Source organism: Pseudomonas sp. 1 R 17, from assembly GCF_900067035.1.
Lineage (GTDB): Bacteria > Pseudomonadota > Gammaproteobacteria > Pseudomonadales > Pseudomonadaceae > Aquipseudomonas > Aquipseudomonas marginalis.
Window position 1 is genome coordinate 205,815 of record NZ_FKLB01000058.1, and the last position, 57,671, is coordinate 263,485.

A 57,671-nucleotide genomic window follows, 5' to 3' on the forward strand; every position below is an offset into this window, starting at 1 on the left:
TCCTGGGCCAGGGATGGCCCATGACGGCGGCCCACGGATTCAAGCCTGCGTTCGGGCATACCGAGCCTAGGCGAGGTACCGAGTGGTGGGGCGAAGGCCTTTTGCTTACTTTTGGGCCTTTCCAAAAGTGAGCCGCCGTAAGGGCGGAACCAATATCAGCCGTGACCGCAGCAACGGATATGTACTCGGTCAAACCCAACGACATGGTCGGCCCGAAGGCCGCCACGGAAGCAAGCTCCCTCGCCACAGACCACTGAAAATTGTGTAGATACCCATGCCCCCGATGAGGGCGTGTCAGTTGATGGATTTGGTACTGACCCACTGCAATCGGGGGCAAGTCGAATCGTCGCACCGTCCCTCCCACATTTGATCTGCATACATCAGGTATGCCGTTACCTGAATAACGGATATGTACTCAGTCAACTCAACCCCGACTACCGGCTCTTGTAAGAAATTTCCCAGAAGAGTACAAATGTACTCCATGACGACCCTGACCCCCCGCCGCACCGCCATCCTGACCTTTATCCGCGACCGTATCGCGCAGCAAGGCCAACCCCCCAGCCTTGCCGAGATCGCCGAGGCGTTCGGCTTTGCCTCCCGCAGCGTCGCGCGCAAGCACGTCGTGGCCCTGGCCGAAGCCGGCTTCATCGAGGTCAACCCCAACCAGGCGCGCGGCATTCGTTTGCTCAACCAGCCCCCGCGCCCGGAGTGGCTGGATGTCCCTGTACTCGGCCGAGTGGCAGCCGGCCGGCCCATCGGCGCGGATGCCGACGTGCACAGCCGCCTGCAACTCGACCCCGCCACTTTTGCGAAAACCCCGGATTACCTGTTGCGGGTGCAAGGCGATTCGATGATCGAGGACGGCATCCTCGACGGCGACCTGGTGGGTGTGCGCCGCAGTGCCGAAGCGGTGAACGGGCAGATTGTGGTGGCGCGCCTGGACGGTGAAGTCACCATCAAGCGTTTCGAGCGCAGTGGCGAGCGTGTGCGTCTGCTGCCGCGTAACCCCGCATACGAACCTATCGTGGTCGGCCCCGACCAGGACCTGGCCATCGAAGGGGTGTTCTGCGGCCTGGTGAGGCAAGGCTGATGGGCGCCGTGGTTGCACTGGATACGCTGTTCAATGGCGGCCGCGTCTGGAAAGGCCGGCCTGTCGCGCCTCCGGCCAGCGTGCAGCCTACGGGGCTGGCGGCGCTGGATGCGGTGCTGCCCACGGGCGGCTGGCCGGAGTCGGCCTTGAGCGAAATCCTGATGGCCAGGGACGGTATCGGCGAACTGCAACTGGTGCTGCCGACCCTGGCGCGATTATCGGCGGCGGGGGAGCGCATTGTGCTGGTGGCGCCGCCCTATACCCCGTACCCCCACGCATGGCAGAACGCCGGGGTGGATTTGCGCCAGCTGTCGGTGGTCCAGGCCGAGGCGCGGGATGTGCTGTGGGCGGTGGAACAATGCCTGCGCTCCGGCAGTTGCGGCGCGGTGCTGTGCTGGCCGCACAAGGCGGATGACCGCGCCTTGCGTCGCTTGCAGGTGGCCGCGGAAACCGGGCAGACCCTGGCGTTTGCCTGGCGCGCCTTGAGTGAAGCGATCAACCCTTCGCCCGCCGCCCTGCGCCTGGCCGTCGAGGCCAAACCTGCCCGGGTGCGGGTGCTCAAGTGCCGGGGTGGCTTGGCTCATCCGGCGCCGATTGCACTGGCGGGGCACTGAGGTTGCCATGCGCTGGGTGTGTATTGTCTTCCCGCAATTGGCGCTGGACGGGGTGCAGCGCCTGCACCCCGAGCCCGACCAACCCCTGGCGCTGCTGGCCGGCACACCGCAGCGGCGCGTGCTGCAAACCGTCAATGACGCCGCCCGCGCACTGGGCCTGCGCCCGGGGCAATCGCTGACGGCCGCCCATGCCCTGGCCAAGACCTTTGCCAGTGCCGAATACGACCCCGTGGAGATCGAGCGCTGGCAGCAGTTTCTCGCCGCCTGGGCCTACCGCTTCAGCTCCCAGGTCAGTGTGTATTACCCGCGTGCCTTGCTGTTCGAGATCGAATCGAGCCTGGGCCTGTTCGGGCCCTGGCCTCGGTTCGAGGCACGCCTGCGCCAGGAGTTGACCGAGCTGGGCTTTCGTCACCGTATCGTCGCCGCGCCCAACCCGGCGGCGGCGCGGGTGCTGGCCAATCTCTACGATGGCCTGGCCGTGGCCGATGAGGAGGGGTTGCTCCAGGCCCTGGCGCCATTGCCCATCGACCGCGCCGGCCTCGACCCGCAGGCGGCCACCGCGTTGTCGCGCATGGGCCTGCGTACCCTGGCCCAGGTGCAGGCGTTGCCCCGGCACACCCTGGCGCGGCGCTTTGATGCCGGCCTGCTCAAGCACCTCGATGCCTTGACCGGGCAACGGCCGTTGGCCCTGGCGTTCTATCAGCCGCCGGACCAGTTCGATGTGCGCATCGAGTTGAATTTCGATGTGCAATCCCACCAGGCCTTGTTATTCCCCCTGCGCCGTTTGACCGGCGACCTCTCGGCGTTCCTCTGCGGCCGTGACAGTGGCGTGCAGCGTTTCGACCTGCACCTGGAACATGCCGATGCACCGGACAGTGTGATCAAGGTCGGCCTGCTGAGCGCCGAGCGTGAGCCGGCGATGCTGTTCGAACTGGCCCGTGGGCGCCTGGAGCACGTGCAAGTCACCTCGCCGGTGCGTGGTTTTCGCCTGGTGGCCCAGGACCTGCCGGTGTTCGTGCCGGAACGCCAGGACCTGTTCGACGATCGCCCGCAACAGACCCTGCCGTGGGAACAACTGCGCGAACGCCTGCGTGCACGCCTGGGGGATGAGGCGGTGCAAGGCCTGCGCTTCCATGCCGACCATCGCCCCGAATGCGCCTGGCAAATGGCGGCGGATAAAAGCCCGTGCGCCACCTTGAACAAGGTGCGGCGTCCCGGCTGGTTGCTTGACGAACCGACCTTGCTGGCCGAGCAGGGCGTGCAGATCCTCATGGGCCCGGAACGCATCGAATCAGGCTGGTGGGACGGTGCCGATATTCGCCGCGACTACTACCTGATCCAGACCCGAGCCGGCCAGCAAGGCTGGGCCTATCGCTGCGTGGGGCAAAGCGATGGGCTGTGGCTGCAGGGCTGGTTCGCATGAGCCCCCATAGGCTGCAACCGGCCCTCTGTAGGAGCGAGCTTGCTCGCGAAAAACCTAAGGGCACCGCGATGACCCAGGGCTCCCGCGTCATCGTTAACGCGCTTCGCGAGCAAGCTCGCTCCTACAGGCGGCGGTGGCCATGAGTTATGCCGAGCTGCACTGCCTGTCGAACTTCAGCTTCCAACGCGGCGCCTCCAGCGCCCTGGAGTTGTTCGAGCGGGCCAAGCGCCAGGGCTACAGCGCCCTGGCGATCACCGATGAATGCACCTTATCGGGCATCGTGCGGGCCTGGCAGGCGGCGAAGGCGGTGGGCTTGCCGCTGATTATCGGCAGCGAAGTGCGCATCGAAAACGGCCCGAAACTGGTGCTGCTGGTGCAGGACCTCAGCGGCTACCAGCACCTGTGCCGCTTGATCACCGTGGCCCGACGCCGGGCTGAAAAAGGTCGCTACCGCCTGCTGCTGGAAGACTTCGAGCAGCCGTTGCCCGGCCTGCTGGCGCTGTGGGTCGCCGAAGACAGCGACACCCAGGTCTCCATCCACTGGCTGCGCCGTACCTTCGCCGAACGCCTGTGGCTGGCGGTGCACCTGCACTGCGGCCAGGACGATGCGCGGCATCTGGAGCAACGCCTGCACCTGGCCGCCAGCCTGCAGATTCCGGCGGTGGCCTGCGGCGATGTGCATATGCATGCCCGTGGCCGCCGCGCCCTGCAAGACACCATGACCGCGATCCGCCATCACGTGCCGGTGGCCGACGCCGGCACGCGCCTGCACCCCAACGGCGAGCGGCATCTGCGCAGCCTCGACGCCCTGGCCACGCTGTACCCGCAGGCGCTGCTCGACGAAACCCTGGCCATCGCCCAGCGCTGCCGCTTCGATCTTGGCCAGTTGCGCTATCACTACCCGCGCGAGCTGGTGCCCGAGGGCCACGATGCCGAATCCTGGTTGCGCGCCGTCACCGACGAAGGCATCGCCCGGCGCTGGCCGCACGGGGTCGACGCCAAGACCTTGCAGCAGATCCATCACGAGCTGACATTGATCAGCAAACTGGGTTACGAAAGCTACTTCCTCACGGTGCATGACATCGTGCGCTTCGCCCGCAGCCGGTCGATCCTGTGCCAGGGCCGGGGCTCGGCAGCCAACTCGGCGGTGTGTTTTGCCCTGGGCATCACCGAGATCGACCCGAGCCTGACGAGTACGCTGTTTGAGCGCTTCCTGTCAGAGGAACGCAACGAGCCGCCGGACATCGACGTCGACTTCGAGCACGAACGTCGCGAAGAAGTGCTGCAGTACGTGTTCCAGCGCTATGGCCGTACCCGCGCGGCGCTGACGGCGGTGGTCAGCAGTTACCACGCCGCCGGTGCGGTGCGCGATGTGGCCAAGGCCCTGGGCTTGCCGCCGGACCAGATCAACGCGCTGGCCGAATGCTGCGGGCGCTGGAGTGACGATGCGCCGCCCCTGGAACGCCTGCGCGAAAGCGGCTTCGACCCGGACAGCCCGATCCTGCGCCGTGTGCTGACGCTCACCCAGCAACTGATCGGTTTTCCCCGGCACCTGTCCCAGCACCCCGGGGGCTTCGTGATTTCCGAATACCCACTGGATACCCTGGTGCCGGTGGAAAACGCCGCCATGGCCGAGCGCACCATCATCCAGTGGGACAAGGATGACCTCGATGCGGTCGGCCTGCTCAAGGTGGATATTCTCGCCCTGGGCATGCTCAGCGCGATCCGCCGCTGTTTCGATCTGCTGCGCCGCCATCGTGGCCGTGACCTGTCGCTAGCGACGATCCCCCAGGAAGACCAGGCCACCTACGCGATGATCAGCAAGGCCGACACCATCGGCGTGTTCCAGATCGAGTCGCGGGCGCAGATGTCGATGTTGCCCAGATTGCGGCCGCAAAAATTCTACGACCTGGTCATCGAGGTCGCTATCGTGCGCCCCGGGCCGATCCAGGGCGGCATGGTGCATCCCTACCTGCGCCGACGTAACGAAGAGGAGCCCACCACCTATCCGTCGCCGGAGCTTGAGGCGGTGCTCAAGCGCACCCTGGGCATCCCGCTGTTCCAGGAACAGGTGATGCAGATCGCCATGGTCGCCGCCGACTACAGCCCCGGCGAGGCCGACCAGTTGCGCCGTTCCATGGCCGCCTGGAAACGCCATGGTGGCCTGGAACCGCATCAAGCACGCCTGCGCACCGGCATGTTGAAAAATGGCTACACCGAGGCTTTTGCCGCGCAGATCTTCGAACAGATCAAGGGCTTCGGCAGCTATGGTTTCCCCGAGTCCCACGCCGCCAGTTTCGCCTTGCTGACCTACGCCAGTTGCTGGCTCAAATGCCATGAGCCGGCGGCCTTCGCCTGTGCGTTGATCAACAGCTGGCCCATGGGGTTCTACAGCCCGGACCAGATCCTGCAGGATGCGCGGCGCCATCGCTTGCAGATCCGCCCGGTGGATGTGCAGGCCAGCGACTGGGATTGCAGCCTGGAACCCATCGATGGCCAGCAACCGGCGATTCGCATGGGGTTGCGCATGATCTCGGGGTTTCGCGAAGAGGATGGGCGGCGCATCGAAGCCGCACGTCAGCGCCGGGCGTTCAGGGATATTGCCGATCTGGACGCCCGCGCCGGGCTGGATGCGCGCACCCAGGCGTTGCTGGCGGATGCCGGGGCCTTGCGTGCCCTGGCCGGCAACCGGCATACGGCGCGCTGGGCCGTGGCAGGGGTGCATAAGCAGCTTGGCTTGTTCGCCGGCCTGTCCAGCCCCGATGAGGCGCGGGTGGAACTGCCGAAACCGACGGTGGGCGAGGATCTGCACGCCGACTACGCCATGCTTGGCACCACCCTTGGCCCGCACCCATTGGCGCTGCTGCGCGCCGAGCTGCGTAAACGGCGTTGCCGCAGCTCGAATGAACTGCAGGCGGTGGAGCACGGGCGCACTGTCAGCGTCGCCGGGCTGGTCACCGGTCGCCAGCGCCCCGGCACGGCCAGTGGCGTGACCTTTGTCACCCTCGAAGATGAATTCGGCAACCTCAACGTGGTGGTCTGGCGCGACCTGGCCGAACGTCAGCGCCAGGCCCTGGTGGGGTCGCGATTGCTCAAGGTGGACGGGCGTTGGGAGGCGGTGGGCGAGGTGCGACACCTGATCGCCGGGCGCCTGACCGACCTGACGCCACTGCTGGACGGCATCACGGTGCGCAGCCGGGATTTTCACTGAGGCGGGTAGCGCCGGCGGTGATTACCCCCTAATTTATACAAAATGAAACCATCGCCCCTTGATACGTTCCAAATTTTGCGACCGTCCTTTCTCTGCGCAGAGCCGAACGATGCAATTCTTATCCGACCCCCACGGCTGTGAAGGTTGGGCCGGCGAAATGGCCCAGCGCATTCGCGCATTTGACTGGTCAACCACCGACCTGGGACCCCTTGACCGCTGGTCCACCAGCCTCGCCTGTACCGTGCAGATGATGCTGGCATCCCCCGTGCCCATGGTGATGCTCTGGGGGCCGGCGGGGTATATGATCTACAACGACAGCTATTCGGTGTTTGCCGGTGGCCGCCATCCTTATTTGCTCGGCACGCCGGTGGAGCTGGGCTGGCCGGAAGTCGCCGACTTCAACCGCCATGTGGTGGACACCTGCCTGGCCGGCGGCACCTTGTCGTTCAACAACAAAGACCTGGTACTGCTGCGCAACGGCCAGCCGGAAACGGTGTGGCTGGATCTTTATTACAGCCCCGTCGCCGGGGATAACCAGCAACCGGCCGGTGTGCTGGCGATTGTGGTGGAGACCACCGCCCACGTGCATTCCGAACGCGTGCGCCAGGAATTGACCCATAACCTGGAGCAGCGCGTGGCCGCCGAAGTCCAGGCGCGTTCCGCCGCCGAAGACCAACTGCGCCAGTCGCAAAAGCTCGAAGCCATTGGTGGCCTGACCGGTGGCGTGGCCCACGACTTCAATAACCTGTTGCAAGTGATCGCCGGCAACCTGCACCTGCTGGCCCGCCATGAACCGGAGAATGCCCAGGTGCAGCGGCGGGTCACGGCGGCCATTGCAGCGGTGGAGCGGGGCGCCAAACTGTCCTCGCAACTGCTGGCCTTTGCCCGGCGCCAACCGTTGTCACCGGCCGTGTACAACCCGCAGCGCATCTACGCCGGGCTGGGCGAACTGCTGCAACGTGCGTTGGGTGAAACCATTCATATCGACGTGCAGTTGCCCCAGGATTCCTGGTGCATCAACGTCGATCGCAACCAGTTGGAAAATGCGCTGCTCAACCTGGCGATCAACGCCCGCGACGCCATGAAAGGCGAAGGCGTGATTCGCATCACCGGCGAAAACATCATCCTCAACCCCAAGGATTGCCGCGGCAAAAGCATCAAGCCAGGCGAGTATGTGCGCCTGGCCGTCACCGACATTGGCGTGGGCATGCCGGCAGCGATCCTGTCGCGGGTGTTCGAGCCGTTTTTCACCACCAAACGCGATGGCCACGGCACCGGCCTTGGCTTGAGCATGGTGTTTGGTTTTGTCCGCCAGAGCGGTGGGCATGTGGACGTGTGGAGCGAGGAGGGCAAGGGCACCGTGGTGCAAATGTACTTTCCGCGCAGCCTGGGCGAAGAAGTCCAGGAGACTCACCCAGAACCCGTGCCCCACGACATGGGCCAGGAGACTATTCTGGTGGTGGAGGACAACGAGGATGTGCGGGTGACCGTGGTGGACCTGCTCGAACAGGCAGGCTACACGGTGTTGACCGCTGAAGACGGCGACCGCGCGATGCAAGCCTTGCAGGACGGCGTGCGGCCCGACCTGATCTTCACCGATGTGGTGATGCCCGGCCGTATCAAAAGCACTGACCTGGCCGAGTGGGCCCGCGTCCAATCGCCGCCGGTGGCGGTGCTGTTCACCTCGGGGCACACCCGCGACATCCTCTCCAGCAATCACCTGCTCAGCGCTGACATTCATTTGCTGAGCAAACCCTACAGCCCCGAGGCCCTGACGCAACGGCTGCGCAGCGTGCTCACCGCCAGACAAGGTTGTTCATGACGTCACAGCGCAACATGCCTCCGATCACTGCCCAGCACCTTGGATTCGTAAAGGTGCGCGGCGCCCGCGAACACAACCTGAAGAACGTCGACGTGGACATTCCCCGGGATGCCCTGGTGGTGTTTACCGGCGTCTCCGGCTCGGGCAAATCGTCCCTGGCATTTTCCACAGTGTATGCCGAGGCCCAGCGCCGCTATTTCGAATCGGTGGCGCCCTATGCACGGCGCCTGATCGATCAGGTCGGCGTGCCGGATGTCGACAGCATCGAAGGTCTGCCGCCCGCCGTGGCGTTGCAGCAGCAGCGCGGCACGCCGAGTGCGCGTTCCTCAGTGGGCAGTGTGACCACCCTCTCGAGCCTGATCCGCATGCTGTATTCGCGTGCCGGCAGCTACCCGCCGGGACAGGCGATGCTGTATGCCGAGGACTTTTCGCCGAACCTGCCCCAGGGCGCGTGCCCGCAATGCCATGGCCTGGGCCGTGTGTATGAAGTGACCGAGGCGCTGATGGTGCCCGATCCGTCCCTGACCATCCGCCAGCGCGCGGTGGCGTCCTGGCCCCTGGCGTGGCAGGGCCAGAACCTGCGCGACATTCTCGTGACCCTGGGCTATGACGTGGATGTTCCCTGGCGCGACCTGCCGAAAAAACAGCGCGACTGGATCCTGTTCACCGAAGAAACCCCCACCGTACCGGTGTATGCCGGTTTCACCCCGGCGCAAACCCGCGATGCACTGAAACGCAAGCTGGAGCCAAGCTACCAGGGCACGTTCAGCGGCGCGCGGCGCTACATCCTGCACACCTTCACCCACACCCAAAGCGCGCTGATGAAGAAGCGCGTGTCGCAGTTCATGCAGGGCAGCGCCTGCCCGTTGTGCGAGGGCAAGCGGCTGACCCGGGCGGCGCTGTCGGTGAAGTTTGCCGGGGTGGACATTGGCGAGTTGTCGCAACTGTCATTGACGCAATTGGCCGCGTTGTTGCGGCCGGTGGCGGCGGGGCAGGACAAGATGAAGCTGTCGGTGGAAAAACGCCTGGCGGCCCAGCGCATCGCCGAGGATCTGCTGGAGCGGGTCAGTACCTTGATCGAATTGGGGTTGGGCTATCTGTCCCTGGAGCGCAGCACGCCGACCCTGTCGTCCGGGGAGTTGCAGCGCCTGCGCTTGGCCACGCAATTGGGCTCGCAGTTGTTCGGCGTGATCTATGTGCTGGATGAGCCCTCGGCAGGCTTGCATCCGGCAGATGGCGAAGCGTTGTTCACCGCGCTCGAACGCTTGAAAGCGGCGGGCAATTCGTTATTCGTGGTCGAGCATGACCTGGAAACCATGCGCCGCGCCGACTGGTTGATCGATGTGGGCCCGGCCGCCGGCGAGCATGGCGGGCACGTGCTGTACAGCGGGCCACCGGCCGGTCTGGCGGACGTTGAGGCGTCGCAGACCCGGGCCTATCTGTTCGCCGACAAGCGCCCTGGGAACCCGGCGCGCCGTGAACCCAGCAACTGGCTGAGCCTGGAAGGCGTGACGCGCAATAACCTCAAGGACCTGAGCGTGGATGTCCCGTTGGGTTGCTTTACGGCGGTCACCGGTATTTCCGGCTCGGGCAAGTCCAGCCTGGTCAGCCAGGCGCTGCTGGAACTGGTGGGCAGCGGCCTCGGCAGCCGGGTGGAAAACGACGAAGAGCCGAGCCTGGAAGACGACGCCCCGCAAATCAGCGGCGGGCGCATCAGTGCCGGTCTGGAGCACATTCGCCGCCTGGTGCAGGTGGACCAGAAACCCATCGGCCGCACCCCGCGCTCCAACCTGGCGACCTACACCGGTTTGTTCGACAACGTGCGCAAGTTGTTTGCCGCCACGCCAGCGGCGAAGAAGCGCGATTACGACGCCGGGCAGTTCTCCTTCAACGTCGCCAAGGGCCGTTGCCCGAACTGCGAAGGCGAGGGCTTTGTCAGCGTCGAATTGCTGTTCATGCCCAGCGTCTACGCCCCGTGCCCGACCTGCCACGGCGCGCGCTACAACCCTGAAACCCTGGCCGTCAAATGGCAAGGCCTGAGCATCGCCCAGGTGCTGGGGCTGACCGTGGAACAAGCGGTGGAGGTGTTCGCCGAGCAACCTGGGGTACTGCGTTCACTGCAAGTGCTGCGGGATATCGGCCTGGGTTACCTGCGCCTTGGGCAGCCGGCGACGGAACTGTCCGGCGGCGAAGCGCAACGCATCAAACTGGCCACCGAGCTGCAACGCAATGCCCGGGGCGCGACGTTGTATGTGCTGGACGAACCCACCACCGGGCTGCATCCGCGGGATGTCGACCGCCTGCTCAGTCAGCTCAATCAACTGGTGGATGGGGGGCATACGGTGGTCGTGGTGGAACATGAAATGCGTGTGGTGGCCCAGAGTGACTGGGTGATCGACATCGGACCGGGAGCCGGGGACCTGGGCGGCAAGGTGGTTGCCAGTGGGACACCGCAGAAGGTGGCCAAAAACAAAACCAGCCGCACCGCGCCATTCCTGGCCCGAGAGCTGCTCTAACAAGCGATGAGATCCAAATGTGGGAGGGGCTTGTCCCCTCCCACATTTGCTCAGCGTTGCGTCAGTTGGATCTGCGCTTTGGCCTGCTTCACCACATTCTCAACCGTAAACCCGAACTTCTCCTGCAACTTCGCCAGCGGCGCCGATGCGCCGAAGCTGTTCATCACCACCTTGGCGCCGGTCTGGCCGACATAGCGGTCCCAGCCCAAGGGGCCGGCCTGTTCCACCACTACCCGTGCCTTCACTGCCGGCGGTAACACGCTGTCGCGGTAGGCTTGGTCCTGGTCTTCGAACAGTTCCCAGCTGGGCATTGAAACCACCTGCGCGGCAATCCCTTCGCTTTTCAACTGCTCATACGCTGCGACCGCCAGGCTGACTTCACTGCCGCTCGCCAGCAGAATCACCTGAGGATCATCCGCCCTCGCCAACACATAGGCGCCCTTGGCCGCCCCCGATGCCGCTGCGTACTTCGTACGATCCAGCGTCGGCAGGGGCTGGCGGGACAGCACCACGCAACTTGGCCGGTGGGTCTGCGCCAGCGCGACCTTCCACACTTCCAGGGTTTCATTCGCGTCGCCCGGGCGCAGGGTCAGCAACCCCGGCGTGGCGCGCAGTTGGGTCAGGTGTTCGATGGGCTGGTGGGTCGGCCCATCTTCGCCCACGCCAATCGAGTCATGGGTAAACACGAACACCACCGGCAGCTCCATGATCGCGGCCAGGCGGATCGGCGGCTTCATGTAGTCGCTGAACACCAGGAACGTCGAGGTGTACGGCCGCAGGTAGGACAGCGCCATGCCGTTGGCAATCGCGCCCATGGCGTGTTCGCGGATGCCGAAGTGCAGGTTGCGCCCGCTGTAGTCGTCGGCACTGAAACGCCCGGCACCGTCGAAGGTGAGGTTGGTCTTGGTCGAGGGCGACAGGTCCGCCGAGCCGCCGAGCAGCCACGGGATCTGCCGGGCAAAGGCATTCAGTACTTCGCCACCGGCGGCACGGCTGGCCACGCCCTTGCCGTCGGGGTTGAAACCGGGCAGGTCATCCTGCCAACGCTCCGGCATTTCGCCGGCACGCATGCGGCGCAACTCCTCGGCCAGTTCCGGCTCGTGCTGCTGCAGCTGCGACAGGCTGTGCTGCCAGGCGTCATATAACGGCTGGCTGCGCTCCAGCAGGGCGTCACGCAACACCGTGCGGGCCTCATCGGGGACCAGGAAGCTGGAATCCTGCGGCCAGCCATACGCGGCCTTGGTCAGGCGGATTTCCTCATCGCCCAACGGCTCGCCATGGGCGGCGGCGGTGTTGTGTTTGTGTGGCGAACCGTAGCCGATCACGCTGTCGACCACGATCAGGGTCGGCGCGCCGGTGTTGCCCTTGAAGGTGTTCAGCGCCTCGTTCAAGGCCTGCAAGTCATTCGCGTCGGTCACGTGCACGGTGTGCCAGCCATAGGCCTGGAAGCGCTTGATCACGTCCTCGCTGAAGGCCAGCTCGGTGTGGCCTTCGATGCTGATGGTGTTGTTGTCGTAGATCCAGCACAGGTTATCCAGCTTCAGGTGCCCGGCCATGGACGCGGCTTCGCTGCTGATGCCCTCCATCACGTCGCCGTCGCCGCACAGGGTGTAGACGTTGTAGTCGAACAGCACCTGGCCGTCGCGGTTGAAACGCTTGCCCAGCCAACGCGCGGCCATGGCCATGCCGACACTGTTGGCGCAGCCCTGGCCCAGCGGCCCGGTGGTGGTTTCCACGCCGGTGGTCATGCGGTACTCGGGGTGGCCGGGGGTCTTGGAACTCATCTGGCGGAACTGCTTGATATCGTCCAGGCTGATCGCCGGTTGCCCCGAACGTTTGCCGTGGGCATCGATCTCGACCACACCGGCCAGGTGCAGCAGCGAATACAGCAGCATCGACGCATGCCCCACCGACAACACAAAGCGGTCACGGTTGGGCCAGTCGGGATGCTCGGGGTGGTAGCGCAGGCAGCGGCTCCACAGCGTATACCCCACCGGCGCCAGGCCCATGGGCGTGCCGGGGTGGCCGGAGTTGGCCTTCTGCACGGCGTCCATGGCCAGGGTGCGCAGGGTGTTAATGCATTGGGTGTCGACAGCGGTGGCAGCATGAGTCATGAAACCGTTCTCCCTCGGGTGGCGATCTACAGTGGAGGGCTGGGTGTGGCAAAGGTTTGATCCCATTGCCTGCGCCACGACGAACGGGGATGGATTGACCCTGAACATGACAAGACCGGCTGGAATGGGCTAGCTTCAAGGGGGTAAGCCATTGATCAACATGCGGAGGTACGCCATGCCAGTGAAACACGACCTGTATCAGGATTTGGGGTTGAGCAAGGAAGCCGTTCACGAACGCAGGGCGAACGACAAACGCCTCGACTCGCTGTTCACTCAATACGATGCGGCCGATGGGGAGGTGCTGAAGGCGGAATCGGCCAAGGCCAGCGATGAGGAGGTGGAGAAACTGAAGAAGAAACGCCTGTTGGTCAAGGACGAGATTGTGGGGCGATTGGGTTAAATGAAAATCTTGACCCACCGGTAGGAGCGAGCTTGCTCGCGAAGAACGTCAACGATTACGCAGCTCTTCTGATTTAACGCGGCGTTCTCAAGTTTTTCGCGAGCAAGCTCGCTCCTACAAAAAGCACAGCGTATTTATTCAGGATTGTCTTAGGGACATCATTCACGCCACTGTCTATGATCCCGCTCGCCCGCCCGGCCCTGGGGACTGTTGCGGCGCAAGGATTGCGCCGGTGAGCCGGGTGGGCACTCTCCGTTTTTACACCAGCAGTGTCCGGGTGCATTCATCTATGGAGCGCTGCTGCGTCTCGCCATACACCTTCAATTCATCGACAGTCGTGCGCCCCAGGGCCTTCTCGAATTCGGCCTGGTTCGAATTGGCCGCGTAGTGACTCTGCGCCCCATCCCCCAGGTTCGACTGGAAAATCCCCGCCGCACTCACTGGCAGGAAATCCTCATACACCAAGGGTTCGACAGCCACATGGCCGGCGGCGACCAGTGCCTCCAGTGTGCGTGGTTGATCGGCCTGGCCGCGTGCCGCCAGGCCTTTCTCCGTGGCGAAGTAGCGGAAGTAGGCCAGATCCTGCTCACGCATCTGCCCGTGGTTATCCGGGAAGGCCTGGAAGTGCTGCTCCATCAACTGCATGTAGCGCGCGGCATTGCCCTCGTTGGGGAAGGCGCCCAGTTCGTCGCGCGCGGCATTCAGCAGTTGGTCGTACAGCGCGCGGCCCTTGGGCGTCAGCGCCACGCCACGCTGTTCGATTTCGCCGAAACGCGCGCTATGGCTGCCCTGGGCATCGGTGAAGGCGATGGGTTCGTCGAGGGCCTTGAAGCTGGTCTGGCGCAACAGGATCGGGCACTGGCGGCGGGGCGGCCCTTCGATCACGGCCTTGGGGGTGATGCCCTTGCCGGGCATGGCGGCCTGGACCTGGTCGATGTCCAGGGTGCGCGGGGTCAGGTGGTTGATGTGCGGGCCCTTGAAGGCCACCACGTCGGCGATCAGGCGGTGCTGGTCGCTGAGTTGCTGGTACTGCGCGGCGGTCACGGTCGCGGTGTGGTGCCAGCGGAAGGTTTCCAGGGCCTGGCGCACAAATTCATCGGCATCCGCAGCGTTGAGGCCACCGTCCTTCTCCGCTTGTTCGATCAGCGCCAGGGCGCGGGGGGTGAATATCGAGCGCTTGGCCAGGGCGGTTTCGGCGAACCCGCGCAGCTCGGGGTTTTCGATCAGCTCCAGGCGCAGCAATGAGGTAAACACGCGAAACGGGCTGGTCTGCAGCGCGCTTTCGTGCACGGCGCGGAACGCCGTGGAATGCACCGGGACGCCGGCAGGGGTCAGGTCGTAGTAACCCACCGGCTGCATGCCCATCACCGCGAACAGGCGGCCGATGGTCGCCAGTTCCGCCGCGGTGCCGAGGCGGATGGCGCCATGGCGCTCCATGTCCAGGCGCTGGATCTCACCGGTGCGTTGCAGCTGTTGCGCCAGGCCCGGTTCGCTGGCGAGTACGCGGGCGTTGGTGGCGGCGACCAGCTCCATCAGTGCGCCATACAGCGGAACTTCATCTCGGTACATGTCGGACATGGCCTTGGAAAAGCCCTTGCGGATCTCGTCGGGGCTGACATGTGCGGTGCTGTGCATAGAAAAATTCCTGATGACGATGCTGATGGGCGCGGCCGATGCCTGGATTTTGTTGGGCTATGGGCGGGCGTGCAAACGAAGAATCCTCTGGACTTCATTCTGCAAATGAATGAAATGACGTGAATATGACAAAAAACGGCGGCAGGGAAATTTCATTTTCCAGGCCCTTTTCTAAAGAAAGCTTCACGAGGTCCGCCCTCGCCGGCATGAAAGAATCGTCACGTTTGCAGAGCCGACAGTGGGTTTGCACGCCAGACACGATAAAAAAACATTCAGGGGCCGCAGTTAATGAAAATTTCTACACTGGCGCTGTCGATCACCGCCGCCGTTCTTGCACAACAGGCTTACGCTGATGACTTCGGGCTCGGCTCGCTGGGCACAGGCAATGGCCACAGCGGCTTTCTCGAAGACAGCCATGCGTCCGTCAGTTCGCGGACCATGTACTACAGCGCAGATAACCGCTCGGGCACCAACAACGACTTGCGTGAAGCGGCCACCGCGCTGCGTTTCGACTACAAATCCGGCTTCACCCAAGGCACCGTTGGCCTGGGTTTCGACGTGATGGCCTTCGGCGCCCTGCGTCTGGACGGCGGCGATGGTCACACCGCAGGCCCGGGCCTGGCGGGTAATGGCAACAGCTTCTTCCCGACCAAAAACAACGGCACCGAGCCGGCCGATGCCTTCGGTCGCGCGGCCGGCAACGTGAAGTTCCGCATTTCCCAGACCGAGTTGCATGTCGGTGGTGGCCTGGCGCCGGTGTTGCCGATCCTGGTCTCCAACGACAGCCGCGTGGCGCCGCAAACCTTTGACGGCGGCATCCTCACCTCCAACGATATTCCCAACGTCACCTTCACCGGCGGCGAGCTGAACCGCGCCGAAGGCCGTGCCTCCAGCAACTCCACGGGCTTGAGCGTGGCCGGCGGTACGCGCGACAGCGACAGCTTCAAGTTCGGTGGGGTGGACTACAAGCCGTTTGGTTCGTCCGACAACGCGATCGCAAAAAACCTGACGTTGCAGTACTACTACGCCCAGTTGCAGGACTTCTACAAACAGAACTACGTCGGCCTGGTCCACGTGCTGCCCCTGGGCAACGACCAGTCGTTCAAGACCGACCTGCGTTACTTCGACAGCAGCAGCGACGGCAAGAATGGCGAGAGTGGCTACCAGTTCAACAACAACGGCGGCTACGCCAAGCACGCCAACGAAGTGGACAACAAAACCTACAGTGCCGCGTTCACCTACCAACTGGGCGGCAGCAGCCTGATGCTTGGCCACATTGGCGTGGGTGACGATGGTGGTTTTGTCTGGGTCAACCAGGGCAGCCTTGCCGATCCCCACGCCCAAGGCGCCGGCGGCAGCGACTTCTACCTGTTCACCGATGCGGTGGTGGGCCAGTTCTCCCGGGCGGGCGAGCAGGTCAACTTCGGGCAGTACGCGTATGACTTCAAGGCCTACGTGCCGGGCCTGAAAGCGTCCGTGGCCTACCTGGACGGTACGGATATCAAGTCGAAGGTCGCCGGTGGCCCTGACCAGAAAGAAAACGAAACCGACTTCCGCCTGGACTACGTGGTGCAGGCCGGTCCTCTGAAAGGCTTTGGTACCACCTTGCGTACCGGCACCTATCACGGCAAAAACACCGGCACCGCCGACCAGGACCAGACCCGCCTGATCTTCAACTACACCTACGCCATCTTCTAAGTCTTCATGTGCACCCGGGCGTCATTGGGCTCTACACTGCTCCTCACCTGGTAGGCGATGGAGGACCCGATGACGGCCACACCCGACACCCGAATACTGGACACGATCGAAGGCCAACGCCTGGCGACGCCGGAGGCCGAGCGTTGGCGCGAGTGGGGCCCCTATCTGAGCGAACGCCAATGGGGCACGGTGCGCGAAGACTACAGCGCCGACGGCGATGCCTGGGCTTACTTCCCCCATGAACATGCACGCAGCCGCGCCTACCGCTGGGGCGAGGATGGCCTGGCCGGCTTCAGCGACAAGGCGCAACGCTGGTGCCTGGGCCTGGCCCTGTGGAACGAGCGCGACGCGATCCTCAAGGAACGCCTGTTCGGCCTGAATAATGCCGAGGGTAATCACGGTGAAGATGTCAAGGAACTGTACTTTTTCGTCGACGGTGTGCCCAGTCATGCCTATATGCGCATGCTCTACAAATACCCCCATGCCGCCTTTCCCTACGCCGACCTGATCGGCGAAAACGCCCGCCGTGGGCTGGGCGATGCCGAGTACGAGATCCTCGATACCGGTGTGTTCGAAGACAACCGCTACTGCGACGTCAGCGTCGAATACGCCAAGCATCAGCCCGACGATATCTTCATGCGCGTCACCGTGCACAACCGCTCGCAACAGCCGACGCGCCTGCAGGTGCTGCCGCAGGTGTGGGCGCGCAATGACTGGAGCTGGACCTTTGATGCACCCAAGCCGCAGTTGAGGCTGGACGGCGAATACGTGCTGGCCCGTCATCATGAACTGCCCGATCGACATCTCAGCGCCTGGGGCCAGGAGGGCCTGGAATGGCTGTTCTGTGAGAACGAAAGCAACTTCCCGCTGCTCGACGGGCAACCGGCGCCGGGGCCTTTCAAGGACGGGATCAACGACTACGTGGTCGAAGGGCTGGACGCTGCGATTCGCCGCGACACCGGTACCAAGGTGGCCGCGCGCTTTATCCTTGAACTGGCGGGCCTGCAAAGCCAAAGCCTTTACCTGCGCTTTGCGCCCGTGGACGCGCCCGAGGTCAACGCGCGCAAACTGTTTGAACAGCGGCGCCAGGAGGCCGATGACTTCTACGCCGCCTTGCAGCAAGGCATCGCCGATGACGATGCGCGCAATGTGCAGCGCCAGGCCCTGGCCGGCTTGCTGTGGTCCAAGCAGCTCTACTATTTCGATGTGAACCAGTGGCTCGACGGCGACCCGGCCCAGCCCGCGCCACCGCCCGAGCGCCTGCATATCCGCAATACCCATTGGCGGCATCTGTCCAACTTCGACATCCTCTCCATGCCCGACACCTGGGAATACCCGTGGTACGCCTCTTGGGACCAGGGTTTCCAGGCGGTGGCGTTTGCCCTGATCGATCCGGGGTATGCCAAGCAACAGCTGTTGTTGCTGGTGAAGGACCGCTTCATGCACCCCAACGGCCAACTGCCGGCCTATGAATGGCGTTTCGACGACGCCAACCCACCGGTGCATGCCTGGGCCAGCTGGCGCGTGTACCAGCAGGACAAGGCGCTGACCGGTGTGGGCGACCTGGATTTCCTCGAGCGGATTTTCCACAAGCTGCTGCTGAATTTTTCCTGGTGGGTCAACCGCAAGGACGCTGAGGGTCGCAACCTGTTCCAGGGCGGCTTCCTGGGGCTGGACAATATCGCCTTGTTCGACCGCTCGGCCGCGTTGCCGCCGGGTTATCAGCTCGATCAGGCCGACGGCACCGCCTGGGTGGCGGCGTATGCGCTGGACTTGATGCGTATCGGCCTGGAGTTGGCCAAGCGCAATGCGGTGTATGTCGATATCGCGGTGAAGTTTTTCGAGCATTTCCTGTATATCGCCGGCGCCATCAACCGCGTCGACGACAGCGCCGAAGGCCTGTGGGACGAGCAGGACCTGTTCTTCTACGACGTACTGCACCGTCCCGATGGCCAGAACGAGCCGGTGCGGCTGCGCTCCATCGTCGGCCTGATGCCGTTGTTTGCCGTGCTGGTGCTGGAGCAACGCGAACACGAGGGGCTGGAAGGGTTGCGTGAACGGCTGTTGGGTTTCATGCATCACCGGCCGGACCTGGCCAAACTGGTGTCGCGCTGGAACGAACCGGGGCAGGGCAATCGCCTGTTGCTGGCGCTGTTGCGTGGCGAGCGCACCAAGGATTTGCTGCGGCGCATGCTCGATGACGACGAATTCCTCTCGGCCTTTGGCGTGCGCTCCCTGTCCAAGGCGTTCGCCGAGCAGCCACTGGCGCTGAAGATGAATGGCGACACCCTGTGCGCCCGTTACCAGCCGGGTGAATCCGACTCGCGCCTGTACGGCGGCAATTCCAACTGGCGCGGGCCCTTGTGGATGCCGGTGAACTACATGCTGATCGAATCGCTGCGCGAATTTCACCGCTACTACGCGGACAACTTCTCGGTGGAATACCCCACGGGCAGCGGGTATCTGGCATCCCTGGAGGACGTGGCCGACAGCCTCAGCCAGCGGATGACCCGCCTGTTTCTGCGGGATGAAAACGGTTCACGACCGTCGATGGCGGGGTATGCCCAGTTGGAGGCGGACCCGGCCAGTCGTGAGCTGGTGTTGTTCCATGAGTATTTCCATGGCGAGACGGGGCGGGGGTTGGGGGCTTCGCACCAGACCGGATGGAGTGCGTTGGTGGCGTTGCTGCTACAGCCCAAATGCGGGAGGGGGCTTGCCCCGATAGCGGTGGGTCAGTCAACTGATGACGCGACTGACAAACCGCCATCGGGATGTAAGCCCCCTCCCACAGGGATTCAGGGTTACCCGTGAATCAGGAAGGGAACAGTTCGCTCAGCTTCATGGCCAGCATCATGTCGCCTTCGGTGCGCAGCTTGCCGCCCATGAAGGCCTGCATGCCGTCGGTGGAACCGTCGACGATGCCCTCCAGGGTCTCGCTGTCCATGACCAGGGTCACTTGGGCGTCCGGGTTTTCGCCTTCCAGCAGTTCGCAGGTCTTGTCTTTGACTACCAGGGAAAAGTTCTTGGTGTCGTCGATACGGAAACCGAACACCAGGTCCAAGCCTTCGGCAGCGCTTGGGTTGAATTTGGCTTTCATTGCTTCTACGGCTTTAGCTACGTCAGTCATGGTTTCGATCCTTTTATGGTGAGTCCAGTGACCTTGGGGTCACGGTTGGCCGCACTTCATCGGAAGGTGATGAGTTGCGGCGCCTTCAACAGTTGCAAGTGGGTGTGACTGTTGAAGGAAGCCAGTGCCACCTCGCGACCGCGGAATTTCAGCTGGTTGAGCGAGGTGTTAACAATTTGCCAGTTCAGTTCGAAGGCCTGGGCGGCAGGCACCCGGGTAATCAGGTGGAGCAGGGCGGTGATGGTGCCGCCGGAGGTGAACACGGCGACCTTCTGCGTGTTGTCCGCCGCTTCCAGAATGCGTTGCAGGCCACCCTGGACGCGCTCGACGAACCCCAGCCAGCTTTCCAGCCCCGGGGGGTCATAGGTGCCGGCCAGCCAGCGCTCGATGATCAGGGCGAAGATGCGTTGGAACTCGCTGCGGTTTTGCGCGGCGTTGCGCAGGATGTCCAGGGCGTCGGGTTCGCTGCCGAGCAGGTCGGGGAGCAGGGCGCGGATGATTGCGTCGGCGTCGAATTCGTTGAAGGCGCTGTCGGTTTCCAATGCAGGCACCGGCAGGCCGAGGGTGCTGTATTGATCGAAGGCGGCAGTGGCGGTGTGCTGCTGGCGGCGCAGGTCGCCGGCGATGCAGCGGTCGAACACCAGGCCCATATCCGCCAGGTGGCGGCCGAGCACTTGCGCTTGTTCCACGCCGACGGGCGACAGCACGTCATAGTCGTCTGCACCGAAGGAGGCCTGGCCATGTCGAATCAAATAGATGCTGCCCACGTCCGTTTTCCCGGTACGTTGAAAGTCTGGCGAGGTTATGAGGATGCCAGGGTGCTGTCAATGAAAAAACATACGCTTGTTTTAAAAGCTCGTTGGAGCGCGTTCCTGCTGGCGGTTTGAGCACTGGCCGCCCGGCGATCCCGTCGGTATGCTTGGGCAATCCGCGCCTGGCGCCGTGCATTGTTAAGGAGACACATGGATTTTTTGGCTGAATACGCGAGCTTTCTGGCGAAGACTGTCACCCTGGTGGTCGCTATTCTGGTGGTCTTGATCAGCTTCGCGGCACTGCGCAGTAAAGGGCGTCGCAAAGCCGCCGGCCAACTGCAAGTCAGCAAGCTCAATGACTTCTATAAAGGCCTGCGTGAGCGCCTGGAGTCGAGCCTGCTCGACAAGGAGCAGCTCAAGGCCCTGCGCAAGTCCGAAAGCAAAGCCGAAAAGAAGAACGGCAAGAAGAAACCCGAGGTCAAGCCACGGGTGTTCGTGCTGGATTTCGACGGTGACATCAAGGCCTCGGCCACCGAGAGCCTGCGCCATGAAATCACCGCGCTGCTGAGCCTGGCCACGCCCAAGGACGAAGTGGTGCTGCGCCTGGAAAGCGGCGGCGGCATGGTCCACAGCTACGGCCTGGCGTCGTCGCAACTGGCGCGTATCCGCCAGGCGGGCGTGCCGTTGACCGTGTGCATCGACAAGGTCGCGGCCAGCGGCGGCTACATGATGGCGTGCATCGGCGAGAAGATCATCAGCGCACCGTTTGCCATCCTCGGCTCCATTGGCGTGGTGGCGCAGTTACCCAACGTCAACCGCCTGCTGAAAAAGCACGACATCGACTTTGAAGTACTGACCGCCGGCGAGTACAAGCGCACCCTCACGGTGTTTGGCGAAAACACCGAGAAAGGCCGCGAGAAGTTCCAGGAAGACCTGGACATCACCCATCAGCTGTTCAAGAACTTCGTCTCGCGTTATCGCCCACAGCTGGCGATTGATGACGTAGCGACCGGAGAGGTGTGGCTGGGTGTTGCCGCGCTGGATAAGCAACTGGTCGACGAACTGCAAACCAGCGACGAATACCTGGCCACCAAGGCCAAGACCGCCGAAGTGTTCCACCTGCACTATGCCGAGCGTAAAAGCCTGCAGGAACGGGTGGGCCTGGCGGCCAGCGGCTCGGTCGACCGGGTGCTGCTGACCTGGTGGAGTCGCCTGACCCAGCAACGCTTCTGGTAAGGCCCTTTGGGGGATAGCTAATACCTGTGGGAGGGGGCTTGCCCCGATGGCGGTGGGTCAGTCACAGTTGCATTTCTGACACACCCTCATAGGGGCATAGGTATCTACACAACGTTGGCTCAACGCTGAACGCACGGCGGATAGGGCTGTTGTGGTGAGCGGGCTTGTCCCGCGTTGGGCTGCGAAGCAGCCCCAAAACATAGTCCCGGAGCTGCCTGGCACACTGCAGCGCTCTTATTGGGGCTGCTGCGCAGCCCAACGCGGGGCAAGCCCGCTCGCCACAGTTACAGTGTTCCTCCTTAACTGACTGGTATTAGGGCAAGCCCCCTCCCACATTAGTTCGGTGTGGGAGGGGGCTTGCGCATCAGCCTCCCCACCACCAGCGCTCCGAGCAATCCCAGCACACCCGCCACCCACAATACGTAACTGAATCCACCCACAAACGCCTGCTGCGCCAGCGGTTGCACCATCGCCCGTGCCGGCTCGGGCAACAAGCCCATTGCCGCCGGCATATCCCCGGCCACCACCCGTGAAGCAATCCCCGCCACCTGCGCCTGCCATTGCGTGTCGATACGTGCGCGCAACACGTGCTCGCTGTGGCTGCTCAGCAGTGCGCCATACACGCCAATCGCCAACATGATCGCGCTGAACCGCATGGTGGTGCTCATGCCCGACGCCATCCCCGCACGGTCCCGTGGCACGCAGGCCATGATGTTTTTTTGCGTATCACCATTGAGCAAACCGGCACCGGCACCGGTGACGGCAATCGCCAGGGCGAAGGGCAGGTAGCCGCCGATATTCACCGCCCAGGCACTTAGCAGGTTGCCGCAGCCCACCAGGGTCAACCCGGTTGCCATCATCGTTGCCGGTGCGAAGCGCCCCGCCAGCCGCGCGCCGATCCGGGGACAGACCAGCATGGTCAGGGCGAACGGCAGCATGCCCAGGCCCGAGGCAATCGCGGAGAAGCCCAGGCCGTTCTGCAGATAGAACGGCAGCAGCGTCATCATCACTTGGGCACAGCCGGCGTAGGCAAACATCCCGAGCAAGGCGCCGATAAAACGCGGGTGGCGAAACAGTTGCAGGTCCACCATGGGCCGCCGCTGCACACGTTCGACCCCTACAAATACACCCAGCAACACCGCACCGCCGATCAGGCGTGCATAGGTCAGCGGGTTATCCCAGCCGATACGGTTGACCTCGATCAGGCCCCAAATCAGGCACAACAGGCTCGCGCTGAAGGCCAGGCTGCCCCACGGGTCGAGGCGGGCGGATTGGCTATCGCGGGATTCCGCAATGGCGTGCAGCACCAGGCTCATCAGCGCCAGGCCCACGGGCAGGTTGAGGTAGAAAATCCAGCGCCAGCCCAGGTACTCGGTGATCAAGCCGCCCAGGGTCGGCGCGGCCGTCATCGCCACGCCCATGCAGGCGCCCCAGAACGCCCAGGCCTTGGCCCGCTCGACTTCATCGTGGAAGGTGTGGCCAATGGAGGCCAGGGCTGACGTGAGCAATAACGCTGCACCGACGCCCTTGACCGCGCGGGCGATATCCAGCCACAACGCACTCGGCGCCGCCCCGCAGCCAACGGAGGCGAGGATAAAAATACTCAGGCCCCAGACCAGGGATTTTTTGCGCCCGAACCGATCGGCAAGGCTCCCGGCCGGTAGCAGCAAGGCGGCAAACGCCAGCATGTAGGCGCTGACCACCCATTCGATATCGGCAAAGTTCGCCCCCAGGTCGCGAGCGATGCTCGGCAGGGTCACGGCGACGATATTGGTGTCGAGCACGATCAGCGAGCAGACGCCGGACGCGGTCAGCAACGTCAGGCGCGGGTTGACCCGGCTCATGATTGGATTACCTTACAGGCAATAGGGCAAATGCAGTTGATGGGCATCGCAAGGGCGCTCCAATGGTGAGGTGCTTCGAGCTTATCCCTGGCCACTGCTGGTATTGTTAGCCGCTGTGGAGCACTTCATTACCTTTGAGCTAACCCTGTTATGGATATCCGCCATTTTCGCTACTTCCTCGCCGTGGCCCGGCAGCGCAACTTCACCCGTGCCGCCGAGCAATTGGGCATTGCGCCACCGACCCTGAGCCGGCAGATCCAGGACATGGAAACCAGCCTGGGCACGCGCTTGTTTATCCGCCGGCAACGCGAAGTCAGCCTCACCGAAGCCGGCGCCGCCTTGCTGGTCGAGGCCGAAGCCACCGTGCGCCAGTTTGAATTCGCCCAACGCCATGCCCAGCGTGCCGGGCGTGGCGAGATCGGCCATATCGAATTGGGTTACGTGGCTTCGGCGCTGTACGCCGGGCTGTTGCAGCGGCAGATGCGTGCGTTCGGCCAGGCATTTCCCGACGTCAGCGTGACGGTGCGCGAATGCGCCATGGCCACGCTGCCGAGTGCGGTGGCGGACGGGCGCTATGACATCGGCTACATCCGCTCGCCGATGACCTTGCCCGAGGGGGTGGAGGCGGTGCGCCTGGACGGCGAAGGTTTTGTCCTGGCGCTGCCCCAGGATTCCTGGCTGTTGGGGCTCGCGGCCATAGGCTGCGAACACCTGCAAAACGAGACATTTATCCTGCCGGAGCAAATCAGCGGCACCCTGCATGTCGCCGCGCAAGGCGGTTATGCTCCGCGCCTGGGGCCACAGCCGGGCGGGCTGGTCGCGGTAGTGGCGCTGGTGTCGATGGGGCAGGGCGTGGCGGTGGTGCCCGCGTCAATGGTCGGGCATGTGCAGTTGCCGGGCGTGGTGTACCGCAGCATTCAGGGCTACGATGCATCCTCGTGGCTGTCGCTGATTCACCGGCGCTTCGAGAAAGCGCCGGCGGTGGCGCGGTATATCCAGCAGGTCAAGCACTCAGGCGCGGCTGCACCGAATCCGCCAGGCGCGTAAGGATCAGGCAGCACGACACCGCCCCCGCATCCAGCACGCCGAGTGAGCGCTCGCCCAGGCGACTGGCGCGGCCGATCTTCGCCACCAGGTCCTTGGTGGAGTCGCGCCCCTGGGAGGCGGCGGTTTTCATCGCCTCCAGTGCATCACTGAAGGACGCCCCCGAGGCGTGCGCGCGCTCGAAGGCTTCCACCGCCGGGATCAATGTGTCCATCAGGCACTTGTCGCCCACGCCCGCTTCGGTGATGTCCTGCAACGAGGTCAGGCCGCCGCGCAACAGGTGGGCGAAGGTGGCCGCGTCGATGTCGTCACGGCCACGCACTTCGTCGGCCATGCCGATAAACAGGCTGCCATACAACGGCCCCATGGAGCCGCCGATGCCTTCCATCAGGCTCAGGGTCAGTTCATCCAGGGCTTCGGCGAGGGTCAGTTGGCGACCTTCGATCGTGCGCCCGCAATGGGCGAAGCCCTTGGCCATGTTGATGCCATGGTCGCCGTCGCCAATCGCGCCGTCGACTTCGCTGAGGTATTCACGGTTGGCCACGATCACGCTGACCAGGTCGGTGACGATGGCGCTGCCGTGGTGGCTGGAAAAATGCTGGCTCATGGTTCAGTCCGCCTGGGTCATGCCGATGGAGCGGCAGGGTTGGTCGATCAGGGTTTTCAGCTCGGCGTCGAGGCCGAGCAGGGTCAGGGTCACGCCCATCATTTCCAGGGAGGTGAAGTAGTTGCCGACGTAGCAGCGGTGAATCTTCAAGCCCTTGGCCTTGAGTTGGCGTTCGACCTCGGCATAGAAAATATACAGCTCCATCACCGGCGTGGCGCCAAGACCGGAGACCAGCACCACCACGCTGTCATCCTGGCTGAAGTCGCGGTCGGCGAGGATCGGCGCGAGCATGCGCTCGGCCATGGCGGCGGCGGATTCGATCGGGATGACCTCAATGCCTGGTTCGCCGTGATGGCCGATGCCCAGTTCCATCTGGCCGTCGGGGATCTGGAAGTTGGGCTTGCCCACGGCGGCAATGGTGCAGGGCGTGAGGCCGATGCCAATCGAGCGGCACTGGTCGACGGTTTTCTGCGCGACGCGAATCACGCCGTCGAGGTCGTAGTGCTGGGCGGCTGCGGCACCGCCGATCTTCCACATGAAGATTTCCCCGGCCACGCCTCGACGTTTGGCGATCTCGGCCTTGGGCGCGGAGGCCACGTCGTCGTTGGCGACCACGGTGCGGATGCGCATGTCTTTGCTGGCGGCCATTTTCATCGCCAGCTTCACGTTCATATTGTCGCCGGCATAGTTGCCGTACAGGCAGGCCACGCCGGCGCCATGGTCGGCAGCGCGGAAGGCGTCGAAAAAGCTCTTGGCGGTGGGCGAGGAGAAAATCTCGCCGACGGCCACCGCGTCGACCAGGCCGGGGCCGACATAGCCGAGAAAGGCCGGCTCATGGCCGGAGCCGCCCCCCGTGACAATGCCGACACGCCCTGGCCCGGAAGGCCTGGCCTTGACGATCACCCGTGGGTTGCTTTCGTACTGGCGCAGTTCGGGGTGCGCGACCAGGATGCCGCGCAGCATGTCCTCGACCACTTGGTCCGGATCGTTGATGACTCGATTCATAACGCGGGTTCCTGTGTTCTTTTTGTAGGAGCGAGCTTACTCGCGAAAAGCGTGAAGACACCGCGTTTATCCAGAAGCCCCGCGTTATCATTGTCGACCTTCGCGAGCAAGCTCGGCTCCTGCAGTAAAGCGGTTGTGTGTTCCTAGGGTTCGAGTACAACCTTGAGCGACTTGTCGCCACGTTCCATCACCGCAAACGCTTCCTTGAAGTCCGCCAGGGCGAACTTGTGGGTGACTACATCGCGCATATCGATCTTGCGGTTGCCGATAAAGTCGATGGCCCGCGGGTACATGTACGGCCCCAGGTGCGAGCCGAGGATGTCCAGTTCCTTGCGGTCGCCGATGATCGACCAGTCCACCGTGGCCTCGTCGTTGAATACGCTGAACTCCACGAAGCGCCCCAGCTTGCGCAGCATCGCCAGGCCCTGGTTCACCGCCTTGTGGTGCCCGGTGGCCTCGATATAGATGTCGCAGCCATAGCCGTCGGTGATCGCGCGGATGTTGGCCAGTACGTCCACTTCGGCCGGGTTCCACACTTCGTCGGCGCCCATGCGCAGGGCGAGGGCGGCGCGTTCGGGTTTCATGTCGAGCACGATGAGTTTTTTCGGGTTGCGCAAACGCACGGCGCCGATGATGCCCAGGCCCAGGGTGCCGGCGCCGGCGACCACCACAATGTCGTCATGGTCGACGTTGGCGCGTTCCGCCGCATGCAGTGAGCAGGCCAGGGGTTCGATCAGGATCGCTTCGTCGGGGGCGATGGATTCCGGCACTTTGTGAATGATGCCTTCCTTGGTGAAGATCATGTACTGGGCCATGGCACCCTGCACATTGTTCTGGAAACCATAGAGGTCGTGTTTCTGGCACATCCAGTACTGGCCGTGGTTGCAGAAGCGACAGCCCCAGCACGGCACGATCTGCTCCGAGATCACCCGGTCACCGACCTTCACGCCGCGCTTTTCCGCGCCCGGGCCCAGGGCCACCACGCGACACACGAACTCATGGCCGGGGATCATCGGCGGCTTGACGTAGCGCGGTTGCTCGGCATCGCCCCAGAACGACGGCGCGCCGCGATAGGTCTTGATGTCGCCCATGCAAATGCCGCACAACTCGACCTTGGTGAGGATCTCATCGGGGCCGGGCGTGGGTACGTCGACGGTTTCCAGGCGATAGTCTTCCGGGCCGTGGCAAACCACGGCCTGCATGGTTTTCGGGATGGCCGGCGAGAGTTGTTCGGGTGTGCGTTCGGTGACAGTGGACATGACAAAACCTCACGACAGATAAATGAATTACTGAATGCTGTAGCCGCCGTCGATCACCAGGTTGGCGCCGGTGATCATCTGCGCGGCATCGCTGAGCAGGTACAGCGCCAGCCCGGCGATTTCCTCCGGCTGCGCAAAGCGGCCCGCCGGGATCTGCAATTTGGCCCGTTCGCCGACTTCACCGGCCCAGGCCTTCTTGCCCAGCGCGGTCTCGACGATGGTGGGGGAAATGGCGTTGACATTGATGTGCGGCGCCCATTCCATGGCCAATACCTTGGTCATGCCGACGATGGCCGCCTTGCTGGCGCAGTAGGCGACGTGGCGGTCGAGGCCGATCACCGCGGCCTGGGACGCGAGGTTGACGATGCGCCCGCTGCCCTGGGCGAGCATGTGCCGGGCGCAGGCCTGGGCCACGAAAAAGCTGGCCTTGAGGTTGATGTCCAAGGTGGTGTCCCAGGCGCTTTCGCTGACATCGACGGCCTTGTCCAGCAGGGCCACGCCGGCGCTGTTGATCAGGTAATCCAGGCGTTGGAAGTGTGCGAAGACCTGGTCGATGGTGTGTTGCACCTGGTTGATCTGGCTGAGGTCGACGGCAATGCCCAGATGCCCGGCACCCAGGCCCGCTGCCACTTCAACCACCGCCGGGTCGCGGTCGAGCAAAGCCACGCGGGCGCCGCGCTCCACCAGCAGGCTGGCACAGGCCAGGCCGATACCGGCGGCGCCGCCGGTGATCACCGCGCAACGGCCGTTGAGGTCGAAGGCTTGGTTCCAGAATCCAGACATGCATGACTCCTCTTTCAATAACGATCGAGATCCAATGTGGGAGGGGGCAAGCTCTCTCCCACACTTGACTGTATTTCAAGCCAATGACTACTTACCGCCACTGACTTGTTTGTACAGCGCATCGGCGTTGGCGTTAGTCACGGGCACCCACGGCAGGATGTAGGTCTTGGCCGTGCCATCGCCCCATTTCACGTCCTTGGCATAGCGCTCCCAGATCACCGACTGCGGCTTGTAGTCCTTGCCGGCGAGTGCGCGCAACGCCACGTCCAGTGCGCCCTGGGACTGGGCCTGGGCGTCCTGGAGGAAGGTGGTGACTTCGTCTTTCTTCGCCGCCTGGATCGCGTCCGGCATGCCGTCGATGGACGTGACGGGCACATCCTTGGAGGTCAGGCCGTGGGATTTGAGGGCCTGCACGGCGCCGAGGGCCATGTCGTCGTTCTGCGCGATCACGCCGTTGATGCCTTTGGGGTGGGCGTTCAACCAGTCTTCGGTCAGCGCCAGGGCCTGGGCGCGGTCCCAATTGGCGGTCTTTTTCTCGATGATCTTGATGCCAGGGTGCTTGCCCAGCACTTCCAGCTCGCCTTTTTCGCGGTCGATCTGCGCCGACTGGCCAATCGGGCCCTGGATGATCACTACGTTGCCCTTGCCGTTGAGCTTGTCGACCATGGCCTGGGCCTGCAGGCGGCCGCCTTCCACATCATCGTTACCGACGTAGGGCACCGAGGCGTCGGCGACCTTGGTGTTGGAGGCGATAACCACCACGTCGTTGCTCATGGCTTGCTTGACGGTGCCGACGCCGGCCTTGGTGTCGATCGGCACGAACAGGATCGCGTCGTAGCGCTGGGTCACCATGTTTTCGATCTGATTGTTCTGGGTCAGGGCGTCGTAGTTGCCGTCGAACACCGTCAACTGCACGGTGCCGTCCTTGACCGCCGGGTGCTCCTTGAGCTCGCGGACCCAGTTCTGCATGAACTGGCCCTTGAGGCCATAGACGGCCGCGCCGACCTTGTAGGTCTTGCCATCGGCGGCCATTGCGATACTGCCGGCGAGCAGGGAGAGAGCCGCCGCGGCGGCCAGGGTGGTACCAAGTTTCATGGGGGGAACTCCGGTTATTGTTGTAGTGGTCGTTCTCTAGCGTTTTTTCTTGCGCCACACGTCGATCAGTACTGCAAACACGATGATCAGGCCCTTGGCGACCTGCTGGTAATAGGAGGACACGCCGAGCAGGTTCAGGCCGTTGTTGATCACGCCGATCAACAACGCGCCGAACAGCGTGCCGACAATGCTGCCGGTGCCGCCCGACAGGCTGGTGCCGCCGATGACCACGGCGGCAATCGCGTCCAGCTCATAGGACACCCCGGCCTGGGGCAGGGCGGAGGTGGTGCGTGCCGACAACACCACGCCCGCCAACCCGGCGAGCAGGCCGGACACCACGTACACCGAAAACATCACCTTGCGCACGCCGATCCCGGAGGTGCGCGCGCTTTTTTCATTGCCGCCCACCGCGTACACATAGCGGCCGTAGGTGGTGTAGCGCAGCACCATCCAGAAGATCAGCGCGACCACGGCGAAGATGATGATCGGCACGCCAATCGGGCCGATCTTGCCGATGCCCAGGGCCAGGTAGGCGTCGGGCAGGTCGGTGATCGGGCTGCCGTCGTTGAGGATGAAGGTCATGCCGCGGGCAATGCTGAGCATGCCGAGAGTGGCCACGAACGGCGGGATCGACAGGTTGGCGACCATAAAGCCGTTGACCACGCCGAGCATCGCCCCGGCAAACATCCCCGCACTCACCGCCGCCAGCAGCCCGTAGCCCTGGGTCGCGACCATGGCGCTGCACAATCCGGCAAAGGCCAGGATCGAGCCGACGGAAAGGTCGATGCCCTTGGTCAGGATCACGTAGGTCATGCCCACCGCGAGGATGCCGTTGATGGAGGTCTGGCGCAGGATGTCCATCCAGTTGCGCCAGGTCATGAAGTACTCGCTGGAAAACGCCATCACCACGCACAGCAGGATAAACACCAGCGGCAGGCCGAAACGGTCTAGGGACAGGCGCAGGCGGTTGCGTGGCGCTGTGGTGATGGGGGCGGCAATGGTTTTGGCATTCATGAGGCAAGACTCAACAGGGCTTCCTGGGAAAGGGCGGTGTCGGTGCTGATGGTCACCAGGCGGCCGCCCTTGAAGACGGCGATGCGGTCACTCAGGTGCAACAGTTCCGGGGCTTCCGACGACACCACGATGGCGGCGCCACCGGCGCGCACGAATTGATCCAGCAGGTGGTAGATCTCCTGCTTGGCGCCCTCATCGATACCCCGTGTCGGCTCATCGCACAGCAGGCACACCGGTTCGGTCGACAGGCATTTGGCGAGCACCACTTTCTGTTGGTTGCCGCCGCTCATGGACGCCACCGGCAGTTCCAGTGAGGTGGTTTTGATCTGCAGGCGCTTGACCATGTCCTGGGCCAGTTGGGTTTCCTTGCGCGCATTGATCAGCGACCAGCTCGACAGGCGCTTGTAGGCCGACAGCGCAATGTTGGAAAGAATGCTGCCGGTAAGCACCAGGCCGCTGTCCTTGCGGTCTTCGGTGACCAGCGACATGCCGGCATTGATGGTCGCCTTGGGCAGGCCCACGGGCATGGGCTTGCCTTGCAGGGTGACGCTGCCGGAGTCCGCCACGGTCAGGCCATAGATGCAGTTGAGGAATTCACTGCGCCCCGAGCCCATCAGGCCGTAGATGCCGAGGATTTCACCCTGGCGCAGTTGCAGGCTGATGTCGTGGAACTCACCGGCGCGGCTGAGGTTGTCGACTTGCAGGCAGGTGTCGGCGGCGCATTCGCGGCCGACCTTGTGGTCGATGCGGGTCAGTTCCTGGCCAACGATGCCGCGCACCAGGTGGTCGCGGTCGATATCGGCCATGCGTCCGCTTTCCACAAAGGCGCCGTCGCGGAAGATGCTGTAGTCATCGGCGATCTGCGCCAGTTCGCTCAAGCGGTGCGATACATAGACGATGCCGGCGCCCCGCGCGGTGAGGCGGCGAATCGCCTTGAACAGGGTTTCGGCTTCGCGCTCGCCAATGGCCGACGTTGGCTCGTCCATGATCATCACCTGGCAGTCATGGCTGAACGCCTTGGCGATTTCCACCAGCTGGATCTGCGCCACGCTCAGGCGGTGCATGGGGCTGCTGGCGTCGACATCGAATTCAAGGCTTTCCAGCAGCTCGCGGGTGCGGCGGTTCAAGGCCTTGTTGTCGACGATGCAGCCGGCGCGGCGCGGTTCGCGGCCCAGCCAGATGTTTTCGGCGACGGTCATGTAGGGGATCGGTTCCAGTTCCTGGGTGATCATCGCGATCCCCGCCGCGAGGGCTTCGCTGGGGCGATTGAACTGTACGGCGGTGCCGTTGAGCAGAATGCTGCCGGCATCACGCGGGGTGATGCCCATCAGGATGCTCAGGAAAGTCGACTTGCCTGCGCCATTGCCGCCGCACAGGGCGTGGACGCTGCCGGCCCGCAGAGAGAGGTGCCCGTCACGCAGGGCAGGGATCCCGGCGTAAGCCTTGGCGACGTGTTCAGCCTGGAGCAGTAATGGCGTGGCCATCGGCGTGTCCTCGTGCTGTGAATTCTTATTAGGTCGCACAGTCATGTTTCGCTGTGATCATATGTGTATCAAATGAAATTCTGATCAGTCAATCTCTTTCATGTAAATGCTGCGATTCTGATCTTTTTCGCCAATTACCCTTTTTTAGAGCGCTTTGACTGGCAAGTCAGTTAAATCCTGCTTGACAGGAGAGGGTTACGCCTGCGAAATGAATGATAGAAATTTCATTGAGTGATCAGTTGATCAGTCGTAAGCACCCTCACGGCAGCGGAGCCAGACACCATGAACACACCTTTCCCGGTGGCTATCGGATGCGATGAAGCGGGTTTTGAGCTCAAGGAGCTGTTAAAGCGCCATATCGAGGCGCTGGGCTATCCGGTGACCGACTTCGGCACCCATTCCACCGCGCCGGTGTTGTACCCGGACATCGCCCTGGCCGTGGCCACCGCCATCAACGCCGGGCAGCAGCGCCTGGGCGTGCTGGTGTGCGGCACGGGGATCGGCATGGCGATCTCGGCCAACAAGGTGCTCGGGATTCGTGCGGCCCAGGCCCATGACACGTACTCGGCAGAGCGGGCGCGCAAGAGCAACGATGCGCAGATCCTCTCTATCGGCGCGCGGGTGATCGGCGCCGAACTGGCGAAAAGCATCGTCAAGTCGTTCCTGGAGTCGGAGTTCGAGGCGGCACGTTCCGGGGCCAAGGTCGAGCGCATCAATGCGATCGAGCGCGATGGGCATCAATAGTGGACGTAGCAGGGCAAGAGTCGGGAGAATGCGCCTTTGACGCCGAAACGGAAGCCCGTCCCCATGAGTGACAGTACCCAGCGCATGGCCAGCGATATTGATCAGATGACTGAAGTGGCGATGCTCTATTACCTCGAGAACGTCACTCAGGAAGCCATCGCCAAGCGCTTCGACCTGTCCCGGGCCAAAGTCAGCCGATTGCTCAAGCGCGCGCGGGATGAAGGTATTGTCGAGGTGCGCGTCTTGCAGCATCCGGCGATGAACAACGAGCTGGAACAGGCCTTGGTGGCGCGCTTCAAGCTGGATCGCGCGTTGATCGCGGTGGACCACAGCGACCCCGATACCCAGCGCTCGGCGGTCGCCAGCCTGGTGGCCAACTACCTGAACAAGACCTTGAGTGACGGCATGATCGTCGCCGTGGGCATGGGCCGCAACGTCGGCGCCGTGGCCGATAACGTGTTCCTGCCGGTGACGCGCAACTGCACATTTGTCTGCGCCATTGGCGGTTCGCTCAAGGCCGGCGAATACATGAACCCCGATCACATCTGCCGGCGCCTGGCCCTGCGCTTTGGCGGCGAGAGTGAAAGCCTGTACGCCCCGGCCCTGGTGGCCAACCCGGAGTTGCGCGGGGTGTTGATCAACAACGACACGGTGCGCTCGACCCTCGACCGTGCGCGGCGGGCTGACATGGCGCTGATCGGCATCGGCGACATGAGCGAAAACAGCAATATGGTGCGCATGGGCTGGTTCTCGCCCCAGGAGATCGCCCAGGCACGCTTGTCCGGCACCGTGGGCGACATGATGGGCTATGACTTCATCGACATCCATGGCCAGCCGGCGGTCAACGCGATCCAGGGGCGAGTGATCGGGTTGACGGTGCAGGAGTTGTTTCGCATCCCGGACGTGGTGGCGATTGCCAGCGAGAACACCAAGGCGGCGGCGACGTTGGGGGCGTTGCGGTCGGGGGTGATCAATACGTTGGCGACGACGGTGACGAATGCCCACACCATCCTGGCGCTGGACGATGCAACCCGTAAAACCTGACACGCCCTCGTCGGGGCATGGGTATCTACACAACGTTGGCTCAACGCCGGACGCCCGGCAGACAGGGCTGTTGTGGTGAGCGGGCTTGTCGAATCGTCGCACCGCCCGCGCCGGGCTGCGAAGCAGCCCCAGTAAAGAAGTACGCGGTGTATCAGGCACTCTGTAGAGGCTGGTTTTGGGGCTGCTTCGCAGCCCAGCGCGGGGCAAGCCCGCTCACCACAGAGATTTGGCAGGATCTGAAAATACTCATGCTCATCGGGGGCAAGCCGTCTCCCACATGATTTTGTGTGGGGTTCGAAGACAGGTTTTGTAATAGTTTTGCGTTGCAGGAAATTTGTATTTCGCCTGTAGGATTCAAGTCCTTTTGTTATTTCAGGACCTGCATGAACATCCTCTCGGAGCCTCCCAGTCGTCTTTCCCCAAGACATCCGCCGCCGCTGTTCCCGCTGAAACACCCCGTATCCCGACTGCCAGCCGTGTCCCGGTCCACTGACCGCGCCTTGCCGTGCCCGGCATTCTGAAACCTGTAGAGAGACTTGTATAAATGGAATGGTTAGCGGATCCAACGGCCTGGCTCGGCCTGTTGACCTTGATTGTGCTGGAACTGGTGCTGGGCATCGACAACCTGGTGTTTATTGCGATCCTGGCGGATAAGCTGCCGCCGGAGCAGCGCGACCGAGCGCGCTTGATCGGTTTGTCCCTGGCGTTGCTGATGCGCCTGGGCTTGCTGGCGAGTATTTCCTGGTTGGTAACCCTGACCCAGCCGCTGTTCGAGGTGTTCGACAAGAGCTTCTCCGGCCGTGACCTGATCATGCTGTTCGGCGGTGTGTTCCTGTTGTTCAAGGCCACCATGGAACTGCATGAACGCCTGGAAGGCCATGTGGCCCAGCGCACCGGCAACGTGGCATACGCGATGTTCTGGCCGATTGTGGCGCAGATCGTGGTGCTCGACGCGGTGTTCTCCCTGGATGCGGTGATCACGGCCGTGGGCATGGTGGATGAGCTGGCGGTGATGATGATCGCCGTGATCATTTCCATCGGCCTGATGATCGTCGCGAGCAAGCCGCTTACACGCTTCGTCAACGCCCACCCGACGGTGATCATGCTGTGCCTGGGCTTCCTGATGATGATCGGTTTTGCCCTGACCGCTGAAGGCCTGGGTTTCCATATTCCCAAGGGCTACCTGTACGCGGCGATTGGTTTCTCGATCCTGATCGAGGTGTTCAACCAGATTGCCCGCGCGCGTCGCAAGAAGTCGGCCCAGGGCGTGTTGCCGGTGCGTGAGCGCACGGCCCATGCGGTGATGCGCTTGCTCGGCGGTCGCAGCCTGGCGGTGGAGGAGGTGGGGGAAGAGGTGGCTGACCTGTTGGGCGAGACGGATGCCGCCCAGGGGCCGCTGTTCGACCGACGCGAGCGGGTGATGATCAGCGGTGTGCTGCAACTGGCCGAGAGGCCGATTCGCAGCTTGATGACGCCGCGGGCCAACGTCGACTTTATCGACCTGGCGGACGACCCCGACACGATTCGCCTGAAGCTGATGCATTCGTCCTATTCGCGCCTGCCGTTGATCCGCAATGGCGCGGTGGATGAACCGTTGGGCTTTGTGCATAAGAAGGAATTGCTCAAGGAGTACCTGGCCGGCAACGAGCCGAACCTGGAGCACCTCGCACGCCGGGCGATCAACCTGCTGGAGAGCTTTTCGATCCTCAACGCCCTGGAACAGATGCGCCAGGAATCCACCCATATCGCCTTCGTGATCAACGAATTCGGTGACTTCATGGGCGTATTGAGCATGACCGACATTCTTGAATCCATTGCCGGTGAGTTGCCGGACGCCAGTGAGATCGAAGGGCCGGATATTGTCGAGGAGGGCGCGGGCTTCCGTGCCAATGGCGCCCTCAACCTCACCCAGATTCGTCAGCGTACCGGCTTCAAGGCCGTCGCGACCGAGGACTACCAGACCCTGGCCGGCCTGGTGATGAGCCTGCTCGACCGCCTGCCTGTGGTGGGCGATAGCCTGGAGCATGAGGGCTGGCGCCTGACGGTGGCGGCGGTAGAGGAGCGGCGGGTGACGCAGGTGTTATTGCAGCCTTGCGGCGTGCATAACGCCTGAAGGTGTCCTCCACAAACTGCGCTTGCTGCTCCTCGGGTCCGAAACCCTTGAATGTTTCCATCAAGGTGCCGTTCTGGAAGATCAGCAGCGTCGGGGTGCCTGTAACCTGCGGGTGCCTCGGCGTTTTCGCGCAATCGAGCACCAGGCTCACTACTGATCGGTACTGGGCGGCAATCTGCTCAAACAGCGGCCCGGCTACCCCGCAGGCCGGGCAGTGAGCTGAGATGAACAGCATGAACACCGGGCGCGAACTGCTCAGCACGCGCCGGTAGTCGTCGGTAGTGGCAATGGTTGCAGTGGCAATCCCCATGATGATCTCCCTTTGGACCGTGCAGGTTTTTTACCAACGCTAGGCCCGGGGACCGTCACCGTCTACTGTCAACCTTCACAGGTCTGCCTCACGCTCCACCCGTTCCCGGGCCTTGCGCGCCTGGTTTGCGCACTTGCGGTATTCCTCATTGTCCCGGGAGGCCTTGGCCCGGCGGTAGTCGTGGTGGTTCTGGCTGGTGTAGTTGGTGTCGAAGGCTTCCTTGAGCCTGCGCAGTTCTTCCTTGCAGTCGCGGCGGTCGTTGCTGGCCGACGCGTTGCCGGCTGCCAGCAAGGTGAGCATCACCAGGGTAAGGCATGACTTCATCAGGGCAGGGTCCTTGTCGGCAGGGATGTGCCAAGGCTAGTCCAGCGTGGGGATTTTTCCACGCTGCGCGCGCACTGCAACGGTGCGCGGTAACGCTGTCGCAGTGCGTCCAAAGGGACCTGTCACCGCCATATGGGGCCCTGGGTAGCAAAGTGATTGCAGATGCTGGCGTAGCGCCTTGTCTCCCCGAAATATTTATCTATCTGATTTAAAAAGCCTTTATTGCAGGCATGTTTTTCTTTGAGGGCGTGTGGCACACTTTCTGCTGTCTATTCCGTTGTTACATACTATGTTCCGGTATAGCGGAATACACAACTCCTGGAGTGCTTGTCATGCATCACCGACCTTCCGTGTTCAAAGCGTGTGTTTTTCTCTTCGCCGCATCGGCTTCCCTCGCAGGCATCGTGCAGGCGGCGGACAGCAAGCTCGATGATGTGCTCAAGCGTGGGCACCTGATCGTGGGTACAGGCAGTACCAATGCGCCGTGGCACTTCCAGGGAGCGGATGGCAAGTTGCAGGGGTTTGATATCGACATCGGCCGTATTGTGGCCAAGGGCTTGTTCAACGACCCGAGCAAGGTCGAGTTTGTGGTGCAGTCGTCCGACGCACGCATTCCCAACCTGCTGACCGACAAGGTCGACATGAGCTGCCAGTTCATCACCGTCACCGCCAGCCGTGCCCAGCAAGTGGCGTTCACGCTGCCGTACTACCGCGAAGGCGTGGGCCTGCTGCTGCCGAACAACAGCAAGTACAAGGAAATCGAAGACCTGCAGGCGGCGGGCGATGGCGTCACCGTGGCGGTGCTGCAGAACGTGTATGCCGAAGAACTGGTGCACCAGGCGCTGCCCAAGGCCAAGGTCGACCAATACGACAGCGTCGACCTGATGTACCAGGCGGTGAACTCCGGTCGCGCCGATGCCGCCGCCACCGACCAGTCCTCGGTCAAGTACCTGATGGTGCAGAACCCTGGCCGCTACCGCAGCCCGGCCTATGCCTGGAGCCCGCAGACCTACGCGTGTGCGGTCAAGCGTGGCGACCAGGACTGGCTGAACTTCGTCAACACCGCGTTGCATGAAGCCATGACCGGTGTGGAATTCCCCACCTACAAGGCGTCGTTCAAGCAGTGGTTCGGTGTGGACCTGCCGGAACCTGCCATCGGCTTCCCCGTCGAGTTCAAGTGATTCGTGAAAACCGGGGCGCCGCCAACGGCGCCCCCATCAGGTACTGCTGACCATGAACTATCAGTTGAACTTTGCCGCCGTGTGGCGCGATTTCGACACCTTGCTGGCGGGGCTCGGCCTGGGCCTGCAACTGGCATTGCTGTCGATCGCCATCGGCTGCGTGATCGGCCTGTTGATGGCGTTTGCCATGCTGTCCAGACATCGTGCGTTGCGAATCCTGGCCTCGGTGTATGTGACGGTGATCCGCAATACGCCGATCCTGGTGCTGATCCTGTTGATCTACTTCGCCTTGCCCAGCCTGGGTATCCGCCTGGACAAGATCCCGTCGTTCATCATCACCCTGTCGCTGTACGCCGGTGCCTACCTGACCGAAGTGTTCCGCGCCGGGCTGTTGAATATTCCCAAGGGCTTGCGTGAAGCCGGACTGGCCATCGGCCTCGGCGAATGGCGGATCCGCGCCTATATCACCGTGCCAGTGATGCTGCGCAACGTACTGCCCGCGCTGTCGAACAACTTCATTTCGCTGTTCAAGGACACTTCCCTGGCCGCCGCCATCGCAGTGCCCGAGCTGACCTATTACGCCCGCAAGATCAACGTCGAAAGCTACCGGGTGATTGAAACCTGGCTGGTCACGACCGCGCTCTACGTGGCGGCCTGTTACCTCATTGCCATGCTGCTCCGTTACCTGGAGCAGCGTCTGGCGATCCGTCGTTAAGGAGGGTGTCCATGTACGAGTCCCCCAGCTGGCTGCATGAGTTGTGGATCGCCCGGGATACGCTCTGGGCGGGGTTTCAGGCCAGTGTCGCGGTGTCGGCACTGGCGATTGTCTTTGGCACGCTGATCGGTATCGTCGCCGGGTTGATCCTGACCTACGGCAAATTCTGGATGCGCGCACCGTTTCGCCTGTATGTCGACCTGATCCGTGGCACGCCGGTGTTTGTGCTGGTGTTGGCGTGTTTCTACATGCTGCCGGCGCTCGGCTGGAAAATCACCGCGTTCCAGGCCGGCGCCGTCGGGCTCACGCTGTTTTGCGGCTCCCACGTGTCGGAAATCGTGCGCGGTGCACTGCAAGCCATTCCCCGTGGGCAGTTGGAAGCAGGCAAGGCGATTGGCCTGACATTCCGGCAGTCCCTGGCCTACGTGCTGCTGCCCCAGGCGCTGCGACAGATCCTGCCGACCTGGGTCAACTCCTCGACGGAAATCGTCAAGGCCTCGACCTTGCTCTCGGTGATCGGCGTGGCTGAATTGCTGCTGAGTACCCAGCAGGTGATCGCACGTACCTTCATGACCCTGGAGTTCTACCTGTTCGCCGGTTTTCTGTTCTTTGTCATCAACTACGCCATCGAGTTATTCGGGCGCTACATTGAAAAACGGGTGGCCTTGCCATGAACCAACCTCAAATAACCGAGCCGCTGCTGGACATCCGCGGCCTGCGTAAACAATACGGCGAGGTCGAAGTGCTCAAGGGCGTCGACCTGTCCATGGCGCGCGGCAACGTGGTGACGTTGATCGGCTCCAGCGGCTCGGGCAAGACCACCTTGCTGCGTTGCGTCAACCTGCTCGAAGAGTTCCAGGGTGGGCAGATCACCCTGGATGGCGAGTCCATTGGCTACAGCGACATCGGCGGCAAGCGCGTGCGTCACCCCGAACGCGTGATCGCCCAGCACCGGGCGATGACCGGCATGGCGTTCCAGCAGTTCAACCTGTTTCCCCATCTGAGCGCGTTGCAGAACGTCACCCTCGGCCTGTTGAAAGTTAAGAAAATGCCTAAGGACGAGGCGGTGGCACTCGCGGAAAAATGGTTGGACCGTGTAGGACTTCTGCAGCGCCGCGATCACTTCCCCGGCCAGCTGTCCGGCGGCCAGCAACAGCGTGTGGCGATAGCCCGTGCCATTGCCATGAACCCGAGCCTGATGCTCTTCGACGAAGTCACTTCGGCCCTCGACCCGGAATTGGTGGGCGAGGTGCTCAGTGTGATCAAGGGCCTGGCGGAAGAGGGCATGACCATGTTGCTGGTCACCCACGAAATGCGCTTTGCCTATGAAGTCTCGGACAAGATCGTCTTCATGAACCAGGGCCGGATTGAAGAGCAGGGCTTGTCGAAGGACATCTTCGAGCGGCCGCAATCGCCGCGCCTGGCGGAATTTCTCAAGAACATTCGTTTTTAATCAGGAGCATCGTTTTATGAGCATCACTCGTTACGGAGCCGGCAGTACGGCCGGCGGTGGCCAGCCGCGTCCCTTCGCCCGCGCGGTGGAAGCGGACGGTTGGTTGTACGTCTCGGGCCAAGTGCCTGCGGTGGACGGCGAAATCATCACCGGCGGGATCATCGAGCAAACCCGGCAGACCCTGCGTAATGTGGTGGCAATCCTCGAAGAAGCCGGCTACGAGTTGAAAGACGTGGTGCGGGTCGGCGTGTGGCTGGAAGACCCGCGGGACTTCTGGAGTTTCAACAAGGTCTTCGGCGAATACTTCACCCCGGAACACGCCCCGGCGCGGGCCTGTGTGCAGGCCAACATGATGGTGGACTGCAAGGTCGAGATTGATTGCGTGGCCTACAAGAAAAAGGGCTAAATTGCCCTCACTCTTAAGCCCACCAGAGATCAAATGTGGGAGGGGGCTTGAACCCGATAGCGGTGTATCAGTAACAGATGTGTTGATTGACACGCCGCCATCGGGGGCAAGCCCTAATGCCAGTCGGTTAAGGCTTTTTGTAGGAGCGAGCTTGCTCGCGAAAAACTCACAGGCGCCGCGTTCATTCAGGAAGCACGCGTTATCGTTGACGTTTTTCGCGAGCAAGCTCGCTCCTACAGGAGGCGATGTACGCTTAACTGACTGGCATTAGGGCAAGCCCCCTCCCACAGTGGACCTGCGCCAGCCCTACCATTTCGACCGGACCGAAATTGCCATGACCGAAGACACCATCAAACGCCGCGCCAAAGGCCTGGACCGTGCATTCGATATCCTCGATTTTCTCAAGGAAATCGGCCAGCCCCTGCGCCCGAATGATATTGCCAGCGGCATCGGCAGCCCCAAATCCACGGTCTACGAATTGGTCGCCTCCTTATTGGAGCGGCGCATCCTCGAAACCGTGGGCAAGGACGGTCACGTCTACCTCGGCCGTCAGTTGTACTTCCTCGGCCAGGCGCATCTACGCCATTTCGACCTGACCCGCGAGGCCGACCACGCCTTGCAGGAGATCGTCAGCCAAACCCACGAAACCGCGCAGATGTGCCTGCTCAACGGGCGCAAATACACGGTGGCGCTGATGCGCGAAGGCGAGCGGCATTTCCGCATTTCCTCGGACATCGGTGAAGACGCGCCGATCCCATGGACCGCCTCCGGGCGCCTGTTGCTGGGGCACTTGAGCGACCAGCAGATCATCGACCTGATCGACCACGACGACTTTATCCTGCCGGACGGCCAGCGCCTGCCGCTGGAGACCTTTCTCGCGCAAATCCGCCAGGCCACCCTCGACGGGTTCTTTTCCTTCGACAGCGTGGCCGACACCTTTACCCACTGCTTTGCCGCCCCGGTCCGGGACGCGCAGGGCATCAGCATTGCGACGCTGTGCATCGTCGCCCCTCGGGCCGATGCGAGCAAAAACTACAACGACTATCGCCGGGTGTTGATCGACAGCGCCAACAACCTGGCTCGTCGCATCAACGAATAGGAGTTTTCCATGTCAGCCATCAATGCCGTTGAAAAGGGCGCCGCCGCCGTCGGTGCCCACCTGGTCCGCGACGTCGGCCTGCCCGCCCTGGTGCTGCACCGCGATGCCCTGGAGCACAACATTCGCTGGATGCAGGATTTCGTCAGCAACAGCGGCGCGGAACTGGCGCCCCACGGCAAGACCAGCATGATGCCGGCGTTGTTCCAGCGCCAGCTTGCTGCGGGCGCCTGGGGCATCACCCTGGCCAACGCGGTGCAGACCCGCGCCGCCTATGCCGGTGGCGTGCGCCGGGTGCTGATGGCCAACCAGTTGGTGGGCGCACCGAACATGGCGTTGATCGCCGACCTGCTGGCCGACAAGGATTTCGACTTCCACTGCATGGTCGACCACCCGGACAACGTCGCCGACCTGGGCCTGTTCTTCGCTGCCCGTGGCCTGCGCCTCAACGTGATGATCGAATACGGCGTGGTCGGTGGCCGTTGCGGTTGCCGCAGCGAGCAGGAAGTGCGCGACCTGGCCAAGGCGATCAAGGCCCAACCAGCCCTGGCCCTCACCGGTATCGAAGGCTACGAAGGTGTGATCCACGGCGAGCACGCCATCAGTGGCATCCGCGACTTCGCCGCGAGCCTGGTGCGCCTGGCCGTGGACCTGCAAGACAACGGGGCCTTCAACCTGCCCAAGCCTATTATCACGGCGTCGGGGTCGGCCTGGTACGACCTGATCGCCGAGTCCTTCGAAACCCAAAACGCAGCTGGTCGTTTCCTCAGCGTGCTGCGCCCCGGCAGCTATGTGGCCCACGACCATGGCATCTACAAAGAGGCGCAGTGCTGCGTGCTCGACCGCCGCGGCGACCTCCAGGAAGGCCTGCGCCCGGCCCTGGAAGTCTGGGCCCATGTGCAATCGTTGCCTGAGCCGGGGTTTGCGGTGATCGCCCTGGGCAAGCGCGACGTGGCCTACGACGCTGGTTTGCCGGTGCCGCTTAAACGCTATCGCGCCGGGATCCTGCCGGCGGAAGGCGATGATGTGAGCGCCTGCACCGTCACCGCCGTGATGGACCAGCACGCCTTCATGACCGTCGCGGCAGGTGTCGAGCTGCGCATCGGCGACATCATTTCCTTCGGCACCTCGCACCCTTGCCTGACCTTCGACAAGTGGCAGGTCGGCTGCCTGGTGGATGAGCAGTTGCGGGTGATCGAGTCCCTGGAAACCCGTTTCTGAGTGTAAAGCCATGACCACCACCCATCCCAGCATCGCCCTGATCGGCGAATGCATGATCGAATTGCAACACCGCGCCGATGGCAGCCTGCAACAGAGCTTCGGCGGCGATACCCTGAATGCGGCGGTGTACCTGCGCCGTGAGCTGGGGGATATCGGCACGGTGGACTATGTCACCGCCTTGGGCGATGACAGCTTCAGCGACGCCATGTGTGCGCACTGGGCCGAAGAAGGCCTGGGGCTGGAGCGGGTCCAGCGCCTGCCCGGACGTTTGCCCGGCTTGTACTGCATCCAGACCGATGCCAACGGCGAGCGCAAATTCCTCTACTGGCGCAACGAAGCGGCCGTGCGCGACTGCTTTACCACGCCGGCGGCTGCGCCGATCCTGGCGGCATTGCCGGACTACAACGTGGTGTATTTCAGCGGCATTACCCTGGCGGTGCTGGGTGAAGTCGGGCGCCAGCGCTTGCTCGAAGTGCTGATCGAAACCCGCCGACGTGGCGGCGCAGTGGTGTTTGACAACAACTACCGGCCACGGCTCTGGGCCACGGTGGACGTTGCCCGCGAGGCTTATCGCAGCGTACTGGCCGAGGTGGATATCGCCTTGCTGACCGAGGATGACGAACGCGCGTTGTTTGGTTATGCCGACAGCGAACAGGTATTCGCGGCGTACCCGGCGATTGCGGAAGTGGTGCTCAAGCGCGGTGCGGATGCGTGTTTGATCCGTTGCGACGGCGAGCGCCTTGCCGTGCCGGCGCTGAAGGTGGAGAAGGTGGTGGACACCACGGCGGCGGGGGATTCGTTCAGTGCGGCGTACCTGGCCAGTCGGCTCAAGGGTGGTTCGCCCCAGGAGGCTGCTTTGGCCGGGCATCGATTGGCGAGCCGGGTCATCCAGGTGCCGGGGGCGCTGATCCCCAGGGAGTAGGTGAATGGCCGCCTGCGGCGGATCGGGGGCTTGCCCCCGATAGCGGTCTTAAGCCAAAGCCTCAATCCCGGTAAAACACCTGCACCAGGTGATACCCGAACTTGCTCTTGATCGGCCCGTGCACCACCTTCACCGGTTTCTTGAAGATCACCGCATCGATCACCCCGACCATCTGCCCCGGCCGCACTTCACCCAAGTCGCCGCCGCGCTTGCCGGACGGGCACGTGGAGTACTTCTTGGCCAGCACATCAAAGGCTTCGCCCTTGGCAATGCGCTGCTTGAGTTGTTCGGCTTCTTCGCTGGTTTTCACCAGGATATGGCGGGCTTGGGCTTTCATCGGTCTCTACCAGGTGTGCGACGGCGCGCGATTATGCCTGAACTGAATCATCGACGCTGATCATGCTGCGGATTTTGGTCGCCAGCAGGTCGATGGAAAACGGCTTGGCGACCATGTCCATGCCGTCCTCCAGGAAGCCCTGGCGTTCGGCGGCTTTCTCCGCGTAGCCGGTCATGAACAGCACCTTGAGCCCCGGCCGATGCTGGCGAGCGATCTCCGCCAGTTGGCGGCCGTTCATGCCGGGCAGGCCGACGTCTGTCACCAGCAGGTCCACGCGCAAGTCCGACTCCAGCAACGGCAGCGCTGCACGCGCATCCCCCGCCTGGTGTGCGGTATAACCCAACTCGTCGAGCACATTGACCACCAGCATGCGCACCGCCGGGTCATCCTCGACCACCACCACCGCTTCGCCGGCAAGGGCCAGCGGGACTTCGCCCAGATGGGCGGGCTGGCTGCTTTCCAGGGAGGTGCCGTGCAGGCGCGGCAGGTACAGGCGCACGCAGGTACCCTGGCCCGGTTCGCTCTGGATGGTCACGTGGCCACCGGACTGCTGGGCAAACCCATAGATCATCGACAGCCCCAGGCCGGTGCCCTGGCCGATGGGTTTGGTGGTGAAGAACGGGTCGAACGCCTTGGCGAGAATCTTCGGTGCCATGCCGCTGCCGTTGTCACACACGCCGAGCATCACGTAGTCGCCGGCCCTGACCGGTTCGAGGGTGGTGATATCGGTGCCGTCCAGGTAACTGTTAGCGGTTTCGATCAGCAGTTCGCCGCCATCGGGCATGGCGTCGCGTGCGTTGATCACCAGGTTGAGCAGGGCGTTTTCCAGTTGGCTGGCGTCGGTGTTGACCGGCCAGATGTCGCGGCCCAGTTGCACCTTGAGCGTGATATGCGCGCCCTTGGTGCGCTGGAACAGCTCCTCCAGGGACGCTACCAACTGGTTCGGATCCAGCGGGCGAAGGTCCAGCGACTGGCGCCGCGAAAACGCCAGCAGACGGTGGGTGAGGGCGGCCGCGCGATGGGCCGAGGACACGGCGGCGTCGGTAAAGCGGCCGATCTCGTCGCTGCGCCCGGCGGCGATGTAGCGCTGCATCAGGTCCAGGCTGCCGATGATGCCGGTGAGCATATTATTGAAGTCGTGGGCGATACCGCCGGTGAGCTGGCCCACCGCTTCCATCTTCTGCGCATGGCGCAGGGCATCTTCGGCGCGCTCGCGCTCGAACATCTCGTTTTGCAGGCGTTCGTTGGCTTCGGCCAGCGCCTGGGTGCGCTGGGCCACGCGCTCCTCGAGGTTTTCGTTGAGGTGGCGCAGGGCTTCTTCGGTGAGTTTGCGTTCGGTTTCATCGATGACAAAGATGTAGAAACCGTTCACCGAGCCGTCATTGCTGAAGCGCGGCAGGTATTTCATCAACGCATGGCGCGGGCGGCCATCGCGATGGGGGGTGACGGTCATGAAACTGCAGGCCTTGCCCCTGAGCGCAGCGGTGATCTTGTCCTCGCGCCCGGCGTACACATCGTCGCCGAGCACCTCGCGGATGGTCTTGCCGTACAGCTCCTGGGGCGTCATGCCGTACCAGTCGAGGTAGGCACTGTTGTTCAGGCGAAAGCGCTGCTCGTGGTCGACGTAGCCGATCAGCACCGGCATGGCGTTGATGATCAACTGCAGTTCGGTCTGGCTCTGGCGCAGGGCCTGCTCGGTGTTTTTGCGCTCGGTGAGGTCCAGTGCCGCGCCGAGGAAGCGCGCGGGGCGGCCTTGATGATCCTTGTAGCAACGCCCCCGGGCGAACACCCAGCGCACCTGGCCGTCGGCTTGTTGCAGGCGATATTCCTCGGCGTATTCAGTGCCGTAGGTGATGCAGTGCTTGATGCTGCGCGCCACCATGCCGCGATCTTCGGGATGTACGCCTTGCAGGTAGTCGCTGATCGGCAACCGGCTGGCGTCGCTTGGATCAACCCCGTGCAGGTAGGCGAAGTGCGCATCGGCGATAAAGTGGTCTTCACCAATGTCCCAGTCCCAGGTGCCCACCGCATCGGTGGCGGCCAGGGCCAGTTGCAGGCGTTGTTCGGTGTTGTGCTGGGCCTTGCGCCGTTCGTTGGTTTCGATGGCCGTGACCAGGATGCCGGCCACATTGGCGCGTTCATCGCGGATCGGGCTGTAGGTCAGGTCCAGCCAGATTTCGGTGTCGCGATTGTTACGTTGCAGGACAAAACGCTGCTCGCTGAAGGTGCGCACCTGGCCGCTCAGCACGGCGTCGTAGATCGGCGCAGTGAAGCTTTCGAGTTCCGGCCAGGTCTGATGCGCCGGCTGGCCCATGGCCTCCGGGTGTTTATTGCCCGCCAGCAGGGCGAAGCCGTCGTTGTAGAGTTGGGTGAGTTCGCTGCCCCACAGCAGGAGCATCGGCATCGGTGAATGGATGACGATGTCCACGGCTGTGCGCAGGCTTTGCGGCCAATCATTGGCCTCACCGAGGGGGCTGTGCGCCCAGTCCAGCCGCGCAATCAATGCAGCGGCTTCGCTGCCGGTGGTTGTTCCCTTCATAAAAAGCCCTGAGCGTAACGCTTTGAAAAATGACAACACCCATTATCCCGTGGGACACCGATGGGTGACTACCCTCGAAAAATAGCATGCATTGAGGGTTTGTCTTCAAATGAGTGCGGCAGGGCTGAAACCTTTCATCTTTCCGCCAGTTCGGGGCGGTCGCGAAATTGCTCCAGGGCCTGCGGGTTGGCCAGTGCGTCGGTATTCTTCACCGGCTCGCCGTGCACCACGTTACGCACCGCCAGTTCGACGATCTTGCCGCTGATGGTGCGCGGGATATCGCTGACGGCGAGGATCTTCGCCGGCACATGGCGCGGCGTGGTGTTGGCGCGGATCACCTGGCGGATCTGTTGCTCCAGGTCCTCATCCAGTTCGATCCCGTCATCCAGGCGCACAAACAGCACGACCCGCACATCGTCCTGCCAGCGTTGGCCGATGGCCAGGCTTTCCAGCACCTGCGGGACTTTTTCCACCTGTCGATAAATCTCCGCAGTGCCGATGCGCACGCCGCCCGGGTTGAGCACCGCGTCGGAGCGGCCGTGAATCAGCAGGCTGCCGTTGGCGCGTTGCTCGGCGTAGTCGCCCTGGGCCCATATGCCGGGGAACTGACTGAAATACGAGGCGCGCAGCTTCTTCTGGTGCGGGTCGTTCCACAAGCCGATGGGCATCGCCGGGAAGTGCCGGGTGCACACCAGCTCGCCTTTTCCCCCGACCACCGGCCGGCCCTGGTCGTCCCACACCTCGATGGCCATCGCCAGGCTCTTGCATTGCATTTCCCCGCGCCGCACCGGCAGCACCGGATTGCCGATCACAAAGCAGGAGACGATATCGGTGCCACCGGACATCGATGACAGGCACAGCTCGGCCTTGATCTCGCGGTACACGTAGTCGTAGCTCTGGGGCGACAAGGGCGAGCCGGTCGAAATCAGGCCCTTGAGGCTGCCCAGGTCGTGGCTCAGGCGCGGTTGCAGCCCGGCCTTTTCCAGGGTGGCAAGGAACTTGGGGCTGGTGCCGAACACGCTGATCTTTTCCGCGTCGATCAGGTCGATCAAGCGTTCCGGGCCGGGGTGAAACGGCGAGCCGTCATACAGCACCGCCGTGGCCCCGATGGCCAGCACCGAGACCAGCCAGTTCCACATCATCCAGCCGCAGGTGGTGTAGTAGAACAGGCAGTCCTCGCTGGATATGTCCGCGTGCAGGCCGTGTTCCTTGAGGTGGGTGAGCAGCACGCCGCCGGTGCCGTGGATGATGCATTTGGGCACGCCGGTGGTGCCGCTGGAATAGAGGATATACAGCGGATGGTCGAACGGCACCGCGACGAATTCAGGCTCGCCGCCGGGTTGGTAGAAGTCGTTCCAGAGGGCGACGCGGGCCTGGGTCTGATAGTCCTCGACGCAGGCCTGGGGCCGTGCATACGGGACGATGATCAATTGCTCCAGGGACGGCAGGCGTTCGAGGATTTCATTGAGCTTGGCGCTTTGGTCGATGGTTTTACCGGCGTAGCGGTACCCGGCGCAGGTGATCAGCACCTTGGGCTCGATCTGGCCGAAGCGGTCGATGACGCCTTGGGTGCCGAAGTCTGGCGAGAAGCATGACCAGATCGCGCCGAGACTGGTGGTGGCAAGCATGCCGACCAGGGTTTGCCAGGTATTGGGCATGCACGCGGCGACCCGGTCACCGCGGCCGACACCGGCCGCCCGCAGGCTGTCCTGCAGGCCGGCGACGTGGGCGGCCAGTTCGGCGTAGGTCAGTTGTTCGCGCTGGCCGTCTTCGCTGATCGCGACCACCGCCGGGTGATCGTCGCGGCGGCGTAACAGGTGTTCGGCAAAATTCAGGGTCGCGCCGGGAAACCACTGGGCGCTGGGCATCTCGACGTCTTCGATCAGCACTGCACTGGGCGGGCTGCGAAACTGCACATCGAAGAACGTGACGATCGCCTGCCAGAAGTCCGGGCGCTGGTCGATGCTCCACTGGTGCAGGGCCGGATAGTCGCTGAGCTGCACGCTGTGGCGATCATTGATAAAGCGCCGGAACTGGTCCATTCGCGTGGTGTGGATGCGTTCGGGGGAAGGTTGCCAGAGGATTTCGGACATCAGCACGGTCTCTTGTTCTTGTAAAAATCTACCCGTCAACATAGATCAACTGTGGGAGGGGGGGCCCACAGTTTAGAACTCCAGTGTCTGGTTTTATTGGGCCAGCCAGCCACCATCAATGTTCCACGCCGCCCCCCGCACCTGGGCCCCGGCCTCGCTGCACAAGAACAGCACCAGCTCTCCCAGCTGCGACGGCGTCACGAACTCCAGGGACGGCTGTTTCTCCGCCAGCAGATCATGTTGCGCCTGCTGCGGATCGACGCCATTGGCCACGCGATCATCAATCTGCTTCTGCACCAGCGGCGTCAGCACCCAGCCGGGACAGATCGCGTTGCAGGTCACGTTGCTGGTGGCGGTCTCCAGGCCCACCACCTTGGTCAAGCCGATCACGCCGTGCTTGGCCGCCACATACGCGGCCTTGCCCACCGACCCGACCTGGCCGTGCACCGAGGCGATGTTGACGATACGCCCCCAGCCCTTGGCCTTCATGCCCGGCAGGCTCAAGCGTGTGCTGTGGAACACCGAGGACAGGTTGATCGCGATGATCGCGTCCCAGCGCTCCAGCGGGAAGTCCTCCACCGCCGCCACGTGCTGGATGCCGGCGTTGTTGACCAGGATGTCGACACCGCCGAACTCACGCTCGGCGTAGGCGAGCATGTCGGCGATCTGCGCCGGGTCGCTGACGTCCGCCGGGTGATGGCCGACCTTGCCGCCAAACGCCTGCACCTGGGCGACCACCGCGCTGGCGTCGCCGAAGCCGTTGAGGATCAGGTTGGCGCCGGCCTTGGCCAGGCTCAGGGCGATACCCAGGCCGATGCCGCTGGTGGAGCCGGTAACCAGGGCGGTCTTGCCGTTCAATCTCGTCATGAAAACCTCACACAATGCCGGTGGCGTAGAAAGTACCGATCACCACGAACACCGCGAGGGTCTTGATGATCGTGATGCCGAAAATGTCCTTGTAGGCTTCGCGGTGGGTCAGGCCGGTCACAGCCAGCAGGGTGATCACCGCGCCGTTGTGGGGCAGGGTGTCCATGCCGCCGCTGGCCATGGCCGCGACCCGGTGCAGCACTTCAAGAGGAATATTGGCCGCATGGGCCGCCGCAATAAAGCTCTCGGACATGGCCGCCAGGGCGATGCTCATGCCGCCGGACGCAGAGCCGGTGATACCGGCCAGCAGGGTCACGGTAATCGCTTCGTTGACCAGCGGGTTGGGGATGCCCTTGAGCCAGTCCGCCAGCACCAGGAAGCCCGGCAGCGAAGCGATCACCGCGCCGAAGCCATATTCGGAAGCGGTGTTCATCGCCGCCAGCAATGCGCCGCTGACCGCGCTTTTGCTGCCGTCGGCGAGCTTACTTTTGATCGCCGACCAGCCGAATACCAGCACCATGATGATGCCCACCAGCAACGCCGCCTGCACCGCCCAGATCGCGGTGAGCTTGGCGATTTCAGTGGTCACCGGTGCGCTCATGCCCGGCAGGCTGAGGCTGTGGGTCTTGCCGTACCACTGTGGGATCCAGTGGGTGAACAGCAGGTTCATCACGCCCACCAGGATCAGCGGCGACAGCGCGATCCACGGGTTGGGCAGGGCAATGTTCTCGGCGGTCTCAGGCTCGTTGCGCAGCTCGGTGCCGTAGCCTTCACCCGCGCGCTGGGCCTTGTTGCGCTGGCGCGCCAGGTAGAGCATGCCGGCGCAGAACACGAAAATCGTGCCGATCAACCCCAGCCACGGCGCCGCCCAGGCGGTGGTGTTGAAGAAGGTGCTGGGGATGATGTTCTGGATCTGCGGCGTGCCGGGCAGGGCGTCCATGGTGAACGAGAACGCACCGAGGGCGATGGTCGCTGGGATCAGGCGCTTGGGGATATTGCTCTGGCGGAACATCTCCGCCGCAAACGGGTACACCGCAAACACCACCACAAACAGCGACACGCCGCCGTAGGTGAGCAGGGCGCAGACCAGCACGATCACCAGCATCGCCTGGCGCGTGCCGAGCAAACGGATCGCCGCCGCCACGATAGAGCGCGAGAAACCCGACAGCTCGATCAGCTTGCCGAACACCGCACCGAGCAGGAATACCGGGAAATACAGTTTGATAAAGCCGACCATTTTCTCCATGAACACCCCGGTAAAGGCAGGGGCGACGGCGGACGGGTCGGTGAGTAGCACGGCGCCGAGGGCGGCGATGGGGGCAAACAGGATAACGCTATAGCCACGGTAGGCAGCCAGCATCAGCAACGCGAGCGCTGCCAGGGCAATGATCACACTCATGGTGTGTCTCCATCGGATTGTTATTGTTGTGGGTGAAGCAGTGGGGAGGGCTATAGCGAGATGTGTGCCATATTTTCAAGCTTTTGAAATATATGGATATTTTTTAAATTCATTCGAGTGTTTTTGACTGCTGTCTCGATTTTGAGACAAATGAAGACAAAATGTGGGAGGGGGCTTGCCCCGATAGCGGTGCATCAGCCAGTAAATGTGTTGACTGGCCTGATGCTATCGGAAGCAAGCCCCCTCCCACAGGGAGTGTCTTTCTATGGAGAATTTTGTCTCTGTTTGGAGATCAGGCGATTCCAAGTGCCACCATCTTCTTGTACAACGTCGACCGCCCCAGCCCCAATCGCCTGGCCGCCTCCACCACATTCCCGTCACACGCCTGGAGTGCCGCCGCAATCACCTGCCGATCAAACCGCTCCCGCGCCGCCGCAAACGTCTCACCCTCAACCGTGTCCACTGCGCCGCGCGTCACCGGGCTGAACGTGCCAATCGCCGCGCGAATGTCCCTAGCGTTCAGCACCAGGTCATCGCTCAGCAACGCCGCGCGCTCCAGCACGTTGCGCAGTTCGCGGATGTTCCCCGGCCACGCATGCTGCGCCAACAGCGCCAGAGCCTCGCGGTCCAGTTCATGCTGGCTGCGCAGTTCCTCGAGGATCGCTTCGCTCAGCGCCGGAATGTCCTCCAGCCGTTCACGCAGCGGCGGCACCTGGATCGGCAATACGTTCAGGCGGTAATACAGGTCCGCACGGAACTCACCGCGCTTGATCGCCGCTTCCAGGTCCATGGAGGTGGCCGCGATCACCCGTACATCGCTGTGCAGCATTTCGTTGGAACCCACCGGTTCGAATTCCTTTTCCTGCAACACCCGCAGCAGCTTGCTTTGCAGCGGCAGCGGCATATCGCCGATTTCATCGAGGAACAGCGTGCCGCCCTGGGCAATCTGGAACTTGCCTGGACGGCCCTTGCGATCGGCACCGGTAAAGGCGCCCGGCGCGGTGCCGAAGAACTCGGCTTCCAGCAGGTCATGGGGAATCGCCGCGCTGTTGATGCTGACAAACGCCTTGTGCGCACGCGGTGAGGCACCGTGGATCGCCTGGGCGAGCAATTCCTTGCCGGTACCAGTCTCGCCCAGCAGCAGCACCGGCGATTCGGCGCTTGCGCTGCGTCGTGCACGGCGTTTGACTTCCAGGCTGGCGGCGCTGGTGCCGATAAAGTGCGCGAAGTTGTACTTGCTCTGGCGTGAGCGCAGCAACGAGCGGGTGGAGGCCAGTTCCTGCTGCATGCTCAGGTAGCGTTCGATCAGCGGCGACAGGTTGCGCAGCTCATCGAACAAGGCAAAGCCAATCGCACCGATCACTGCACCGGCGTCGTTGTGGATCGGCAGGCGCATCACCACCAAAGGGCCTTTGGGGGTGTCCTGGATGTCCAGCAGAATCGGCCGGTCGGTGCGCACCACCTGGCGCAACAGGCTGTTGGAAATCACCCGCTCGCACGGCTGGCCGATGGCTTCATCGGCACTCTTGAGGCCGAAGCGCTTGGCGTAGCGCTCATTCATCCAGACGATATTGGCGTCGCGGTCGACAATCACCGTGCCTTCGCTGGACTGCTCGATGATCTCGAACAGCGACTGGATCGCCAGGCCGCGAACCTGTTGGTAGTCCGTCAGGCTGGTACTCATGACGACAGCCCGCCGGCCGCCGCCAGGAGTTCTTTGGTATACGGGTGCTGCGGTGCTTCGAAAACGTCATGGCTCGGCCCGCGCTCCACCACCTTGCCGTCCTTGATCACGATCATGTCATGGGCCATGGCGCGCACCACGGCGAGGTCATGGCTGATAAACAGGTAGGTCAGACCGTACTTTTCCTGCAATTCACGCAGCAACGCTACGACCTGCTTCTGCACCGTACGGTCCAGTGCCGAGGTCGGTTCATCCAGCAGCATCAGCGCCGGCTTGAGCACCAGCGCGCGGGCGATGGCGATGCGTTGGCGCTGGCCGCCGGAGAATTCATGGGGGAAGCGATGGCGGCTGGCGGGGTCGAGGCCCACGTCCTTGAGCACCTGGATCACTTGCGCATCGCGGTCGGCCAGGCTGCACGGCGCATGCACCTCCAGGCCTTCGCTGATGATCTGCTGCACCGACATGCGCGGGCTAAGGCTGCCGTAGGGGTCTTGGAAGACCACCTGCATCTGTTTGCGCCACGGGCGCATTTGCTTGTGGTTGAGCGGGTCGAGAGACTCGCCCTGGAAGCGGATGCTGCCGGTGGAGTCCAGCAGGCGCAGGATCGCCTGGCCGAGAGTGGACTTGCCCGAACCGGACTCGCCGACAATCCCCAGGGTCTTGCCGCGCTGCACGCTGAGGCTGATGCCATCCACCGCGCGCAGGTAGGTCTTGCGCCGGAACAGGCCGCCGCCCAGGGGGAATTGCACGCTCAGGTCGTGCACGTCCAGCACGGTCTCCCGTGGCTCGCTGCACAGCACATCGCCGGACGGCTCGGCGTCCAGCAGCAGGCGGCTGTAGGGGTGTTGGGGGGCCGTGAACAACGCCTCGCAGTCGGCCTGCTCGACAATCTCGCCGGCACGCATCACGCACACCCGCTGGGCAATGCTGCGCACCAGGTTGAGGTCATGGCTGATCAGCAGCAGCGACATGCCCAGGCGGTGTTGCAGGGACTTGAGCAGCAGCAGGATCTTGCGCTGCACGGTCACGTCGAGGGCGGTGGTGGGCTCGTCGGCGATCAGCAGTTCCGGCTCACAGGCCAGGGCCATGGCGATCATCACCCGTTGGCGTTGGCCCCCGGAGAGTTGGTGGGGATAGGCCTTGAGGCGTTCCTGTGGTTTCTGGATACCCACCAACTGCAGCAACTCGAGGATGCGCGCCTGAGCCGCCTTGCCGCCGAGGCCCTTGTGCAGCAGCAAGGTTTCGCCGATCTGTTTTTCGATGCTGTGCAGTGGGTTGAGGGAGGTCATCGGCTCCTGGAAGATCATCGCAATGCGGTTGCCGCGCAGTTTCTGCAAGGTCGACGCCGAGGCGCCGATCAGTTCCTGGCCGCGATACTTCACGGAGCCGCGGGTTTCAGTACCGGCTTCGGGCAGCAGTTGCAGAATCGAATGGGCGGTCACCGACTTGCCGGAGCCGGACTCACCCACCAGCGCCAGGCACTCGCCGGGGCGTACGTCCAGGCTCAGGTTGCGTACCACGGTCTGGCCGCTGAAGGCGACGCTGAGGTCGCGGATTTCGATCAGGTTCATACGCAGTCACTCATGAGCGTGGGTCGAAGGCATCACGTAATGCCTCGCCGATAAAGACCAGCAGCGACAGGATCAGCGCCAAGGTGAAAAACGCCGTCAGGCCCAGCCACGGCGCTTGCAGGTTCTGCTTGCCCTGGGCAATCAGCTCGCCCAGTGACGCACTGCCCGCAGGCATGCCGAAACCGAGGAAATCCAGGGCGCTCAGGGTGGAAATCGCCCCGGTGAGGATAAACGGCAGGTAGCTCAAGGTGGCGGTCATGGCGTTGGGCAGGATGTGCCGGCGAATGATCTTGCCGTCGCCCAGGCCCAGGGCCCGTGCGGCCTTGACGTACTCCAGGTTGCGCCCGCGCAGGAACTCGGCGCGCACCACATCCACCAGGGCCAGCCAGGAAAACAGCGCCATGATCCCCAGCAACCACCAGAAGTTCGGCTCGACAAACCCCGACAGGATGATCAGCAGGTACAGCACCGGCAGCCCGGACCACACTTCAAGGATGCGTTGGCCGAGCAGATCCACCCAGCCGCCGTAATAGCCCTGCAAGGCCCCGGCGGCGATGCCGATGGTGGCGCTGATCGCGGTGAGTGCCAGGGCAAACAGGATTGACACCCGCGCGCCGAAGATCACCCGTGCCAGCACATCCCGCGACTGGTCATCGGTACCCAGCCAGTTCACCGTCGAGGGCGGGCTGGGGGCCGGGCGGGTCAGTTCGTAGTTGGGGGTGTCGTCGCTGAACGGGATTGGCGGGAACAGCATCCAACCGCCGTCCTGCTTGATCAGCTTTTGCACGTAGTCACTGCGGTAATCGGCCTGGAACGGCAGTTGCCCGCCGAACTGCTGCTCGGTGTAGCGCTTGAATGCGGGGAAATACAGTTCGTTCTTGTAGCTGAGCACCAGAGGCTTGTCGTTGGCGATCAACTCGCCGCCCAGGGTCAGGATAAACAGCCCGATAAACAGCCACAGCGACCACCAGCCGCGACGGTTTTTCTTGAAGCGTTCGAAACGCCGACGGGCCACGGGAGACAGGTTAAGCATCAGGCGTTCCTCGCGGCGAAGTCGATACGCGGGTCCACCAGGGTGTAGCAGAGGTCGCCGATCAGTTTTATCAGCAGGCCAAACAAGGTGAAGATAAACAGCGAGCCAAACACCACCGGGTAGTCCCGGGACACGGCCGCTTCGTAGCTCATGCGGCCGAGGCCATCGAGGGAAAAGATCACCTCGATCAACAGCGAACCGGCAAAGAACACACTGATGAACGCCTGGGGAATCCCCGAGATCACCAGCAGCATGGCGTTGCGAAACACATGGCCGTACAGCACCCGGCGTTCGCTCAGGCCCTTGGCGCGGGCGGTCACTACGTACTGGCGCGTGATTTCATTGAGGAACGAGTTTTTGGTCAGGATGGTCAGGGTGGCGAAACCGCCGATTACCAGCGCGCTGACCGGCAGCACCAGGTGCCAGAAGTAGTCGGCGATCTTGCCCACGGTGCTCAGTTCGGCGAAGTTTTCCGAGACCAGCCCGCGCACCGGGAACCAGTTCAATGACGTGCCTCCGGCGAACATCACGATCAGGAACATCGCGAACAGAAACGCCGGCATCGCGTAGCCAATCACAATGGCGGTGCTGCTCCACACATCAAAGCTGCTGCCATGGCGCACCGCCTTGCGAATGCCCAGGGGGATCGACACCAGGTAAGTGATCAGCGTGGCCCACAGGCCGAGGGAAATGGTCACCGGCATTTTTTCCAGGATCAGGTCGATCACGGTGGCGCCGCGAAAGAAGCTGTTGCCGAAATCCAGCTGGGCGTAGCTCTTGAGCATCAGCCACAGGCGTTCCGGCGCGGGCTTGTCGAAGCCGTATTGTTTTTCGATGTCCTTGATCAGTTTCGGGTCCAGCCCGCGGCTGGCACGGGAGCCGCTGCTGACAGCGTCGCCGGATGAGCCGCCGACCGCGCCGCCGCCGATGCCCTGCAAGTGGGCGATGGCTTGTTCCACCGGCCCGCCGGGGGCGGCCTGCACGATCACGAAGTTGACCAGCAGGATGATCACCAGCGTCGGGATGATCAGCAGCAGGCGCCGCACGATATAGGCAAACATCAGCGAGCTCCCGCGCGTTTTTTCAACTCGGCATTCATTTGTTCATTGGTCAGCGGGGTAGGGCTGATTTCCCACCAGGTTTCCAGGGCTTCATCATTCCTGGCCTCGATGGCCGGACGGCCGAAGCGGTTCCACCACGCAGCGGAGGTGCCGGGCGGGTAGTAATTGGGGATCCACAGGTAATTCCATTGCAGCACCCGATCCAGGGCATGGGCATAGGTGAGCATCTGCGCCTGGGTGTCGGCCTTGACCAGGCCCTTGATCAGGCTGTCGACGGCCGGGTCCTTGAGCACCATGTAGTTGTTGGCGCCCGGATCGAATGCGGCGGTCGAGCCGAAGTAGTTGTACAGCTCCATGCCGGGCGAGGTAGTCACCGGGAAGCCGGTGACGATCATGTCGTAGTCGCGGGCCATCAGGCGGTTCACGTATTGCGAAGAGTCGATGCGGCGGATGTTCAAGGTAATGCCGATCTGTGCGAGGTTGCGTTTGTACGGCAACAACAGGCGTTCCAGGCCGTTCTGGGCATTGAGGAAGGTGAACTCCAGCGGCTCGCCCTCGGCATTGACCAGTTTGTCGCCGTCTGGCTTCCAGCCGGCTTCTTCCAGCAGGGCCAGGGCTTGCAACTGTTTGTCGCGGATCATGCCGCTGCCATCGGTGACCGGGGCCTTGAACACCTGGGTGAATACCTCGTCGGGAATCTGCCCGCGCAAGGGTTCGAGAATCGCCAGTTCTTCCGGGGTGGGCAGTTGGGTGGCGGCCAACGGGCTATTGGAGAAGTAGCTTTGCTGGCGGATGTACAGGTTGCGCATCATCTGCCGGTTGGCCCATTCGAAGTCCCACAGCATTGCCAGGGCCTGGCGCACGCGACGGTCCTTGAACATCGGTTTTTGCACGTTGAACACATAACCCTGGGCCGGTTGCGGCATGTCCTTGGCCAGGTGCGCACGTTGCAGGCGGCCATCGTCCAGGGCCGGGCCGTTGTAGCCGATGGAATAGCCGGTGGCGGAAAACTCACGGTTGAAGTCGTAGGCGCCACCGCGCAGTACCTGGCGGGCCACTTCGGTGTCACCGAAGTACTCCAGGCTCAGGTGATCGAAGTTGTACAGGCCGCGGCTGACGGGCAGGTCCTTGCCCCACCAGTCGGGGTCGCGGGTAAAGGTGATGGTGCTGCCCGAGTCGATCTTGCCGACCTTGTACGGGCCGCTGCCCAGGGGGGCTTCGTAGCCACCGCCGTTGGCGAAGTCGCGAGTTTTCCACCAGTGCTCGGGAAACACCGGCAGGGTGGCGATATCCAGGGGCAGGGTGCGGTTTTCATTGCGGGAGAAATCAAAACGTACCTGGCGCTGGCCTTCGACTTCGACGTGCTTGACGTCGGCGAACAGCGTGCGAAAGCGCAGGCTGCCTTGGGTCATCAGCAGGTTGAAGCTGTAGCGCACGTCTTCGGCGGTGATCGGCTTGCCATCGGCAAAGCGCGCCTTGGGGTTGAGGAAGAAACGCAGGGACAGGCCGTCCTCCGCGCGTTCCATCTTCTCGGCCACCAGGCCATACACCGTGTAGGGCTCGTCCAGGGAACGCAGGGCCAGGGGCGCATACAACCAGCCGTCGACCTGGGAGACGCCGATGCCTTTGTCGATATACGGCAGCACATGGTCGAAACGCCCGATCTCCAGCGCCGAGCGCCGCAGGCTGCCGCCCTTGGGGGCGTTGGGGTTGGCGTAGTCGAAATGGCTGAAACCGGCTGGATACTTGGCCGGTTCGCCGTACACGGTCATGGACGGTTGGGGC

General features: G+C 63.1%; 44 protein-coding genes and 2 pseudogenes (1 of these 46 only partly in view). 22 read left to right on the forward strand and 24 right to left on the reverse strand.

All coding sequences use genetic code 11. From position 1 onward, the window contains the following. Nucleotides 1–472: 472 nt before the first annotated feature. From lexA to uvrA, 6 genes are all read left to right on the forward strand, one after another. Nucleotides 473–1,090: a transcriptional repressor LexA gene (gene lexA, locus BFP99_RS21920; RefSeq protein ID WP_027608659.1), complete on the forward strand. Its 618-nt coding sequence runs from the start codon at nt 473–475 to the stop codon at nt 1,088–1,090. Continuing rightward, on the forward strand, nt 1,090–1,704 hold the full coding sequence (gene imuA, locus BFP99_RS21925; RefSeq protein ID WP_027608658.1) for a translesion DNA synthesis-associated protein ImuA: 615 nt from the start codon (nt 1,090–1,092) through the stop codon (nt 1,702–1,704). Before lexA ends, imuA begins: the two co-directional genes overlap by 1 nt. 7 nt (nt 1,705–1,711) lie before the next feature. After that, complete coding sequence (locus tag BFP99_RS21930) at nt 1,712–3,127, forward strand: Y-family DNA polymerase (RefSeq protein ID WP_065948181.1); 1,416 nt, start codon at nt 1,712–1,714, stop codon at nt 3,125–3,127. 139 nt (nt 3,128–3,266) lie between these two features. Further along, nucleotides 3,267–6,338, forward strand: a complete 3,072-nt coding sequence (locus BFP99_RS21935; protein ID WP_065948182.1) for an error-prone DNA polymerase — start codon at nt 3,267–3,269, stop codon at nt 6,336–6,338. 109 nt (nt 6,339–6,447) lie between these two features. After that, complete coding sequence (locus BFP99_RS21940) at nt 6,448–8,160, forward strand: ATP-binding protein (RefSeq protein WP_065948183.1); 1,713 nt, start codon at nt 6,448–6,450, stop codon at nt 8,158–8,160. Beyond that, complete coding sequence (gene uvrA / locus BFP99_RS21945) at nt 8,157–10,676, forward strand: excinuclease ABC subunit UvrA (protein ID WP_065948184.1); 2,520 nt, start codon at nt 8,157–8,159, stop codon at nt 10,674–10,676. Before BFP99_RS21940 ends, uvrA begins: the two co-directional genes overlap by 4 nt. 50 nt (nt 10,677–10,726) lie before the next feature. On the opposite strand, the gene tkt is transcribed toward uvrA, so the two are convergent. Beyond that, nucleotides 10,727–12,790, reverse strand: coding sequence for a transketolase (gene tkt / locus BFP99_RS21950; RefSeq protein ID WP_065948185.1), 2,064 nt, complete (start codon nt 12,788–12,790; stop codon nt 10,727–10,729). Nucleotides 12,791–12,965: 175 nt separating this feature from the next. Here tkt and BFP99_RS21955 point away from each other — a divergent pair, with 175 nt between their 5' ends. Continuing rightward, nucleotides 12,966–13,190, forward strand: coding sequence for a DUF465 domain-containing protein (locus BFP99_RS21955; protein ID WP_027608652.1), 225 nt, complete (start codon nt 12,966–12,968; stop codon nt 13,188–13,190). A 258-nt stretch (nt 13,191–13,448) separates the two neighbouring features. Here BFP99_RS21955 and BFP99_RS21960 read toward each other — a convergent pair whose 3' ends face one another. After that, nucleotides 13,449–14,825 (reverse strand): 2-oxoadipate dioxygenase/decarboxylase HglS, encoded by a 1,377-nt coding sequence (locus BFP99_RS21960; protein ID WP_065948186.1) that lies wholly within the window; start codon nt 14,823–14,825, stop codon nt 13,449–13,451. 288 nt (nt 14,826–15,113) lie between these two features. Between BFP99_RS21960 and BFP99_RS21965 the strand changes: the two genes are divergently transcribed. Together BFP99_RS21965 and BFP99_RS21970 are read left to right on the forward strand one after the other, a co-directional pair. Then, nucleotides 15,114–16,523: an OprD family outer membrane porin gene (locus BFP99_RS21965; RefSeq protein ID WP_065927180.1), complete on the forward strand. Its 1,410-nt coding sequence runs from the start codon at nt 15,114–15,116 to the stop codon at nt 16,521–16,523. Between the two features lie 69 nt (nt 16,524–16,592). After that, a pseudogene (locus tag BFP99_RS21970) lies at nt 16,593–19,223 on the forward strand (glucosidase); the annotation flags it as partial. A 112-nt stretch (nt 19,224–19,335) separates the two neighbouring features. On the opposite strand, the gene BFP99_RS21975 reads toward BFP99_RS21970, so the two are convergent. Together BFP99_RS21975 and BFP99_RS21980 are read right to left on the reverse strand one after the other, a co-directional pair. Continuing rightward, the gene (locus BFP99_RS21975; RefSeq protein ID WP_065927178.1) at nt 19,336–19,650 is read right to left on the reverse strand and encodes an SCP2 sterol-binding domain-containing protein; all 315 of its coding nucleotides are present in this window, start codon (nt 19,648–19,650) and stop codon (nt 19,336–19,338) included. A 56-nt stretch (nt 19,651–19,706) separates the two neighbouring features. Beyond that, nucleotides 19,707–20,417 carry a histidine phosphatase family protein gene (locus BFP99_RS21980; protein WP_065948187.1) on the reverse strand — a complete coding sequence of 237 codons (711 nt, stop codon included), beginning with the start codon at nt 20,415–20,417 and terminating at the stop codon, nt 19,707–19,709. A 195-nt stretch (nt 20,418–20,612) separates the two neighbouring features. Here BFP99_RS21980 and sohB point away from each other — a divergent pair, with 195 nt between their 5' ends. Next, nucleotides 20,613–21,638, forward strand: a complete 1,026-nt coding sequence (gene sohB, locus BFP99_RS21985; protein WP_065927176.1) for a protease SohB — start codon at nt 20,613–20,615, stop codon at nt 21,636–21,638. Nucleotides 21,639–21,973: 335 nt separating this feature from the next. On the opposite strand, the gene BFP99_RS21990 is transcribed toward sohB, so the two are convergent. Continuing rightward, nucleotides 21,974–23,482, reverse strand: a complete 1,509-nt coding sequence (locus BFP99_RS21990) for an MFS transporter (RefSeq protein ID WP_065948188.1) — start codon at nt 23,480–23,482, stop codon at nt 21,974–21,976. A 150-nt stretch (nt 23,483–23,632) separates the two neighbouring features. On the opposite strand from BFP99_RS21990, the gene BFP99_RS21995 reads away from it, so the two are divergent. Next, nucleotides 23,633–24,529, forward strand: a complete 897-nt coding sequence (locus tag BFP99_RS21995; RefSeq protein ID WP_065948189.1) for a LysR substrate-binding domain-containing protein — start codon at nt 23,633–23,635, stop codon at nt 24,527–24,529. Here the strand turns inward: BFP99_RS21995 and dhaL are convergent. The 7 genes from dhaL to BFP99_RS22030 form a co-directional block, all read right to left on the reverse strand. Beyond that, entirely contained in the window at nt 24,486–25,133 is a 648-nt protein-coding gene (gene dhaL / locus BFP99_RS22000) for a dihydroxyacetone kinase subunit DhaL (protein WP_065927173.1), read from the reverse strand. The genes BFP99_RS21995 and dhaL overlap by 44 nt on opposite strands. Before the next feature lie 3 nt (nt 25,134–25,136). Next, nucleotides 25,137–26,138, reverse strand: a complete 1,002-nt coding sequence (locus tag BFP99_RS22005) for a dihydroxyacetone kinase subunit DhaK (protein WP_065948190.1) — start codon at nt 26,136–26,138, stop codon at nt 25,137–25,139. 143 nt (nt 26,139–26,281) lie between these two features. Continuing rightward, the gene (locus tag BFP99_RS22010) at nt 26,282–27,397 is read right to left on the reverse strand and encodes an MDR/zinc-dependent alcohol dehydrogenase-like family protein (RefSeq protein ID WP_065948191.1); all 1,116 of its coding nucleotides are present in this window, start codon (nt 27,395–27,397) and stop codon (nt 26,282–26,284) included. 27 nt (nt 27,398–27,424) lie between these two features. Continuing rightward, entirely contained in the window at nt 27,425–28,180 is a 756-nt protein-coding gene (locus BFP99_RS22015) for an SDR family oxidoreductase (protein ID WP_065927170.1), read from the reverse strand. A gap of 87 nt (nt 28,181–28,267) precedes the next feature. Next, entirely contained in the window at nt 28,268–29,275 is a 1,008-nt protein-coding gene (locus BFP99_RS22020) for a substrate-binding domain-containing protein (protein ID WP_027608639.1), read from the reverse strand. A 36-nt stretch (nt 29,276–29,311) separates the two neighbouring features. Then, nucleotides 29,312–30,289, reverse strand: coding sequence for an ABC transporter permease (locus tag BFP99_RS22025; RefSeq protein ID WP_027608638.1), 978 nt, complete (start codon nt 30,287–30,289; stop codon nt 29,312–29,314). After that, entirely contained in the window at nt 30,286–31,773 is a 1,488-nt protein-coding gene (locus BFP99_RS22030) for a sugar ABC transporter ATP-binding protein (protein WP_065948192.1), read from the reverse strand. Before BFP99_RS22030 ends, BFP99_RS22025 begins: the two co-directional genes overlap by 4 nt. A gap of 282 nt (nt 31,774–32,055) precedes the next feature. Between BFP99_RS22030 and rpiB the strand changes: the two genes are divergently transcribed. The 3 genes from rpiB (at nt 32,056) to BFP99_RS22045 (ending at nt 35,674) form a co-directional block, all read left to right on the forward strand. Then, complete coding sequence (rpiB, locus tag BFP99_RS22035) at nt 32,056–32,517, forward strand: ribose 5-phosphate isomerase B (RefSeq protein WP_016969738.1); 462 nt, start codon at nt 32,056–32,058, stop codon at nt 32,515–32,517. A gap of 63 nt (nt 32,518–32,580) precedes the next feature. After that, nucleotides 32,581–33,561: a sugar-binding transcriptional regulator gene (locus tag BFP99_RS22040; protein ID WP_027608636.1), complete on the forward strand. Its 981-nt coding sequence runs from the start codon at nt 32,581–32,583 to the stop codon at nt 33,559–33,561. Between the two features lie 544 nt (nt 33,562–34,105). Continuing rightward, the gene (locus tag BFP99_RS22045; RefSeq protein ID WP_027608635.1) at nt 34,106–35,674 is read left to right on the forward strand and encodes a TerC family protein; all 1,569 of its coding nucleotides are present in this window, start codon (nt 34,106–34,108) and stop codon (nt 35,672–35,674) included. A gap of 19 nt (nt 35,675–35,693) precedes the next feature. On the opposite strand, the pseudogene BFP99_RS32360 reads toward BFP99_RS22045, so the two are convergent. After that, nucleotides 35,694–35,984, reverse strand: a pseudogene (locus BFP99_RS32360) (thioredoxin family protein); the annotation flags it as partial. 75 nt (nt 35,985–36,059) lie between these two features. Further along, entirely contained in the window at nt 36,060–36,308 is a 249-nt protein-coding gene (locus BFP99_RS22050; protein ID WP_065927168.1) for a hypothetical protein, read from the reverse strand. A 332-nt stretch (nt 36,309–36,640) separates the two neighbouring features. On the opposite strand from BFP99_RS22050, the gene BFP99_RS22055 reads away from it, so the two are divergent. The 8 genes from BFP99_RS22055 to BFP99_RS22090 all read left to right on the forward strand — a co-directional run bounded on the left by BFP99_RS22055 (nt 36,641) and on the right by BFP99_RS22090 (nt 43,302). Beyond that, nucleotides 36,641–37,489: a transporter substrate-binding domain-containing protein gene (locus tag BFP99_RS22055; protein WP_027608633.1), complete on the forward strand. Its 849-nt coding sequence runs from the start codon at nt 36,641–36,643 to the stop codon at nt 37,487–37,489. Between the two features lie 52 nt (nt 37,490–37,541). Continuing rightward, a complete protein-coding gene (locus tag BFP99_RS22060) occupies nt 37,542–38,204 on the forward strand; it encodes an amino acid ABC transporter permease (RefSeq protein WP_027608632.1) in 663 nt (220 codons plus the stop codon). A gap of 11 nt (nt 38,205–38,215) precedes the next feature. Further along, entirely contained in the window at nt 38,216–38,878 is a 663-nt protein-coding gene (locus tag BFP99_RS22065) for an amino acid ABC transporter permease (protein WP_065927167.1), read from the forward strand. Next, nucleotides 38,875–39,657: an amino acid ABC transporter ATP-binding protein gene (locus BFP99_RS22070; RefSeq protein ID WP_065948193.1), complete on the forward strand. Its 783-nt coding sequence runs from the start codon at nt 38,875–38,877 to the stop codon at nt 39,655–39,657. Before BFP99_RS22065 ends, BFP99_RS22070 begins: the two co-directional genes overlap by 4 nt. A 16-nt stretch (nt 39,658–39,673) precedes the next feature. Further along, nucleotides 39,674–40,063, forward strand: a complete 390-nt coding sequence (locus BFP99_RS22075; RefSeq protein ID WP_012723821.1) for a RidA family protein — start codon at nt 39,674–39,676, stop codon at nt 40,061–40,063. 334 nt (nt 40,064–40,397) lie between these two features. Beyond that, a complete protein-coding gene (locus tag BFP99_RS22080) occupies nt 40,398–41,162 on the forward strand; it encodes an IclR family transcriptional regulator (protein ID WP_065927191.1) in 765 nt (254 codons plus the stop codon). Nucleotides 41,163–41,171: 9 nt separating this feature from the next. Then, nucleotides 41,172–42,380, forward strand: a complete 1,209-nt coding sequence (locus tag BFP99_RS22085; protein ID WP_065948194.1) for an amino acid deaminase — start codon at nt 41,172–41,174, stop codon at nt 42,378–42,380. Between the two features lie 10 nt (nt 42,381–42,390). Continuing rightward, the gene (locus BFP99_RS22090; protein WP_065927164.1) at nt 42,391–43,302 is read left to right on the forward strand and encodes a sugar kinase; all 912 of its coding nucleotides are present in this window, start codon (nt 42,391–42,393) and stop codon (nt 43,300–43,302) included. Nucleotides 43,303–43,363: 61 nt separating this feature from the next. Here the strand turns inward: BFP99_RS22090 and BFP99_RS22095 are convergent, their stop codons facing one another. The 10 genes from BFP99_RS22095 to BFP99_RS22140 form a co-directional block, all read right to left on the reverse strand. Further along, nucleotides 43,364–43,639 (reverse strand): peptidylprolyl isomerase, encoded by a 276-nt coding sequence (locus tag BFP99_RS22095; protein WP_010564624.1) that lies wholly within the window; start codon nt 43,637–43,639, stop codon nt 43,364–43,366. 31 nt (nt 43,640–43,670) lie between these two features. Then, a complete protein-coding gene (locus BFP99_RS22100) occupies nt 43,671–46,178 on the reverse strand; it encodes a PAS domain-containing protein (protein WP_065948195.1) in 2,508 nt (835 codons plus the stop codon). A gap of 134 nt (nt 46,179–46,312) precedes the next feature. Further along, nucleotides 46,313–48,271: an acetoacetate--CoA ligase gene (locus BFP99_RS22105; protein WP_065948196.1), complete on the reverse strand. Its 1,959-nt coding sequence runs from the start codon at nt 48,269–48,271 to the stop codon at nt 46,313–46,315. A gap of 93 nt (nt 48,272–48,364) precedes the next feature. Then, nucleotides 48,365–49,138, reverse strand: coding sequence for a 3-hydroxybutyrate dehydrogenase (locus tag BFP99_RS22110; protein WP_065927161.1), 774 nt, complete (start codon nt 49,136–49,138; stop codon nt 48,365–48,367). Between the two features lie 7 nt (nt 49,139–49,145). Further along, entirely contained in the window at nt 49,146–50,537 is a 1,392-nt protein-coding gene (locus tag BFP99_RS22115; protein WP_065927160.1) for a GntP family permease, read from the reverse strand. Nucleotides 50,538–50,829: 292 nt separating this feature from the next. Next, the gene (locus tag BFP99_RS22120) at nt 50,830–52,221 is read right to left on the reverse strand and encodes a sigma-54 interaction domain-containing protein (RefSeq protein ID WP_065948197.1); all 1,392 of its coding nucleotides are present in this window, start codon (nt 52,219–52,221) and stop codon (nt 50,830–50,832) included. After that, nucleotides 52,218–53,792, reverse strand: coding sequence for an ABC transporter ATP-binding protein (locus BFP99_RS22125; protein ID WP_065948198.1), 1,575 nt, complete (start codon nt 53,790–53,792; stop codon nt 52,218–52,220). Before BFP99_RS22125 ends, BFP99_RS22120 begins: the two co-directional genes overlap by 4 nt. Nucleotides 53,793–53,802: 10 nt before the next feature. Continuing rightward, nucleotides 53,803–54,825, reverse strand: coding sequence for an ABC transporter permease (locus BFP99_RS22130; protein ID WP_065927157.1), 1,023 nt, complete (start codon nt 54,823–54,825; stop codon nt 53,803–53,805). Continuing rightward, entirely contained in the window at nt 54,825–55,886 is a 1,062-nt protein-coding gene (locus tag BFP99_RS22135) for a microcin C ABC transporter permease YejB (RefSeq protein ID WP_065927156.1), read from the reverse strand. The genes BFP99_RS22130 and BFP99_RS22135 overlap by 1 nt, the downstream gene beginning before the upstream one ends. Beyond that, on the reverse strand, nt 55,886–57,671 hold the 3' portion of the coding sequence (locus tag BFP99_RS22140) for an extracellular solute-binding protein (protein WP_065948199.1). It continues 74 nt past the right edge of the window; only the last 1,786 of its 1,860 coding nucleotides appear in the window; its start codon lies off the right edge, out of view — the gene reads right to left on this strand; it ends in the stop codon at nt 55,886–55,888. Before BFP99_RS22140 ends, BFP99_RS22135 begins: the two co-directional genes overlap by 1 nt.

Excerpts from the sequence above, each read along its gene's own strand:
- BFP99_RS22040 (WP_027608636.1), top strand. The coding sequence starts at position 32,581 with ATGAGTGACAGTACCCAGCGCATGGCCAGCGATATTGATCAGATGACT.
- BFP99_RS22045 (WP_027608635.1), top strand. The coding sequence starts at position 34,106 with ATGGAATGGTTAGCGGATCCAACGGCCTGGCTCGGCCTGTTGACCTTG.
- BFP99_RS22060 (WP_027608632.1), top strand. The coding sequence starts at position 37,542 with ATGAACTATCAGTTGAACTTTGCCGCCGTGTGGCGCGATTTCGACACC.
- BFP99_RS22075 (WP_012723821.1), top strand. The coding sequence starts at position 39,674 with ATGAGCATCACTCGTTACGGAGCCGGCAGTACGGCCGGCGGTGGCCAG.
- BFP99_RS22070 (WP_065948193.1), top strand. The coding sequence starts at position 38,875 with ATGAACCAACCTCAAATAACCGAGCCGCTGCTGGACATCCGCGGCCTG.
- tkt (WP_065948185.1), bottom strand. The coding sequence starts at position 12,790 with ATGACTCATGCTGCCACCGCTGTCGACACCCAATGCATTAACACCCTG.
- BFP99_RS22100 (WP_065948195.1), bottom strand. The coding sequence starts at position 46,178 with ATGAAGGGAACAACCACCGGCAGCGAAGCCGCTGCATTGATTGCGCGG.
- uvrA (WP_065948184.1), top strand. The coding sequence starts at position 8,157 with ATGACGTCACAGCGCAACATGCCTCCGATCACTGCCCAGCACCTTGGA.
- BFP99_RS22135 (WP_065927156.1), bottom strand. The coding sequence starts at position 55,886 with ATGTTTGCCTATATCGTGCGGCGCCTGCTGCTGATCATCCCGACGCTG.
- BFP99_RS22025 (WP_027608638.1), bottom strand. The coding sequence starts at position 30,289 with ATGAATGCCAAAACCATTGCCGCCCCCATCACCACAGCGCCACGCAAC.
- BFP99_RS22030 (WP_065948192.1), bottom strand. The coding sequence starts at position 31,773 with ATGGCCACGCCATTACTGCTCCAGGCTGAACACGTCGCCAAGGCTTAC.
- BFP99_RS22090 (WP_065927164.1), top strand. The coding sequence starts at position 42,391 with ATGACCACCACCCATCCCAGCATCGCCCTGATCGGCGAATGCATGATC.
- imuA (WP_027608658.1), top strand. The coding sequence starts at position 1,090 with ATGGGCGCCGTGGTTGCACTGGATACGCTGTTCAATGGCGGCCGCGTC.
- dhaL (WP_065927173.1), bottom strand. The coding sequence starts at position 25,133 with ATGAGCCAGCATTTTTCCAGCCACCACGGCAGCGCCATCGTCACCGAC.
- BFP99_RS22105 (WP_065948196.1), bottom strand. The coding sequence starts at position 48,271 with ATGTCCGAAATCCTCTGGCAACCTTCCCCCGAACGCATCCACACCACG.
- BFP99_RS21935 (WP_065948182.1), top strand. The coding sequence starts at position 3,267 with ATGAGTTATGCCGAGCTGCACTGCCTGTCGAACTTCAGCTTCCAACGC.
- BFP99_RS22125 (WP_065948198.1), bottom strand. The coding sequence starts at position 53,792 with ATGAACCTGATCGAAATCCGCGACCTCAGCGTCGCCTTCAGCGGCCAG.
- BFP99_RS21990 (WP_065948188.1), bottom strand. The coding sequence starts at position 23,482 with ATGAGCCGGGTCAACCCGCGCCTGACGTTGCTGACCGCGTCCGGCGTC.
- sohB (WP_065927176.1), top strand. The coding sequence starts at position 20,613 with ATGGATTTTTTGGCTGAATACGCGAGCTTTCTGGCGAAGACTGTCACC.
- BFP99_RS22115 (WP_065927160.1), bottom strand. The coding sequence starts at position 50,537 with ATGAGTGTGATCATTGCCCTGGCAGCGCTCGCGTTGCTGATGCTGGCT.
- rpiB (WP_016969738.1), top strand. The coding sequence starts at position 32,056 with ATGAACACACCTTTCCCGGTGGCTATCGGATGCGATGAAGCGGGTTTT.
- BFP99_RS22055 (WP_027608633.1), top strand. The coding sequence starts at position 36,641 with ATGCATCACCGACCTTCCGTGTTCAAAGCGTGTGTTTTTCTCTTCGCC.
- BFP99_RS22020 (WP_027608639.1), bottom strand. The coding sequence starts at position 29,275 with ATGAAACTTGGTACCACCCTGGCCGCCGCGGCGGCTCTCTCCCTGCTC.
- BFP99_RS21940 (WP_065948183.1), top strand. The coding sequence starts at position 6,448 with ATGCAATTCTTATCCGACCCCCACGGCTGTGAAGGTTGGGCCGGCGAA.
- BFP99_RS22010 (WP_065948191.1), bottom strand. The coding sequence starts at position 27,397 with ATGTCCACTGTCACCGAACGCACACCCGAACAACTCTCGCCGGCCATC.
- BFP99_RS22110 (WP_065927161.1), bottom strand. The coding sequence starts at position 49,138 with ATGACGAGATTGAACGGCAAGACCGCCCTGGTTACCGGCTCCACCAGC.
- BFP99_RS22085 (WP_065948194.1), top strand. The coding sequence starts at position 41,172 with ATGTCAGCCATCAATGCCGTTGAAAAGGGCGCCGCCGCCGTCGGTGCC.
- BFP99_RS22065 (WP_065927167.1), top strand. The coding sequence starts at position 38,216 with ATGTACGAGTCCCCCAGCTGGCTGCATGAGTTGTGGATCGCCCGGGAT.
- BFP99_RS22130 (WP_065927157.1), bottom strand. The coding sequence starts at position 54,825 with ATGCTTAACCTGTCTCCCGTGGCCCGTCGGCGTTTCGAACGCTTCAAG.
- BFP99_RS22005 (WP_065948190.1), bottom strand. The coding sequence starts at position 26,138 with ATGAATCGAGTCATCAACGATCCGGACCAAGTGGTCGAGGACATGCTG.
- BFP99_RS21955 (WP_027608652.1), top strand. The coding sequence starts at position 12,966 with ATGCCAGTGAAACACGACCTGTATCAGGATTTGGGGTTGAGCAAGGAA.
- BFP99_RS21930 (WP_065948181.1), top strand. The coding sequence starts at position 1,712 with ATGCGCTGGGTGTGTATTGTCTTCCCGCAATTGGCGCTGGACGGGGTG.
- BFP99_RS21995 (WP_065948189.1), top strand. The coding sequence starts at position 23,633 with ATGGATATCCGCCATTTTCGCTACTTCCTCGCCGTGGCCCGGCAGCGC.
- BFP99_RS21960 (WP_065948186.1), bottom strand. The coding sequence starts at position 14,825 with ATGCACAGCACCGCACATGTCAGCCCCGACGAGATCCGCAAGGGCTTT.
- BFP99_RS22015 (WP_065927170.1), bottom strand. The coding sequence starts at position 28,180 with ATGTCTGGATTCTGGAACCAAGCCTTCGACCTCAACGGCCGTTGCGCG.
- BFP99_RS22050 (WP_065927168.1), bottom strand. The coding sequence starts at position 36,308 with ATGAAGTCATGCCTTACCCTGGTGATGCTCACCTTGCTGGCAGCCGGC.
- BFP99_RS22120 (WP_065948197.1), bottom strand. The coding sequence starts at position 52,221 with ATGAGTACCAGCCTGACGGACTACCAACAGGTTCGCGGCCTGGCGATC.
- BFP99_RS21965 (WP_065927180.1), top strand. The coding sequence starts at position 15,114 with ATGAAAATTTCTACACTGGCGCTGTCGATCACCGCCGCCGTTCTTGCA.
- BFP99_RS22080 (WP_065927191.1), top strand. The coding sequence starts at position 40,398 with ATGACCGAAGACACCATCAAACGCCGCGCCAAAGGCCTGGACCGTGCA.
- BFP99_RS21975 (WP_065927178.1), bottom strand. The coding sequence starts at position 19,650 with ATGACTGACGTAGCTAAAGCCGTAGAAGCAATGAAAGCCAAATTCAAC.
- BFP99_RS22095 (WP_010564624.1), bottom strand. The coding sequence starts at position 43,639 with ATGAAAGCCCAAGCCCGCCATATCCTGGTGAAAACCAGCGAAGAAGCC.
- lexA (WP_027608659.1), top strand. The coding sequence starts at position 473 with ATGTACTCCATGACGACCCTGACCCCCCGCCGCACCGCCATCCTGACC.